We start from the raw sequence: 57671 nt of genomic DNA, 5'->3' as shown, positions 1-57671 counted from the left end.
CATCGAACTCAACATCGATCCGTACGCGGTGTTCGCCCGGCTGCGGGAGGAGGCGCCGCTGTACTACAACGAACAGCACGACTTCTACGCCCTGAGCCGTTATGACGATGTCAATGCCGGCGTCATCGACCATGAGACGTTCATCTCCGGCCGCGGCGCGGTGCTGGAGATCATCAAGAGCGGCATGGAGATCCCGCCGGGCACCCTGATCTTCGAAGATCCGCCGATCCACAACATCCACCGGAATCTGTTGTCGCGGATGTTCACCCCGCGCAAGGTCCTCGCTCTGGAGCCGCAGATCCGCGAGTTCACCGCGCGGTGCCTCGACCCGATCGTCGGGACCGGCCGCTTCGATTTCGTCAACGATCTCGGCGAGCAGATGCCCATGCGGGTGATCGGGATGCTGCTGGGCATCCCCGAGGACCGCCAGCGCCAGATCACCGCACACGGCGAGGAGACGCTGCAGGGGCAGAAACTCGAGGGCCTGGCCACCGGCGAGGTGTTCGCCGAGTTCATCGACTGGCGCACCGAGCATCCATCGGACGACATCATGACCGATCTGCTCAACGCCGAGTTCGAGGATGAGACCGGCACCCGGCGCACACTGCGCCGCGATGAATTGCTGCTGTATCTGACCGTCATCGCCACCGCCGGGTCGGAGACGACCACCCGGCTCATCGGCTGGGCCGGTAAGACGCTGGCCGACCATCCCGATCAGCGCCGGGCCCTGGTGGACAATCCTGCGCTCATCCCTCAGGCGATCGAGGAGATCCTGCGCTGGGAGCCGCCGGCGCTGCAGATCGCCCGCTACGTCACCCGCGATGTCGAGTATTACGGGCAGACGGTGCCGGCGGGCTCGGCGATGCTGATGCTCGTCGGTGCGGCCAACCGGGACCACCGCCGCTTCGCCCCGGACGGCGACGTCTTCGACATCTACCGGGAACACCGCTCGCACATGACGTTCGGTGCCGGTACGCACTTCTGCATGGGCAACGCGCTGGCCCGCCTGGAAGGGCGGATCGCGTTGGAGGAGATCCTCAAACGCTTCCCGGAGTGGGAGGTCGACTGGCCGAACGCCGTGCCGTCGGAGACCGCCGCGGTCCGCGGCTGGGCCGCGATGCCGACCCTGCTCTAGCTGGCCGGCACCAGGTCGGCGGCAACGGACGGACAGGACATCACGCCGCAGCGGAACAGCTCGGTGCGGTCCACCGCGTCGGTGTCCCCGGCGGCGGCCAGCGCCTGTGCCTTGAAGGCGCGCGCCGCCGCGCTCAGCTCGTGCTGGACGAAATCCACTGTGCTGTCCAGCTCCTGGGGCCAGCTCTCACCCCACAGCGTTACCTCGGTCATCCCCTGATCCAGGGCGCCCATGACGCCCTCGCGCACCCGGGCGTCGCTGACGAACAGGTCCGCGGCCACCGCCACGGTCTGCGGGTGCGGGCGCTCCTCCCACAGCTGCATGGCAGTTTCCAGATCGCCGGTCTCGACACCGAGGATCTGCAGCGGGCGGATATCGCCGTCGTCGTCGCCGGAGATCAGCACGGTCACATCCCAACCGGCCATCACGCGATCCACGAGCCAGCCGCCGGCGTTGCGGACCACTTCGGCCACGCTGGGCGCCACCACGTCGAGCCGGTACCTCATAGCGAACTCCTGTCCCGTGTCGTCTCCGGAGCGAAATCGCGAACCAGCGCCTCGGTGTATCCCTTGAACACGTCGGCGAGAGGAATCGAAGGATCGAGTAGCCATGCGGTCTCCATTCCATTGACGAAAGCGAGGATCTCCACGGCCTTTGCGGCCGGGTCGAGGTCTGCGCGGTAACGGCCGTCGGCCTGCCCACGCCGGATGGCATCGGCGACGATCGCGACGGCGGCCTGCTGCCGGGCGACCAGCCGGTCGTGCAGCGGGGCGTCGGGCTGGATGTTTTCCACCAGCAGCACGGTGAAGGTGCCCACCAGCGCCGGCGCCCGGTGGAAACGTTCGGCCACCCGGCCGATGTTGGCGATCAGATCGCCGCCGCGGTCGGCATGGGTGTCATCGTCGAAATCACGCGCGTCCAACACGGCGTGCAGGAGCTGCTCCTTGGATTCGAAGTGGTGCAGCAGGCCGGCGGCACTCACCCCGGCTTCCCGGGCGATCTGGGCCAGCGAGGTGTTGCGCCAGCCGTTGCGGGCCAGCAGGGTCTCGGCAGCAATGAGAATGCGCTGCTTACGGTCCTCGCCCTTGGCCAGCAACGACTCGTAGGGCCGAGGGCCGGATGCCGCAGATGTCGCCGTCACCGCTCTCCTCGTCACGTTCGCGAACCAACCAACTGAACACACAGTAGGTTGGTTGGGCGGCCTGTGACAAGGGTCTCACTTAACAAATTTGTCGACAGGTGTCACGACCTGCGGCGTTACACCTACACCGGAAAGTGTCCTACAGGCCCAGATCCTTGGCGATGATCACCTTCATGACCTCGCTGGTACCGGCGTAGATCCGCGCGACCCGGGCATCGGTGTACAACCGGGCGATCGGATACTCCATCATGTAGCCGTAGCCGCCGAACAGTTGTAGGCAGCGGTCGATCACCCGGGCCTGCATCTCGGTGCAGAACAGTTTCACCCGGGCCGCGTCGGCCGCCGACAGTTCGCCGTCGACGTGCAGTGCCACCGCCCGGTCCAGCATCGCCTGGGCGGCCTCCACCTCCGTCGAACAGGCGGCCAGTTCGAACTTGGTGTTCTGGAAGGACGCCACCGGCGTACCGAACGCCTTGCGATCCTTGGTGTAGCCGATGGCCGCGGCGATCGCCGATCGGGCCTGCGCCACCGAACCCACCGCGACGGTCAATCGTTCCTGGGGAAGGTTGTGCCCCAGGTAGCCGAACGCCTCGCCCTCCTCGCCGAGCACGTTGGCCGCGGGCACCCGGACATCGACGAACGACAACTCGGCGGTGTCCTGCACCTTGCAGCCCATCTTCTCCAGTTCGCGGCCGCGGGTGAAGCCGGGCATCCCGTCCTCCACTACCAGCAGGGTCAAACCCTTTCGCCGGTTGTCGGGATCGGTGGCGGTGCGCGCGACCACGATGACCAGGTCGGCCTGCATACCGCCGGTGATGAAGGTCTTGGCGCCGTTGAGGATCCAGTCGTCTCCGTCACGTACCGCGGTGGTGCGCATACCCGCCAGATCGGACCCGGTACCCGGTTCGGTCATCGCCACGGCGGTCAGCAGGGTGCCGTCGGCGAGCCCGGGGAACCACCGCTTGCGCTGCTCCTCGTCGGCGTAGTGCAGGAAATACGGCAGGATCACCTCGAGCTGGGTGCGCACCGTGGACAGGGTCACCAGCGCGCGCGCCGCCTCTTCTTGCAGCACCACGTTGTAGCGGTAGTCCGGTGCGTCTCCGCCGCCGTACTCCCCCGGGATGGCCATGCCCAACATGCCGAGGGCGCCCATCTTCTCGAACACCGCGCGCGGCATGCGCCCGCCCTTCTCCCACTCGGGATAGGCCGGTACGACCTCCTTCTCGACGAAGTCGCGGGCGAGTTCACGGAACGCCTCGTGGTCCTCGGTGAAGATATTGCGTTGCATGAGAAATACCCTTTCGCTCAGGCCACGAGCTCGACCAGCGTGGCGTTGGCGGTACCGCCGCCCTCACACATGGTCTGCAGTCCGTATCGGATTCCGTTGTCCCGCATGTGGTGGATCATCCTGGTCATCAGCACCGCGCCTGAGGCGCCGAGCGGATGCCCCAGCGAGATGGCCCCACCGAGCGGGTTGAGCTTCGCCTCGTCGGCCCCGGTCTCGGCGAGCCAGGCCAGCGGCACCGGCGCGAACGCCTCGTTGACCTCGAAAACCCCGACCTCGTCGATGCCGACACCGGCCTTGTGCAACACCTTCTCCGTCGCCGGAATGGGGCCGGTCAGCATCAGCACCGGATCGGCGCCGGTCACCGCGCCCGCGCGGTACCGCACCAGCGGGGTCAGGCCCAGATTGAGCGCCTGGTCGGCGGTCATCACCAGCAACGCCGCCGCACCGTCGGAGATCTGCGAGGAGTTGCCCGCGTGGATGACGCCGTCTTCCTGAAACGCCGGCTTGAGGTTCGCGAGCTTCTCGACCGTCGTGCCGCGGCGGATGCCCTCGTCGCCGGTGATGACGTCGGATTCGGTGAACACCGGCACGATCTGGTCGATGAACGCGCCGGCATCCTGGGCCGCCGCGGCCCGCTCATGCGATTGCGCCGAGTACTCGTCGCAGCGGGTGCGGGACAGGCCCCACTTCTGGCAGATCAGCTCGGCCGAGATGCCCTGATTGAAGGAGAAGTCGTCGTAGCGGGCGAAGACCTTGGGACCATAGGGCTGGCCGGTGGCGCGGGCCGACCCCAACGGCACCCGGCTCATCACCTCGACGCCACCGGCCACGACGATGTCCTGCTGACCCGACATGACGGCCTGCACCGCGAAATCCAGTGCCTGCTGGCTCGATCCGCAGGCCCGGTTCACCGTGGTGCCCGGGATGGACTCCGGCCAGCCGGCGGCCAGCACGGCGTAGCGGCCGATGTTGCTCGATTGGTCGCCCACCTGGGATACGCAGCCCCACACCACATCGTCGACCAGGGCCGGATCGACGCCGGTCCGTTCGGAGAGCTCGTTGAGCACCAGGGCGGACAGATCGGCGGCGTGCTGATCGGACAGGCCGCCGTTGCGTTTTCCGACCGGGGTGCGCACGGCTCCGACGATGACTGTCTCGCGCATCTCTACTACTCCTTCGTGACGGGCGGGACCGCCCAGGTTCCGGTGAATGACGGGTCTCGTTTGGCGGCGAAGGCCGCGTAGGCCTCGGCCGAGTCGGTGGTGGCGAAATTGCCGGGCTGGGCCCGGGACTCGTTGGCCAACGCCTCGGCGAACGTGGCCGTCGCACCGTCGTTGAGCAGCGCCTTGCTCTGCGCCAGCGCATACGGCGGCCCGTCGGCAATCCGGCGCGCCACGGCGTCGACGAAGTCGTCGATCTCATCGGCCGCGCGCACCCAGGTGACCAGTCCGAGCTCGTGCGCCTCGCCGGCGTCGATCATATCTGCCAGCAGCACAAGGCGTTTGGCCTGCTGCAGGCCGACGAGCTTGGGCAGCAGCCAGGATCCCCCGAGGTCGACCGACAACCCCCGCTTGGCGAAGATCTGGCTGAACTTCGATTCCGGGGTGGCCACCACCAGGTCGCATCCCAGTGCCAGATTCCAGCCGGCGCCGACCGCGACCCCGTGGACCTTGGCGATCGTCGGCACCGTCAGATTGTGCAGGGCCAGCGCCACATCGGTGAGCCGCTGCAGCTTACGGCGCGGGTGCACCGCCTCACCGGTCCCGATATCGGCTCCCGAACAGAACGCGCCGCCCGCTCCGGTCAGCACGACTGCCCGCACGGTGTCATCGGTGTCGGCTGCCCGCAGTGCCCCGGCCAGCGCATGCCACAGTTCGACGTCGATGGCGTTCTTGCGGTGCGGCCGGTTCAGCGTCAGGGTGCGCACCCCGGCACGGTCGTCGATCAACAGGGAGTCAGCCATCGGCACGGTCCCTCCGCTGCCATCCGTCGAGACTCCCACCCGGCACCGCATCTCGGCGATATCGATCCCTGAGGTGAATCGGGCGGCCGATGTCGGCTTTCATGATCCGTACTCCGGGCCGATCGCTCCGTCGGCGCGCAGGTCGGCCAGTTGCGCTGCGGTGTAACCGAGTTCGGTCAACACGGGATCGGTGTGCTCGCCCAGCCCCGGCACCGGGCCCATGCCCAGCTCGAGGCCGCTGATCACCGGGGGCGGCAGCAGCGCCGCGATATCCCCGTTGGGGGTGGCGACCTGGCGCCACCGGTCGCGGGCCTGCAGATGCGGATGGGCGATGACCTCGCTGGGCTTGTTGTAGCGCGAGTTGCCGATACCGGCGGCATCGGCGGTCCGCTGGATATCGTCGAGATCGTGCCGAGCACACCAGGACTCGATCGCGGCATTGAGTTCGTCGCGATGGGAGCAGCGCTGCGGGTTGGTGGCGAAGCGGGGATCATCGGCCAAATCGGGGCGGTCGATGATCTCGCGGGCCAGCCGCTGCCACTCCCGGTCGTTGGTAGTGCCGAGTACGACGGTCTGCCCATCGCGGGTGCCGAACGACCCGTACGGCGCCACCGCCGGTGAGCTCATGCCCAGCGGCTCCTGGTCGATACCGGAATGCTGGGTGTAGGTCAGCTGGTATCCCATGATGTCGGTCATCGTGTCGAACAGGCTGACCGCGACGGCCGGCGCAGCATCTTCCGCGCCGTTGCGGGCCCGGCCCAGTAACAGCGCCATGATCGACAACGCCGAGTACAGGCCGGTGGTGATGTCGGCGACCGGGGCGCCGGGCTTGGCGGGCATCCCGGGATATCCGGTGGCCGCGCACGAACCGGATTCCGCCTGCACCAGCAGGTCATAGGCACGCTTCTGGGACAGCGGACCGCCGGGGCCGTAGCCGTCGATCTCCAGCGGGATCACCTGCGGGTGGCGCCGCCGCAGGTCGTCGGGTCCCAGGCCCAACCGCGCGGTGGCGCCGGGCGCCAGATTCGAGACGAAGGCGTCCGCGCCGTCCAGCAACCGGTGCAGCACGTCCATGCCGGCCGACGACTTCAGGTTGAGTGTGACGGACTGCTTGCCACGGTTGGCCCAGACGAAGTGGGCAGCCATCCCGTTGACGACGTCGTCGTAGTCGCGGGCGAAGTCGCCACCGTTGGGGTTCTCGATCTTGATGACCCGGGCGCCGAAGTCGGCGAGCACCCTCGTGCACATCGGGGCGGATACCGCCTGCTCCATGGCGATGACGGTGACCCCGTTAAGCGGTGCGCTCACGACCCTCACATAACCATGCCGCGTCCGGCCCGCCGACGGGGCCCCATCAGTAGCTCTTGGGCAGGCCGAGGACGTTGGCGCCCAGGAAGTTCAGGATCATCTCTTGGCTGACGGGAGCGATCTTCATCAGGCGCGACTCCCGAAAGAACCGGGAGATGTTGTATTCCTCGGAGTAGCCCATGCCGCCGTGTGTCTGCAACGCGCGGTCGGCGGCGTCGAACCCGGCGTCGGCGCACAGATACTTGGCCATATTGGCCTCGCGCCCACAGGATTTGCCGTTGTCGTAGAGCCACGTCGCCTTGCGCAGGATCAGCTCCGCGGCGTCCAGGCGGGCCAGCGAGTCGGCCAGCGGGAACTGGATCCCCTGGTTCATCCCGATGGGACGGTCGAAGACCACCCGATCGTTGGCGTACTTCACCGCGCGGTCCAACGCCACCCGGCCGATGCCCAGCGCCTCGGCGGCGATCAGCATCCGCTCCGGGTTCAGGCCGTGCAGGATGTAGGAGAAGCCCTTGCCCTCCTCCCCGATGCGATGCGCCGCCGGGATCCGCAGATCGTCGATGAAGACCTCATTGGAGGACACCGCGTTGCGGCCCATCTTCTTGATCGGCCGGATGTCGACATGGTCGCGGTCGATGTCGGTGAGGAACAGGGTCAGACCATCGGTGGGCTTGGCCGCCTCGTCACGCGGGGTGGTGCGGGTCAACAGCAGGATCTTCTCGGACTCCAGCGCCTTGGAGATCCAGACCTTGCGACCGTTCACGATGTAGTCACCGGTCGAGTCGTTGCCACTGCGTTTGGCGAACGTGGTGATGCGCGAGGTGTCCAGTCCGGCACCGGGTTCCGTGACGCCGAAGCAGACGTGCAGGTCGCCGTTGGCGATCCGCGGCAGCGTCTCGGCCTTCATCTCGTCGGAGCCGAACACGACGACCGGTTGCATGCCGAAGATCGACATGTGGATCGAGCTGGCGGCATTCATACCGCCGCCCGAGCGGGCCACCTCCTCGGCCAGGATGGTGGCCTCGGTGATGCCCAGACCGTGCCCGCCGTATTCCTCGGGGATGGTCATCCCCAGCCAGCCGCCGGCGGCGATCGCCTCGTAGAACTCGGTCGGGAATTCGTGAGCCTGGTCCTTCTCCATCCAGTAGTGGTCGTCGAACCGGGCCGACAGCTCGGCCACCGACTTACGGATCAGCTGCTGATCCTCGGTCAGTTCGAAGTTCATTCCGGACACTGTTCTCTCCTCAATGATGAAGCCACATGCTCACGCGCCAGCGCGCAGCGCTGCGCGCCGGTCTCCTGTCGGTGAATCCGGTCTAGTCCTTGACGCCGGTGACAGCCCGCGCATTGGCGGTGAAATCGGCGACGCTGGACCCGCCACGCTTGTCGTGGTTGCTCAGCGCCTGGATCGAGACATCGTGTCCCTCGGCCTGTTTGCGCAGCGAGCCGACGGTGGCCTGCTCGCGCGGGATGTGGGCGAAGGGTTCGAAGTGATACAGCCGCATCGCGTTCTCGTGGGTGATCTTGTTGATCTCGTCATCGGGTACCTCATAGGTGTCGAAGACGGCGTGTAGCTCCTCCGGCGCCCCGGGCCACATCGAGTCCGAGTGCGGGTAGTCCATCTCCCAGCAGATGTTGTCCACCCCGATCATGTGCCGGTTCTTCACCCCCACCGGATCGGAGATGAAGCACGTCATGAAGTGCTCGCGGAACACCTCCGAGGGCAGCTTGCCGCCGAAGTCCTGATGCGTCCACGTCGAATGCATCTCGTAGGTGCGGTCCACCCGGTCCAGGAAGTACGGAATCCACCCGGTGCCACCCTCACTGAGAGCGATCTTGAGATCCGGATAGGCCTTGATCGGCGCCGACCACAACAGGTCTGCCGCGGCCTGCACGATGTTCATCGGCTGCAGCGTGATCATCACGTCCATCGGCGCATCCGGGGCGGTGATCGCCAACCGGCCCGAGGACCCGATGTGCACATTCATCACCGTGTCGGTGTCGACCAGCGCATCCCACAACGGCTTCCAGTACTCCAGATCGTGAAAGCTGGGATACCCCAACGCCGACGGGTTCTCGGTGAAGGTCAGCGAGTGCACACCCTTCTTCGACACCCGGCGGATCTCATCGGCACACAGCTGCGGGTCCCAGATCGCCGGGATGGCCATCGGGATGAACCGGCCCGGGTGCGAACCGCACCACTCGTCGATGTGCCAGTCGTTGTAGGCCTGCACCAGCGCCAGCGAGAAGTCGGCGTCCTCGGTGGCGAACAGCCGCGCGGCGAAGCCCGGGAAGGACGGGAAGTTCATGGTGGCCAGCACGCCACCGGCATTCATGTCCTTGACCCGCTCGGCCGCGTCGTAACAGCCCTTGCGGATCTCGTCGAGACCCTGAGGCTCCAGTCCGTACTCCTCCTTCGGGCGGCCGGCCACCGCGTTGAGCGCCACGTTCGGGATCACGGTGTCGCGGAACTGCCAGGTGTCCGAGCCGTCGGGGTTGTGCACCAACCGCGGCGCCTCGTCCCGGTACTTCGCCGGCAGATGGTTGGCGAACATGTCCGGTGGCTCGATGATGTGGTCGTCCACGCTGATCAAGATCATGTCGTCGATATGCACGGCTGCGTCCCTTTCGCCGGTGGCGGGTCTGGGTTCTCTCTATATGCAAACTAACTTCTCTTCGGGCGAGAATCAACGTCCGAAAGCCGTCCACATGCCTCTGACCGCGCTGTTTTGCCCGACCACCACGGCCATCGGGGCGTGCAACCAGGCCTGCACTATTGACCTTACGACCCAGGGGTGGAAATCTGTTAGTCAGATATGAGAATATGATTCTCGTAGCGGAGAAGACGGGCCTGAAGGACCGTCCCGACCCATCGCACACAGGAGAGGTACACCGTGGCATTTTTCCCGAAACCGGCTGCCGGCAGCTGGACCGAGAACTGGCCCGAACTCGGGACCGCCCCGGTCAACTACGAGGATTCGATCGACCCGGAACACTGGAAGCTCGAACAGCAGGCCATCTTCCGCAAGACATGGCTGCACATGGGCCGGGTCGAACTCGTCCCCAAGAAGGGCCGGTACGTCACCCGCGAGCTGCCGTCCGTCGGTCCCGGCGTGTCGATCATCATCGTCAACGACGGCGAGCAGATCCGCGCCTTCTACAACCTGTGCCGGCACCGCGGCAACAAGCTGGTGTGGAACGACTACCCCGGCGAGGAGGTGTCGGGCAGCTGCCGCCAGTTCGTCTGCAAGTACCACGCCTGGCGCTACGACCTCAAGGGCGATCTGACGTTCGTGCAGCAGGAAAGCGAATTCTTCGACCTCGACAAGGCCGACTACCCGCTCAAGCCGGTGCGCTGCGAGGTCTGGGAAGGCTTCATCTTCGTCAACTTCGACGATGACGCGGTGTCGCTGGAGGAGTTCCTCGGCGACTTCGGGCAGGGCCTCAAGGGTTACCCGTTCCACGAGATGACCGAGCACTACAGCTACCGCTCGGAGGTCAAAGCCAACTGGAAGCTGTTCATCGACGCGTTCACCGAGTTCTACCACGCGCCGATCCTGCACATGAAGCAGGCCGAGAAGGAGGAGGCCGAGAAGCTGGCCAACTTCGGCTTCGAGGCGCTGGCCTACGACATCAAGGGTGACCACTCCATGGTGTCGTCATGGGGCGGTATGTCCCCGCCCAAGGACCTCAACATGGTCAAGCCGATCGAACGCATTCTGCACAGCGGTCTGTTCGGACCGTGGGACCGGCCCGACATCAAGGGCATCCTGCCCGACGAACTGCCGCCGGCCATCAACCCGGGTCGCCACAAGACCTGGGGCACCGACTCGTTCGAGTTCTTCCCGAACTGGACGCTGCTGTTCTGGGCGCCCGGTTGGTACCTCACGTACAACTACTGGCCCACCGGGGTGGACAGCCACATCTTCGAGGCCGACCTGTACTTCGTGCCGCCGAAGAACCTGCGCGAGCGTCTGTCGCAGGAACTGGCCGCGGTGACGTTCAAGGAGTACGCGTTCCAGGACGCCAACACCCTGGAGGCCACCCAGACCCAGATCGGCACCCGCGCCGTGACCGAGTTCCCGCTGTGCGACCAGGAGATCCTGCTTCGTCACCTGCACATGACCGCGCACCAGTACGTTGACCGGTACAAGGCCGAGCAGGCAGCCAAGTCCAACGGGGCGAGCAACGGCGCCGCCAGTGACGCGAAGGTGTCGGAAAAGGAGCAGGTGAATGTCTAAGTTGCCCGAGGAATTCGCCGACCTGGAGCGGTTCGCCGACTGGTGCCTGCCCACCGAGGAGGAGCGCTACCAGAAGCGGCTGAACTCCACGATGGCCGAGATGCAGGAGCTCTACGACGCCGGAATGGCGCGGCTGGAGGACATCATGGTCTACGTCGATGCCCGCTTCCCGCTCAAGAGCATGCCCGATGACGCGAAAGCATTGGTGCACCTCGGCCAGTCGATCGTGATGGTCAGCTTCCCCATCGAGGTGTGGAAGCAACCGCGTGTGCTCGATAGCGGGGCCGCCTACATCAACCTCATCAAGGAGCCGGTGGTCTGATCGTGCTGACCCTCAAAGCTGCGGGTCTTCTCGACGTCGATGCCGGGGCGATTGTTCGCCCCGGCATCGTTCGTGTCGACGGGGACCGGATCATCGCCGTCGGAGACGGCACGTCAGATTCGGCAATCGGCTCCGACGACGAGGTCATCGATCTGGGCGACGCCATTCTCCTGCCCGGCCTGATGGACATGGAGGTCAACCTGCTGATGGGCGGCCGGGGCGAGAACCCGGGACTGTCCCAGGTGCAGGACGATCCGCCGACCCGGGTGTTGCGAGCGGTGGGCAATGCCCGCCGCACCTTGCGCGCCGGGTTCACCACCGTGCGCAACCTCGGACTGTTCGTCAAGACCGGCGGTTATCTGCTGGACGTCGCGCTGGGCAAGGCGATCGACGCCGGATGGGTCGATGGACCGCGCATCGTGCCGGCCGGACATGCCATCACACCGACCGGCGGCCACCTCGACCCGACGATGTTCGCCGCATTCATGCCCGGTGCACTCGAACTCACCGTCGAGGAAGGCATCGCCAACGGCGTCGACGAAATTCGCAAGGCCGTGCGCTATCAGATCAAGCACGGCGCCCAGCTGATCAAGGTATGCGTCTCCGGTGGCGTCATGTCGCTGACCGGCGAGGCCGGTGCCCAGCACTATTCGGACGAGGAACTGCGCGCGATCGTCGACGAGGCGCACCGGAGGGGATTGCGCGTCGCCGCGCACACCCACGGGGCCGAGGCCGTCAAGCACGCGGTGGCCTGCGGTATCGACTGCATCGAACACGGCTTCCTGATGGACGACGAGGCCATCCAGATGCTGGTCGAGCACGACCGGTTCCTGGTGACCACCCGCCGACTGGCACAGGCGATGGATGTCTCCAAGGCACCGAAGGCACTGCAGGACAAGGCGGCCGAAATGTTCCCCAAGGCCGAGACCTCGATCAAGGCAGCGTATGAGGCGGGCGTGAAAATCGCCGTCGGCACCGATGCCCCGGCGATCCCGCACGGCAAGAACGCCGACGAACTGGTCACCCTTGTCGAATGGGGCATGCCCGCGGACGCGGTACTGCGCTCGGCGACCACCATCGCGGCGGATCTCATCAACGCCAAGGATCTCGGGCGGCTGGCCGAGGGATACCTGGCCGACATCATCGCCGTGCCCGGCGACCCCCTGCAGGACATCACCGTTACACGAACGGTTACATTTGTAATGAAGGGCGGTAAGGTCTACAAGAATGAGTACGCCGATGACTCCACGTCGCACTGACGACCTGATCGAGATCCAGCAGGTGCTGGCCAAATACGCGGTCACCATCACCCAAGGTGACATCGAGGGACTGGTCAGCGTCTTCACCCCGGACGGCACCTACAGTGCATTCGGCGAAACCTATGCGCTGGAACGCTTTCCGGTGCTCGTCGACGCCGCCCCCAAGGGCCTGTTCATGACCGGCACCGCGTTGATCGACCTCGTCGAGGGCGCGGACGAGGCCACCGGCACGCAGCCGCTGTGCTTCATCGAGCACTCGGCGCACGATATGCGGATCGGCTACTACCGCGACACCTATCTGCGCACCGCGGATGGTTGGCGGCTGCGGACCAGGGCGATGACCTTCATCCGTCGCAGCGGCGCGCACGATCACGGCAAGCCGCACGCGATCGGACGGCCGTCGGCATGAGCGAGCGAATCATGGATCTGCAATGCGGGAACCGAGCCTGCGAGGTAACCGCATGAGCGAGCGAGGCGAGCGAATCATGGATCGCGCGAGCGAGCTGCACGAACCCACCGCGTTCCGCACCGCGCTGCGGGAGTGGCTGGCCGACAACGATCTGACCCCGCCGGAGGATCGCTCGCTGGAGGGCCACATCCGCCAGTTCGCCCGGGTGCAGAGGGCGTTGTACGACGCGGGTTGGAGCCGTTACGGCTGGCCCGAACACGCCGGCGGTCTCGGCGGTCCGGCGATCCTGCGGGCCATCGTCGGCGAAGAGGTGGTGGGCCGGCGACTGGCCGAGCCCGGACCGTACTCGATGCTCGAGGTGCTCGCACCGACGATGATCGACTACGCCTCACCCGAACTGGCCGCCGAGATGGTGCCCAAGCTGCTGTCCGGTGAAGAGCAGTGGTGCCAGGGGTTCTCCGAACCGGGTTCGGGAAGCGACCTGGCGTCGTTGACCACGAAAGCCGTCCAGGATGGCGACCACTGGATCATTAATGGCCAGAAGGTGTGGACCAGCTTCGCGCAGTTCTCGCACCGCTGCATCCTGCTCACCCGCACCGGTGAGGGCCACCAAGGAATTACGGCGTTCTTCGTCGACGTCGACACCCCGGGTATCAGCGTGCGCCCGCTGCACACCATGCACGGGGTCGACGAGTTCTGCGAGGTCTACTTCGACGATGTCGTCGTCGGAGCGGACCGCATGCTCGGAAAGCCCGGTGACGGCTGGCAATTGGCGATGGACCTGCTGCCCTATGAGCGCTCCACCTGCTTCTGGCAGCGCATCGCCTATCTCTACTCCCGTTTCGACGCACTGATCGAGGACGTCAAACGGCAGGGTTCGGGCGTCGACACCGACCTCGGCGAGGCGTACCTGGCACTGCACACTCTCCGGTGCCGGTCCCGGGCCACCCAGCTGCGGCTGGCCGAGGGCCACCGGCTCGGCGCCGACACGTCGATCGACAAGGTGCTGCTGGCCGGTGCCGAACAGCGGCTCTACGACACGGTGCGCGATCTGCAGCCAGGCCTGATCGAACTGGACGACAACGAGTGGCGGTCCGAGTTCCTGTATTCGCGGGCGGCCACCATCTACGGCGGGACGGCCGAGGTGCAACGCAACATCATCGCCCGTCGCCTGCTGGACCTCGGGAAGGAATAGACGTGGACACCCGCGAAGTCGAACTGCTCGAAGACACGCTGCGCAAGACCATGCTCGCCAAATCGGGCGCCGAGCTGGACGCGGCGCTGATGGAGCTGGGCTGGGCCGAGATGCTCACCGACATCCCCGAACTGGCGGTTCCGCTGGTGTTCCGACTTCTCGGAGAAACCGGTTCGCACGCCTCCGTCCTGGTCGACGTGGTGCTCAACGCCACGGGTAACACCATCGGCGACACCGTCGAATTGCCGCTGCCCTACGCCAACAACACCTGGGTGGTGTGGGACCGCAGCGCCGAACCGCGGCCATCGGCAACGCTCGGCGGGCTCCCCCTCTTCCCGGAGGAAGAGGGCTACCCCATCCGGATCGCCGAGGCCCGGGTGGCGGTGAGCTGGTGGATGATCGGGTCGGCGCGGGCGATGCTGAACCTGGCGCGCACGCATGCCGTGGACCGGGTGCAGTTCGGCAAGCCCATCGCGTCCTTCCAGGCGGTGCGACACCGGCTGGCCGAGACCCTGGTGGCCATCGAGGGCGCCGAGGCGACGTTGACGCTGCCCGGCGTGGACAACCCGGACCTGACCGCGCTGCTGGCCAAGGCCGCCGCCGGCAAGGCGGCGCTGACCGCCGCCAAGCACTGCCAGCAGGTGCTCGGCGGGATCGGCTTCACCGAAGAACATGATCTCCACCACCATGTGAAGCGTGCGATGGTGCTCGACGGGCTGTTCGGTAACTCCCGTGAGCTGACCCGCAAAGCGGGCGCCGGTCTGCGGGCGCGGGGGTCGGCGCCGCGCCTCGCGCAACTCTGAACCATCGCGCGGCGAAGCGGTTTCTGCAGCTCTTCCGCGGTTTCACGGTTCCCCGTAGCTATCTCGGAGGTACTCGCACCAGAGGAAAAGCCGGTTTTCCGGTAAGTCTTCTGAAACTGCGAAAATGAGAATAGTATTCTCGCCATGAGAAAGCTAGAGTCTCCGACACGTAGGTCGCGAGGGGGTGGGGCGAAGCAATGCCCAGGCATTCTCCGGTACAGTCCATTCATGTTCTCCCCACTGGTGAGGCGTCGGTGACCACCGCAAGCGAAGAACCCGCCTGGAAGCAGCGCGCCGTCGAGCGGTCGATCAAGACCGCCAAACTGCGTGCCGCTCAACGCGTCCAGCGCTTCTTGGACGCCGCCCAGTCGATCATCATCGAGAAGGGCAGCACCGACTTCACCGTGCAGGAGGTCGTGGACCGCTCGCGGCAGTCGCTGCGCAGCTTCTACCTCCAATTCGATGGCAAGCACGAGCTGCTGCTCGCCCTCTTCGAGGACGCCCTGAGCCGGTCGGCGGATCAGATTCGCGCCGCGACGGCCAGCCAGACCGATCCGATCGAGCGACTCAAGGTCGCCATCGAGCTGCTGTTCGAGTCCTCGCGACCGGATCCAACTGCCAAACGGCCGCTGTTCACCGATTTCGCACCTCGACTGCTGGTATCCCATCCCTCCGAGGTCAAGGTGGCGCACGCGCCGCTGTTGGTGCTGCTGACCGAGTTGATGGAAGAGGCGTCCGCGGCCGGCCGGCTGCGACCGTCGGTCAATCCCCGCCGGATGGCAGCGATGACCATGCAGACGGTCATGTTCGTCGCCCAGTCCAGCGGCAGCGACGATGCCACCAACAAGCCGATCACGGCCGCCGAGGTCTGGGACTTCGTGGCACACGGTTTCACCACCGAAGACTGATCCTCGTCCGCGGGGACGGCGCTTCACCGTGCCCGTATGAGAACGGCATTCTTCTAAGCGAAGAGTTTAAATATCCCGAATTGAATCTGTCGTTGACACCGACCGCCACCGGTGACAGAGTGCTGAGCAAGTGCCAAGCAGGCCACGACATCAGCGCAGAATCGAGGAACCATGGCAGGGCGGGTAGAAGGCAAGGTCGCATTCATCACCGGTGCAGCACGCGGACAGGGCCGTAGCCATGCCGTCCGGCTCGCCGAAGAGGGCGCCGACATCATCGCGATCGACATCGCCGGACCGATCCGGCCCGGCGTCGACACCGCCATCCCGGCCTCGACCCCAGACGACCTGGCCGAGACCGCCAATCTGGTCAAGGGTCTCAACCGGCGCATCGTCACGGCCGAGGTCGACGTCCGCGATGCGGCCGCGGTGAAAGCCGCAGTCGACAGCGGCGTCGAGCAACTCGGCCGCCTCGACATCGTGGTGGCGAACGCCGGTATCGGCAACGGCGGCGACGTCCTGCACGAGACCAGCGAACTCGACTGGGACGAGATGATCGACATCAACCTGTCGGGCGTCTGGAAGTCGGTGAAAGCCGCTGTGCCGCACATCATCGCCGGCGGACGCGGCGGATCGATCATCCTCACCAGCTCGGTCGGCGGGCTAAAGGCCTACCCGCACTGCGGCAACTATGTGGCCGCCAAGCACGGCGTGGTCGGCCTGATGCGTGGCTTCGCCGTCGAACTGGGCCAGCACAACATCCGCGCCAACTCGGTGCACCCGACCCACGTCAGCACCCAGATGCTGCACAACGAGGGCACATTCAAGATGTTCCGGCCGGACCTGGAGAACCCGGGACCCGACGACATGGCGCCGATCTGCCAGCTGTTCCACACCCTGCCGGTGCCGTGGGTGGACGCGGTGGACATCAGCAATGCCGTGCTGTTCCTGGCATCCGACGAGGCCCGCTACGTCACCGGCGTCACGCTGCCGGTCGATGCCGGTAGCTGCCTGAAGTAGCCGATGTCCGACACCGTCCTGGTCACCGGGGCGTTCGGACTGGTCGGGTCGGCCACGGTCAGGGCGTTGGCCGCCGAGGGCCGCACCGTGGTCGCCACCGACCTCGGCACCGAGGCCAATCGCGCCAAGGCGCACGACCTTCCGAGCGGAGCCCGCGCGCAATGGGCCGACCTGACCGCACCTGCCGAGGTGCAGCGGCTCATCGACGAGGTCGCTCCGGAGGCGATCATCCATCTGGCGGCGGTGATTCCGCCGCCGATCTACCGCAACCGGGCACTGGCCCGTCGGGTCAACGTCGATGCCACCAGGACCCTGGTCGACATCGCCTCGGCCGCCGCCGAACCTCCCCGGTTCGTGCAGGCGTCCAGCAACGCCGTGTACGGATCCCGCAATCCCCACCGCAATCCGGACCCGGTGCGTGCGGACACTCCCCCGCGGCCGACCGAACTGTACGGGCAGCACAAGTTGGAATCCGAAGCCTACGTGCGGGCCTCGGCGTTGCCGTGGGTCGTGCTGCGGCTCGGCGGGGTGATGAGCACCGATCTGTCCGCGCTTCCGTTCACCATGGACGCGCTGTACTTCGAGAGTGCGCTGCCGACCGATAATCGGATCCACATGGTCGACGTCCGGGATGTGGCAAGTGCGTTCGCCGCGGCCGCGGTCGCCGACGCGGTCGGCGAGATACTGCTGATCGCCGGCGACGACACCCACCGCATGCGCCAAGGGGATGTCGGTGCGGCGTTGGCGGCGGCTCGCGGGATGCCCGGGGTATTGCCTCCGGGCCGCCCGGGTGATCCGGACAGTGATGACGACTGGTTCATCACCGACTGGATGGACACCACCAGGGCGCAGGAACTGCTGAAGTTCCAACAGCATTCCTGGCCCGACATGCTCGACGAGATCCGGGTACAGACCGGTTGGAAGCGGTATCCCTCCCGACTGATCGCTCCGCTCGCGCGGGCGTTCGTGAAGCGGCAGGGCGCCTACCGTGATGCACCCGGCCGGTATGCCGATCCGTGGGGGGCGCTGAGCGCCCGGCTCGGTGACACCAGCATCGACTCCGCGCCGGTATGACTGCCCTGGTGATGGGCGCCAGCGGGTTCCTCGGATCCCACGTCACCCGTCAACTGGCCCGGCGCGGTGATGATGTCCGGGTGTTGCTGCGCCACACCAGTGACACCCGCGGCATCGACGACCTGGACGTTCAGCGTTGCTACGGCGGCCTTTTCGACGATGACGCGTTGCGTGCCGCGATGACGGGCGTCGACGTCCTCTACTACTGCGTGGTCGACGCCCGGGCGTGGCTACGCGATCCCGGCGCGCTGTTCAGCACCAACGTCGAAGGGTTGCGCCGGGTCCTGGACATGGCTGTGGCGACCGGTATCGGGAAGTTCGTCTTCACCAGTACCGTCGGCACCTTGGCCGCCGGAACCGACCGACCGGTCACCGAAGAGGACGACGCCGACTGGACCGGCGGCGGGCCCTACATCGAATCCCGCCGGGCCGCCGAGGCATTGGTACTGGAGTACGCCCGCAGCCGCGGCCTGCCCGCCGTGGCGATGTGCGTCTCGACCACCTACGGTCCCGGGGACTGGCAGCCGACGCCGCACGGCCGAGCACTGGCCATGGTTGCGGCCGGCCGATTGCCGTTCTACTTCGACTACTCACTTGAGGTGGTGGGCATCGAGGATGCCGCCCGCGCCATGCTGCTGGCCGCCGAGAAGGGTCGAAACGGCGAGCGCTACATCATTTCCGATCGCTTCATGAGTTCGCAGGAACTGCATGCCGTGGCGGCCGAGGCCGGTGGCGTGCGAGCTCCGCGCATCGGTATCCCGCTTTCGGTGCTCTACGCCGGTGCCCGGATAAATGATCTCGCCGCCCGACTGGTGAACCGCGACCTGCCGTTCGCCACCGCCGGCATGCGGATCGTCGAAAACATGGGCGAGCTCGACCATTCCAAGGCGGTACGTGAGCTCGGTTGGCAGCCCGAACCGGTCCGCGACTCCATCCAACGGGCCGTCCGCTTCTTCGCCGACCGACGGCGATGACGCGCTGGGCTTCCGCCGACGGCCTGCTCTTTCCGGCCGAACCGGATGCGCTGCTGGTCGGTGGCGCCGACTTCCTGACCACCGCGATGCGCCGGTTCGGCGCGCTGCCCTCCGACAACCGGATCACGGCAGTGACCTCGTTCTCCGAATGCGGTGGCGGCAGCACCGGGCGGAAGGTGCTGCTGGATGTCGATTACCTGCAACCCGGCCCGCCGACCGAGCTGTTCGTCAAGTTCTCTCGCGACTTCGACGATCCGCGCCGCGACCGGGGCAGTTCCCAGATGGCCCTTGAGGTTCGATTTGCCGCCCTGTCCGCGGCTGTGGTGCTGCCGATACCGGTGCCGGTCTGTCTGTTCGGTGCCTATCAGGACGACACCCGCACCGGCATCCTGGTGACCGAACGCATCGGTTACGGCAGCGGAAGCGTCGAGCGGCACTACGAGAAATGCCTCGACTACACGATGCCCGATCAGCTCGGCCACTACCGCGCGCTGTTGACCGGGGTGGCCCGGTTGGCCGGCGCGCACCGGTCGGGTGGGTTGCCGGCTTCGGTGGATGACGAGTTCGCGTTCGATGCCGAGCGGGTGAGCGTCGGCCACCGCGTCCGGTGCGGCGGCCCCGAACTGCTTGACCGTGTCCGGCGGGTAAGAGATTTCGGTGCCGCCCATCCGGGTCTGCTGCCCGACATGACCGCGTTCGCCGACCGCATGCTCGACGATGTCGCACGGGTGGCGGCGGCCGAGGACGGGGTACTGGCCTGGCTGCAGAACACGGGCGCCCACAACGCGCTGTGTCACTGGAATGCCAACGTGGACAACGCCTGGTTCTGGCGGGATTCCGACGGTGTGTTGCACTGCGGGCTGATGGACTGGGGCTGCGTCAGCGTGATGAACGTGGCCATGGCGCTGTGGGGTGCGCTGTGCAGCGCGGAGACGGATCTGTGGCGCAACCACCTGGACGAGCTGCTCGAACACTTCGCGACCGAGTTCACCTTTGCCGGTGGGCCCGAGCTCGATACCGCGCTGCTGCGCACCCAGTTGGTGCTCTACGCCGTCGTGATGGGGGTGGCATGGCTCCTGGACACCCCTCGCATGGTGCGCGCGGCGATACCGGATCTGGCCGAGGTGGACGATCGGCGCGATCCACGGATCAGCGGCACCGAGGCGGTGCGGGCGCCGTTGCTGATGCTGTCGAATGTGTTGCACCTGTGGGAGACCGAGGATGTCGGGGCGTTGTTGGGACGCGTGCCTACGTGAGGTTGTGTCCGGCGGCGGGTCGACGGGTTCGCCCGGCGCATACCGAGTCGCGTCGCGGCCGCCCGGGCAGCCCGCACACAGCGGACTCACCAAAAGGCACACCGAATCTGCAGAGAACGCTTCCCAGTCTTGACTAGGGCCAGCCACCGAGGTCTCAGGAAAGTACTTGCACGGCGACCATTTCCGGCGTAGAATCGAACACAAGTTCGAAGCGAAGAGGCTCCCACTCTCCAGGTGAGCCCGTGTCGGCGGCATGCGCCGTCGAGAAGGTTCGACCGACCCTGACGAGGGTTCGGTTGGGCCGTGGTGCCCCCTGCGGGGGCGAGTGTGTGTTGGCCTTGTCCGAAAGGTTGGGTCCCGTTATGGACGCCACCGATGTGAATTGTTTTGTTGATGCGTTGATCGATGACCTCACCCCGTCGCCGCCGGACGATGACGCTGATCGGACGTTGTTTCATCTGTTCGAGTGTCCGCGGCCGGTGGTTGATGACGAGGCATTGTTGGCGGTGCTGGCTGCGGCGGTGACGGCGGGCAATCTGCTCGCTTTTGTTGTCGCGTCGGCGGTGGCGGCGACTGAACGCGCGGGGATCCCGGCGCGGCGACACCTGAAGACGGGCACCGATCTGCTGACCCTGTTGGGCATGGCGCCGGGTGCGGCGGTGCGCGCGGTGCGGGTGGGCCGGGCGGCGCACCTGCTGCCGGCGCTGACCACCGCGCAACGCCTCGGTGGGGTCGGGATCGAGTTCGCCGACGCCGTCGGCAAAGGCGTCACCCACATCAACGCCAGAACCGAACTGTCCGAGCAAGATCGGGCGAGCGTGGTAACGAAACTGATGACCCAGACCACCCCTGCCCAAGTCCGGAAGAAGGCCCGGGCGATCGCCATCGACCGCACCGCAGACCTACCCCCGGAGGAGCGTGCGGTGCCGGTCGCCGAGGACGCCGACCTCAACACGATGACCCTGGTTTTGGGCGAGGAAGGCCGGTATGAGGCCACTCTCAACCTCGACGTGGGAACCGGGGAAGGACTGTGTGCGGCGCTGGATCCGCTCTGTCGGCCGGTCCCGCTCCCGGATGGGTCACCGGACCCGCGGCCGATCGAGAAGCGCCGGGGCGATGCGGTCGCGCAGATCCTGCGGACCTATCTGTCGCAGTCGACGCGGCCAATGTCCGGTGGGGTGCTACCGCACGTCACCCTCATCCGGCCCGCCGCTGCCGCCGCGGTGGGTGGTGAGGAGGCGGTGGACCGGCTCGGGTTCGGTGGCCCGGTCAGCGCGGCGACCGCCGACCTGATCGCCTGCGACTCCACGTTGACCAATGTGATCGTCGACTACACCGGGGTGCCACTCGACGTCGGCCGCGCCGAGCGGCTGTTCACCCCCGCGATCCGCAAGGCACTGGGCGTCCGCGACGGCGGCTGCGCGCATCCAGGGTGTGGCCGGCCGGTGTCCTGGTGCGACGCCCACCACATCCGACCCTGGAGTGAAGGCGGCTGTACAAGCCTCGATAACGGTGTGTTGTTGTGCCGGCTGCACCACACCCTCATCCACCACGGCGGGTGGACGGTCTACCTCGGTCGCGACCGCTACCCCTGGTTCATCCCACCGCATGACCCGTCGGGACCTGAGCCGGAGCACCTGCGCTCACACAATCGACGCACCATGACCGACCTACCGGCCGCCGCATAACCCAGCCGTAACGCCGGCGGTCACAACGAATCTCACGAAGCACCTTGAAAACTGAACAGTGAGAGCCGGCCCGGCTAGCGTGCCACCTTTCGGCTACCGGGCTCGGTGCCGATCACGCCGAGATCTTCGAGCACCGCGATGTCCTCGGGTGTGAGCCCCAACTGAGCCAGCAGTTCGTGATTGTGCTCGCCGAGCATGGGCGCCGCTGCGCGGTGGAACTCGGCGGGTCCTCGTGACAACGCGATCGGCAGGGTGCTGTGCGGAGCCGGCGGGTTCACCGGGTGTCCGACGTACTCGAAGAAGCGGCGGTGCTGCAACTGCGGCAACTCGGTCTGCCGGTGGGGTTGCATCACTTTCGCGACCGGCACCCCCGCCGGCCAGAGGGTCTCGACGATATCGTCAGCGCTGCGGGTCGCACACCAGTCCGCGAGGCGTTCGTCGATCAGATCGTGCTGTGCCACCCGACCGGCATGGGTCGTCAACGCCTCGGCGGCGGTCCATTCCGGTGCACCCAGGGCGTCCCGCAGAGCCGTCCAGTGCGCATCGGTGGCCACCGCGACCGCCACCCAACTGTCGGGGCGCCCGAACTCGTCGATATCGGCGCATCGGTAGATGTTCTGTGGCGCGGCAGCCGGCCCCCGATTGCCGTCACGCTGCAACAGCGCACCGTAGGCGGAGAATTCGATCACCTGTTCGGCGGCGATGTTCAGAGCGGCATCGGCCATCGCGGATTCGACGAGCACGGCCTGGCCGGTTCGGCGGTGATGTTCGAGTGCCAGCAGCAGTGCGTTGAGCGCGTGGATGCCGGCATTGGGATCGCCGACCGAATACGGCTCGAACGGGGTACGGTCCGGGAACCCGGTGAGCCAGCTCAGGCCGGTCGCGTCCTCGATGATGTAGGCGAAGGCCGGGTTGTCCCGCCACGGACCGTTCAGCCCGAAGCCCGGCATGCGCAACATGATGATGCCGTCGCGCATCTGACGCACCGACTCGAAGTCCAGTCCGATCTGATCGATGACCCGCGGCGTGAAATTCTCCACGACGACATCGCAGGTGGCGATCAGGCGGCGCAGCACATCCCGGCCCTGGTCGGTCTGGAAATCCAGCGTCAGCCCCAGCTTGTTGGTGTTGAGCGCCGAGAAGATCGGTGAACGCTCCCACCACAGCTCCTCGCTGGCCGGGATGCCGGCGATCAAGCGGGTACCGTCGGGACGCGCCGTCGATTCGAGATGGATCACCTCGGCGCCGAGCATGCCCAGGATGTGGGTGCACGACGGGCCGGCCCAGAAGGTGGTCATGTCCAGGACACGCAAACCGCTGAACGGCAACCGATCCCGATCGGGCGGATCCGCCGGTGCTCGACGCGGGGCCGGTGCCTCCGCGGCGACCTCGGCGGTGTGCCCACCGAGCGCAGGTGCGGCACTCGGCGGACGCAGGGATACCCCACCGATGCGGTAGGGATGGGCGGGTTGCATGAAACCGTGCGGGTTGCGCACGAACGCGCCGCGCTCGACGAAATGGTCCATTTCAGTCACGTTCGCTCCGTTGCCGACCGGCGAGTTCGGGATTCGGAACGCCGAGGCGAGGTCGCGGACATCATCGACGTTCTGGTCACGCAGCCAGGCGTAGAGCTCCTCGGCATGCAGGTTGGCCTGCTCGGTGATGGTCAGCGTGGTGTCTTCGTCGATCCATTCGTCGTGCCCGGACATGGCACACAGGTCGTGCCACTGCTGGGCGGTACCGCAGCCGAGCGCCACCAGTCCGTCGGCGGCCTCGGCCACGCCGGGCACCGTCGGGCGACGCTCGGTGCGCCAGGGTCGGCCGAGTGTCTCGAAGTAGGTGACGGGATAGTAGGTCAGGCAGAGGATCTGGGCTTCCAGCGCGGACACGTCGATCAGTTCGCCGTGCCCGTCGCGGAGGGCGCGCATCCGGAAGGCCTGCGTCATGGCCGCGGCGTAGGCGCCGGTGACCCACTCCCCCACCTGACCGCCGACATGCACCGGTGCCCGGTCCTGACTGCCACGACCGATGCCGATCGCGCCGCCCGACCACGCCTGCAGGGTGAATTCGGTGGCCGGCCGGTCGTGCCACGGTCCGTCCAGGCCGAACGGCGTGATCGCGGTGACGACCAGATGTGGGTACCGGTGGTGCAGATCCCGCGGTGACACATCGGACTCCGGTGACCACACCACCGCGTCCGCCGAGCCCAGCAGCCGCTCGAGCAGGTCGGGCTCGGCGATCACACTGCGTTTCCCGCCGGCCAGGAAGTGGAACAGTGCGCCGTCGCCGGACGCGGGGATCTCGGCACCCGAGGCCGACCAGCGGCGCAGCGGATCGCCCTGCGGAGCCTCGACCTTGATGACGTCGGCACCACCGTCGGCGAGCAGCTTCGTGCAGTAGTTCCCCGCGATACCGCTGGAGAGGTCGACGACGGTGTATCCGGAAAGCGGTGCGGTCATGGGCTATTCGGGTTTCGCCCGGTTCTTCTTGGACAACCGGAAGTCGGGTGGGAACTTGCTGTCGTTGTCGTTGACGGCGGCCGACAGACCGGAGTCGATGGACTCGAACATGTCCAGATCGTCGTCGCTGTCGTTGGCCACGCCGTTGCCCATCGACTCGAAGAACGCGCTCAGCAGGCTGCCCATGTACTCGCCCTGCTGCTGTTTGAAGATCTCGAAGAACATCTTCTGCTGGAACACGGTGTCCACCGGCCGGTTCCGGGCACAGGCCAGCGCGTACTTCCGCGTCTCGTCCTCGAGTTGCTCCCGCGCGACGACCTTGTTGAGGAAGTTGCAGTCATACATCTCGGCCGCGGTGAAGGGCCGCCCGGTGAAGACCATCTCCTGGAACTTGCGCAGCCCCATCATCTGCACCCAGGTCCACATCCGTGGCCCCCAGCCGTGATAGCGGAACGACGGATGCCCGAACAGCGCGTCGTCACTGGAGATCACCAGATCCGCGTCGGCGCACTGGTAGAAGTGCCAGCCGTAGCAGTACCCCTTGGCCTCGACGATGCTGATCTTCTTGAAGTCCTGCAGGGCGCGGTTACCGGCCTGGGAGTTGGCGTACCACGAACTGATCGTCGCGCCGTTGCGGAAGGTGCCCTTGGGCGGGTATGTCACCTCGCCGACGCCGTCATCCTCCAGCCGTAGTTCGGCCAGCCGGGCAGCGGGATTGTCGTTGCCCTCCATGAACTCCGGCAGATCCGCACCGCTGCCCAGGTTGTCCCCGACGCCGCGGATGATGACCACCTTGACATCGTTGTCGGCGTTGGCCGCCCGCAGGATATCGGCATAGCGCAGCCGCGCCATCGACGTGGGGGCGTTCAGGAACTCGGGCCGGTTGAATGTGATGGTCGCGATCTTGGTCCTGCGGTCCTTCTCGTAGAGGATGATCTCCTCCGGGGTGGGACGTTCAGACATGGGCTCCCTCACTCGTCGACGGCGTCTGGGTCAGCACCGTGGGTCCGTCCGCGCCAATCACCACGGCATCGCGGGTGAACACCGCGCCCACGCCGGGCTCCCAGACATACCCGGTCACCGCCAGCACGTTGCCGTCGGTCAGCACGTCGCGTTCGGCGGTGGCACGCAGGGCCGGTGACACCACCGGCGGGTCGAATCCGAGCCCGAGGCCGTGCGCCACCGGCATCGCCGGCAACGGCTCACCGGCCTGGGCGTAGGCGTCGAGCAGCGCGCTGGTCGGGTTGCCGGGCCGGCAGGCATCGATCAGCCTGTCCCACAGCTCGTCCCGGCGCCGGTACAACGACCGGACCGCATCGGTCGGTTCGCCGATGTGGAAGGTGCGTGCCACCTCCGCGACGTAGCCGTCGGCGAGCACCCCGGCCGACAGTGCCACCAGATCGCCCGCGCGGACGGTGCCGTCGCCGCGATCGCGCCGCCACGGGTGGTCCTTTGAGGTCACCCACGCGGCGTCCTGGGTGGCCGGGGTACTGACCCCGCCGGCGGCCTCGGCCTCCAGGATCACCCCGGCGAGGTGCTGTTCGCTGGTGCCGGGCGTCAGCTCGGCGGCCCCCTTGGCCAGGGCCTCCTCGGCGACGATCAGCGCCCGGCGCAGCGCGACGATCTCCTCGGAGGTCTTGACCCGCCGGGCGGCCCGCATGGCAGGCTCGGCGTCGACGAGCTCCGCGTTCGAGAACACCATCGGCAGTAGTTTGGCGAACATCGGTGTCAGCGCGTCGGTTCCGACCCGTCGCGCGGTGTCGGCACCCTTCATCTTCTGCATGATCCCGACCAGGGTCATCGGGTTCCAGGCGAACCCGTAGAGATTCTCGTGCGGGATCTCCTCGGGGATGCCCTCGTCCCAGGTGCTGTTCAGGTGGATCTCACCGGTGGCCCGGACATAGGAGCAGATGGGCCCGAACGGCCGGGTGCCCACCACCCACAGTTGCGGCGCCCCGGAGATGTAACGGACGTTGGCCTGCCGCCCCAGCACCAAAACGTCCAGGTCGTGGGCGTCCATCTGCGCGATGGCGCGCTCGCGACGGCTGACCCGCAGTGCCCGGCCGTCGGCCTCGATCTCAGTTCCCACCGGACACCTCATAGGGGTCGTACGGATATGCGGTCAGCGGCATCCAGCCGTCCTCGGTGACCACCACGATCTCCTCACCGCGGTATCCGCCGGTGCCGTCCTCCCAGACGACCGGCTCGAACACCAGCAGCATGCCGGCCGGGAAGACGAAGTTGTCATCCCACTCCTGGCCGAGATCGGTTCCGATCATCGGCATCTCGGCGGCGCTGGTCCCGATCCCGTGGCCCAGATAGAAGTGCGGCAACCAGGGCTTCTGCCCGCCGGCGGCAGCGGTCGCCGCGCGCCCGAGGTCACCACAGCTGGCACCGGCCCGGGTCACCGACAGCACGGCGTCGACGATGGTGCGCCACTTGTCGAACTGCGCCTGCTGGGCCGGGGTCGGGTCCTGACCGACGATCCAGGTGCGCCCGTGGTCGGAGCAATATCCGCGGTAGGCGATGGAGACGTCGGTCCACAACACATCGCCCTCGGCGACCTCGCGTTCGGTGGTCAGCAGTGGCAGGGCGAGATCGCCGGTGGTGGTCCAGGTGCCGGCCGCCTTGGAGGCCGGCATGACCTGCCAGATGGAGTCGAACATGTTGGTGGTCGCGCCGAGTTCGAAGGTGCGACGGACGAATTCGGCGGACAGGTCGATCTGCCGCACTCCCGGCGCCAGCGACGTCTGGATCTCGGCGACGGCCTGCTCGGTGATCCGGCAGGCCCGCCGGATACAGGAGATCTGATCGATGGTCTTGACCAGTTTGGCCGCGCCGATCACCGGTGCCGCGTCGACCGGCTCGACCGGGAACAGTGCGCTGCCGGCCCGGCGCATCGCACCGGTCAATTCGTCGACGGCGATGGTGGCACCGGACGGGAGCAGGCGGCCGAGGATCCGCGCGAAATCCTCGACGCCCTCGTCGAACTCCAGATACACCGGCCCGTTGAGGTGATCGTCGGGCAGCCCGGATTCACTCGCAGACCCCTCGCGGAACGGGAGGAACAGATGCGGATTTTCGTCGCCGGCCACTACGACAGCGACCGGCCGCTCGATATGGGACAACCCGGCGTCGGCCAGCGGCCAGCTGATCCCGGTCGCGTACATGACGTTGCTGTTGCCCAGCAGCACCAGGACATCGACGCCCTGCTCGGCCATCGCCGCCTGCAGCCGCGCCGACACCTCGCGGCGCATCCGGTCCAGGTCGGGTTCGTCCGGGATGTCCAGCCAGCTGTATCCGGTCCGGGCGATCTGGGTGACCCCGGAACGCGTCGCCGCCGTCATGACTGCAGACCGAGGAACTTCTGGATGTTCGTCGACACGATCTTGGCGGCGTCCTCCGGTCCGACGGCGTCCACGACGGTGGCCAGCGACTTCTCCGAGTACCCGAAGGTGGACTCGTTGTGCGGGTAGTCACTGGACCACATCACGTTGTCCACGCCGATCTCGTCGATCAGCCGCAGCCCCAGCGGGTCGACCATGAACGAGGCGCTCATGTGCTTGTACCAGTAGTGCCGGATATCGTGCTGCAGTTCGTGATTGAACATGTGCCGATAGGAGGCCAGCATGTGCTCGCCGTCCTGCAGTGCGGTCGGCACCCAGGCGATACCGCCCTCGAACCAGCCGATCTTGAGCTTGGGGTGGCGGTCCAGGATGCCGGAGAACAGGTACTTGGCGAACTGTTCGCGGAACGAATCGACGTTGACCATCATGCCCACGACGACGCTGTTGTTCTCGCACGGCGTCTTGGGCGGGGTCTCCCCGATGTGGTGGCTGACCGGCAGTCCGGCGTCCTCGATCTCGTCCCATACCGCGTCCAGCGCGGCGCCGCCGTAGTCGTAGATGTTGCCCTCGTCGTCCTTGCCGGGATTGAGCGGCAGCAGGAAGGTCCTGATTCCCAGAGACTTCAGCTCGGCCAGCGTGCTGCGGGTTCCCTTGGGGTCCCACCAGTTGATCAGGCCCACGCCGTAGAAGTGCCCATTGGAGCGCTCCTGCAGGTCGGCGATGTGCTCGTTGTAGATGCGGAATACGCGCTCGCGCAGCGACTTGTCCGGGTAGTGGAACAACGCCAGCACGGCGTTGGGGAACGCCAGTTCCTTGTCGATGCCGTCCTCTTTGAGTTCGCGGATGCGGGCCTCGATGTTGTTGGACGCGGCACCGGCCAGATCGTCGTACTGCATGAGCACCCGGCCGAAATCGCCACCGGTCCAGGCCTTGCCCTTCATACCGACCATGTAGGCGCCGTCCTCGTACCAGATCCGCGGCGCGGCGCCCTTGAGCTCCTCGGGGAACCGGTCGTAGAAGATGTCGTCGGCCACCGAGATGTGGTTGTCCGCGGAGAAGATCTCGGTGTCCTTGGGAAGCCCTGCCGGTCCATCCGGCGACGCGTGGCCGCGGCGGTCCTTCGGGGCACCGAATCCTTGTGGCGGGTAGAGCGTGGATGTGGTCATTTCCGTCTCCGATTGGGCTGTTGGAAGGGAGTGCGGTCGGCTTACCAGGTCACCGGAAGTTCGTATACGCCGTAGGCGAGCCGGTCGTGTTTGAACGGCACCTGGTCGAAGGGGATGGCCAGGCGCATGGTCGGGATGCGACGCAACAGGGTGTGGAAGACGATCTGCAGTTCGGCACGGGCCAGCTGCTGGCCGACGCACTGGTGCCGGCCGTAACCGAAGCCGAGCTGCTGGCTTGCGTTGCGGGACAGGTCGAGTTTGTCCGGTTCCGGGTAGGCCTTGGCATCCCAGTTGGCCGGGGCCAGGTCGATGATCACGCCGTCGCCGGCCTTGATGGTCTCACCGCTGATCTCGATGTCCTCGATGGCAACCCGGCGCTGGCCGTTCTGGATGATCGACAGGTAGCGCATCAACTCCTCGACGGCGTTGGCGATGACCTTGGGATCGTCGGCGTTGCGCAGGAAGTCGGCCTGCTCGGGGTTTTCCAGCAGCGCCAGGACACCGATGCCGATCACGTTGGCGGTGGTCTCGTGCCCGGCGATCAGCAGGCCGGTGCCCAGCTGGGCGGCCTCCTTGACGCTGATCTCACCGGCGTTGACCCGCTCCGCCAGATCCGACACCGCATCCACGGCCGGGTCGGCCTGTTTCTTCTCGATGAGGTTGATCAGGTACTGGTGCAGGCTCATCGCGCCCTTCTGCATGGCGTCGGCCGCCGCGTAGCGGGCCAGGCCGGCGTTGGCATGCTCCTGGAAGAACTCGTGATCTTCGTAAGGGACGCCGAGCATCTCGCTGATCACCACGGTCGGTACCGGCAGCGCCAGCTTGTCGACGATATCGGCGGGCTGCGGACCGGCCAGGATCTCGTCGATGCACTCGTCGGTGATCTTCTGGATCACCGGTCGCAGACCCTCGACGCGCCGGAAGGTGAAGGGCTTGGACAGCATCCGACGGAACCGGGTGTGCTCTTCGGCGTCGGCGGTGAACACCGAGCGCGGCCGCTTGTCCACCGTCGACAGCATGTGCTCGTTCCAGTGCGGGAAGCCGTCGCGTCGGTCGTCGACGCTGATCCGGGCGTCGGCGAACAGCGCCTTGGCCTCCTCGTGGCCGGTGATCAACCAGGGTGTGTCACCATTCCAGATCTTGACCCGCCACAGACCCTTGTCGCTGTTGAGCATTCGGCGCGGCGGGGCGAACGGGCAGGACGCCTCCCGCTCCATCGGGTATTCCGGGATATCGGTTTCGGTCAGCGTTTCGGACATGATCCCTCAGTCTTGGATGTCGATGGCTAGGGCTGGGCAGGCCGCGGCGGCGGCGCGCACGTTGTCGTGGTGATCGGCGTCGGGTTCGGGCACGAGCAGTTCGACGACGCCGTCCTCATCGCGCTGATCGAATACGTCCATCGCGTTGAGGACACACTGCCCCGAGGACACACACTTGTCCTGGTCCACGGTGACTCTCATGCGGGCTCCCCGGTCACCGGCGCCAACCAGAGCCCGACGATCGCGTCGATCAGACCGGCACCGGCCGCACTCCAGGTCCGCACTGCGGCCACCGGGTCGGCGGTCAACGCCCGCTCACGGTCGGCGCAGCTGTGCATCAACAGGTTTCGCGCCATGATGTTGCGCTCGTAGCGAACCTCTGCGGGAAGCTCGGGCAGGCAGCGGTTGATGCCCTCGATCACCTGGACCAGCGAGGCCGAACTCAGCGCGTCGCGGACCACGATGCCGTGGTAGGCCGGATCGGTCATGGCCTGCGCGGCGAACCGGGCGTACCAGGTGGGGTTGCCCAGGTCGGCCAGGTGGTCGGTGAGCGGACGGACCAGGCACTCCACCCAGCCGCGCAGGTCGGTGTGCTCGTCGGTGCGGGCCACCAGCCGACCGCGGATCTGTTCGATCGGTTCGCGGTGGCGTTGCTCGATGGCGCGGACCAAATCGGTCTTGGTACCGAAGTGGTAGCCGACGGCGGCGTTGTTCCCTTGTCCGGCAGCCTCACTGACCTGCCGGTTGGACACCGCGAAGACACCGTGTTCGGCATAGAGCCGTTCGGCGGCGGTCAGGATGGCCTCGCGGGTGCTGCTCGCCCGCTCGGTCCGCAGGGGTCTGGCTGCGGTCACCGTTACAGTCAACGCCTCTCCTGTAATTAAGTCAAGCACTTGATTTAAATGGCCGACCCGGTCCGGCGAGCGTGCGCGTCTGCGGCCCGACACGCCATGCGCAGACCGAGAGAACGCACGGTCGCGCAGGAAATCACGCCTTGCGCACGATCACCTTCCCGGCCACCGTGCCACCGTCGATGGGCAGCACGGTGCCCGTCACATACCGCGACTTGTCGGTGGCGAAATACAGTGCGGCCTCGGCCACGTCGTCGACGGTGCCCTCGCGCTTGAGCGGCCGGTCGTTGCGCATCTGGGCGCGGATCTTGGCCTCGAACTCCTCCAGGCGCTCCCGGTCCTCCCCCGACGCCGACTTCGCCACGATGGCGGTACGGATGTTGCCCGGTGCGATGGCGTTGACCCGGACCTCGTGATGCGCCAATTCGATGGCGGCGGACTTGGTGAACTGGATGACCGCGGCCTTGGACGCCCGGTAGGTCATCACCCCGCCCCCGGCCTGGATGCCACCGATCGAGGTCAGGTTGATCACCGACCCGCCGCCGTGCTCGGCCATGTGCCGGGCGGCGTCGCGGGTGCCGGCCATCACGGCGCGCACGTTGACACGCATGACCGCGTCGAAGTCGGCGAGGTCGTCGTCGAGGAACCGCCGGTGCATGGTGCCCGACACCCCGGCATTGTTCACCATGACGTCCAGGCCGCCGAACACGTCGACGGCCGTGCCGATCAGCGCGGCGATCTGCGCGGTGTCGGTGACGTCGGTGCCCAGAAACCGCGCCGTGGCACCGAGTTCGGTGGCCAGCGTCGCGCCGCGTTCGCCGTCCACGTCACCGAAGACCACCCGGGCGCCCTCGGCGACGAACCGGCGGACCAAACCTTCGCCCAATCCGCCGGCGCCACCGGTGATGACGGCCACCTTGCCGTCCAGTTCGCCTGTCATGGAGCGCCTTTCAAGAAGTCCAGCAGCACCTGTGCGACGGCTGCGGGTTGTTCGATCTGCGGGCAGTGTCCGGCGTCGTCGATGACCACGGACTGCCCGCCGGGGATCTGCGCGGCGATCTGCGCGGCCCATCCGGACGGGAGCAGCTTGTCCGCGGCGCCCTCGATGATCAGCGTGGGCACGGTGATGCGCTCGTAGGCGCGCTGCGCGGACGGCAGCGCCGGCGCCTCCAGTCCGGGTCGGCGAAATCTGGCCGCCGCCAGTGATTCCCAGGCGCCCGGGGCGATGCTGGATTCGAAACGTCGCCGGACATAGGACTCGTCGGCGGCATACGCGGGGTCGGAGAACAGCGCGGTGACGATGCGGCGCATCGCCTCGGGCGTCGCGTCGTAGTCGTACAACGCGGCCGTGTGCTCGTTCTTCTGGATCTCCCCGCCGCCACAGATGGCCACCAGACTGCGGGCCGGCAACAGCGGATTCTCCGACGTCGCGTCGACCAGCAGGTTGATCGCACCCATCGAGTTGCCGACGAAGTGCGCCACCGGCACGCCGACGGCGGCGCAGAACGCGGCGATATGACGGATCCGCATCCCGCGGCCGTCGGTGAAATCGACGACTTTGGCGCTGTCACCGAACCCCAGCATGTCCGGTGCCAGCACCCGGTAGTGCTCGGCCAGCAGGTCGATCACCCGTTCCCAGCCCAGCTCGGCACTCACCCCGAACTCGCCGCCGTGCAACAGCACCACCGGGTCGCCGGAACCGGCGTCCAGATAGCTGGTCCGCAGACCGTCGACGGTGATCGCCGTGCGCCGGAAACTCATTTGATGGCAATCGGGCTGACGGGCGCGCCGACCGCGCCGACCACCTTCAGCGGCGGCGCGATGAGCTGGAACTCGTAGACACCGTCGGCGCGGCAGTCGGCGGCCAGCCCGGTCAGATCCCAGTACTCGCCGAGCATCAGGCCCATGTCCCGCAGGCAGATCATGTGCATCGGCAGGAAGGTGCCCTCGACACCGTTGGCCGGGTCGGGATCCTCGACCATCAGGTTGTCCGAGGCGACGGCGGCGACCTGGTGATCGTGCAGCCAGGAGGCGCAGGTCCAGTGCAGCCCGGAGCCGGCCTCGTGGCCGTCGCCGGTGGACAGGAAACGCGTCCACCAACCGGTGTGCACCACCACGATGTCGCCGCGGCCGATCCGCACGCCCTGTGCGGCGGCGATATCGTCGAGTTCGGCCGGGGTGATCGGCCGGCCGGGCGCGCAGAACACCTCTTCGCCGCGGTGGGCGACGACATCGAGCAGCACACCGCGCGACACGATGCCCTTACCGTCCACCTTCTCGATACCGCACCGGTAGGCGCCGAAGCTGGTCACCGAGTCCGCCGGAAAACCGTTGTACAGCTTGTCCTCGTAGTACACGTGCGAGAGCGCGTCCCACTGCGTGGCCGACTGCAGGGACATGGTGATCATGTCGTCGTTGAACCGGAACGGGTTGTCGACGAAGAATGAGCTGAGTTCCTGGGCAACGGATTTGCGGGCCCACTCGGGCGCGTACTTGACCAGCGTCTCGGCGTCGCCACCGTCGACGGTCATCACATGGATCGGGTTGATCCGGAACTTGAACGCACCCTGCGGTCCGTTGGATCCGAAGTCTCCGCCGAGTGAGATCACCTTGCCGCGCTTGACCAGCGTGGCAGCCTCGGCGACCTTCTCCTCGGTGATCAGGTTGAGCGTGCCGAGTTCGTCGTCGTCACCCCAGCGGCCCCAGTTGCGCACATCATCGGCGACCCGGCGGAAATCCTGCATGGTGGACATCTAGTCGATTCCTTCCAGTGTCGCCTGCGCGATCCGGTGGGCGACGATACCGCCGTCCACCCAGATCACCTGTCCCGAAATGTAGCTTGCCGCTGGACTGTTGAGAAAGGCCAGCACCGAGGCCTGTTCATCCGGTCCGCACACATGGCCGAGCAGCGTCGGGAACGAATCCAGGTAGTCCTGCCCATAGGCCGAGCGCAGCTGATCCAGGATGGGGGTCTCGGTGACGCCCGGCCCGGTGCAGTTGATGCGGATGCCGCGCTCGCCGAGCGGGATCGCCTGTGCCATGCCGTAGAGGATGATGGCCTCCTTCGACAGCCGGTAGCCGCCGTCGGCGAGCGCCTCGGGATGCTCCTGGCACCAGGCGATGCCCTCGGCCATCGACCGGGTCGCCAGCAGACCGGCCGTCACCGCGGCATTCTCCCGGTAGTTGGCCGCCGCCAGCGAGGACACGTTGGCGATCGCCGAGCCGGCCGGCAGCTGCGGTAGCAGCGCCTCGGTGAGATGCCGCATCCCCAGGAAGTTGATGGTGGCGACCAGCAGCGGCTTGCCGATCCCCGAGGACACCCCGGCCACATTGAACAACGCGTCCACCGGTCCCTCGATCGCGGCGACAGCAGCGTCGACGGACGCCTCGTCGGCGAAGTCGACCTCGACGAACTCGTCGGGGACACAGGCGGGTCGGCGCAGATCCATTCCGGTGACACGGGCACCGAGATCGGCCAGTTGTGCGGCGAGATGCGCACCGATACCTGATGCACATCCCGTCACCACGACCCGGCGCCCGTCATAGCGCCAGCGTTCACCGCCCATGGTCAGCTTGCGGCCCCGCGCTGTTCCTTCTCCAGCTGCGCGGCCTTCACGCGGCCCTCGTTGATCTCGGCCATCGCCTCGGGGATCTCCCCGGCGGTGAACTTGCCACCCCGGCCGGTGGGCAGGCCACCGAACGAGTAGGTCTCGTCGAACAACGGCGCGTCCCAGTTCTGCCGGCGGCCCTCCACCTTCTCGATGACCGGCTCGAGCCGCTTGGCCTTGGCGGCCCTGGCCTTCTCGTCGCGCTCGATGAACTCGGGCAGGATCTCCTTGCCCATGATCTCGATGGACTCCATGGTGCCCTCGTGGCTGCGCGGGTTCAGCAGCAGGATGATCTCGTCGACGCCACTGGCCTCGTATCCGCGCAGGAACTCCCGCACCGTGTCCGGTCCGCCGATGGCGCCGCGGCCCGGGCCGTAGGCCAGCGTCGGATCATCCTTCACGGCCTGCTCGTAGAGATCCCACACCCCGGTGCGGCCGGGGGTGTGCATACCGGTGAGGTAGTAGTGCATGATGCCGAACGAGAAGAAACCGCCGCCGATTCCGAGGCGCTTGATCGCCTCGTCGTCATTGCGGGCCACCATCATCGACAGATCGCCGCCGATGGCCAGGATGTTGGGGTTGATCGCCGGCGTGACCGGCGTGCCCTGCTCCTCGAAGTCGCGGTAGTAACCGTCCACCCGGTCCTTGAGCGCCTCGGGTCCGGTGTAGGCGAAACTCAGTGCGCCGATGGCCTTCTGGGCCGCCATCTGCACCGAGGACGGCCGGGTGCAGGCCACCCACACCGGCGGGTGCGGATCCTGCAGCGGCTTGGGGATGACGTTGCGGGCCGCCATCTCGACATGCTCGCCCTTGAATCCGGTGAACGGCGCCTCGGTCATACAGCGGATGGAGACCTCGAGGGCCTCCTCCCACATGGTGCGCTTGTCGGCGGGGTCGATGTTGAACCCGCCCAGTTCGGCGACCGATGATCCCTCGCCGGTGCCGAATTCGACACGTCCGTTCGAGATCAGGTCCAGGGTGGACACCCGCTCGGCGATCCGCGCGGGGTGGTTGATCGGCGGCGGCAGATGCATGACACCGAAGCCAAGTCGAATGTCCTTGGTGCGCTGGCTGGCCGCGGCCAGGAACATCTCCGGCGCGGTCGCGTGGCAGTACTCCTCCAGGAAGTGGTGCTCGGTGAGCCAGACGGTGGAGAAGCCGGCCTTGTCCGCGGCCTCCACCTCGTCGAGGCCATCGAGGAACATCTGGTGCTCATCATCGTCGGACCACGGACGCGGCAGCGCAAACTCGTAGAACAGCGAGATCTTCATGCGGTTACCTCTCTCTTGGAATTCTCAGATATGTGTTGTGCCGCAACGTAGCCGAACGTCATGGCGGGTCCGATGGTGGCGCCGGCGCCGGCGTAGCTGCGACCCATGACCGCCGCCGAGGTATTACCGGTGGCATAGAGGCCGGCGATGACGCCGCCGTCCTCACCCAGCACCCGGGCGTGCTCGTCGGTGACCAACCCGCCCGAGGTGCCCAGGTCGCCGAGGATGATCTGGAACGCCAGATAGGGCGGCTTGCCCAGCGGCGCGAGATTCGGGTTGGGCAGCGTCGGGTCGCCGTAGTAGTTGTCGTACGCGCTGTCACCGCGGTTGAAGTCGTCGTCGTGTCCGGTGGCGGCCAGGGTGTTGAACCGGACGGCGGTGTCGCGCAACGCCTGCGGTGGCACTCCGATCTTGACGGCCAACTCCTCGTAACTGTCGGCGGCCACCACGATGCCGGAATCCAGCCAGGCCTGCGGGATCTTTCGGCCGGTCGGCACCGGCGCGAACGGCACCTTCGGGATCGGCAGGTGCCCGCCGACCACATAGCGGTGGAAGGACTTGATATCGGTCACCAGCCAGCACGGGACGTGGGTGACTCCCGATTGCTGCCCCTCGATCATGGCGTGCGCGAAGTCCATGTAGGGCGCCGCCTCGTTGATGAACCGCACGCCGGCTCCGTTGACCACGAACTGGGCCGGCATCATCCGCTCGTTGAGCATGAACTGCAACCGGCCGTCCGGCCAGCACATGGCCGGGAACCACCAGGCCTCGTCGAGCAGATCGGTTGCCGCGCCCACCTTCTCACCGGCCCGGATCCCGTCACCCAGCGCTGCCGGGTTGCCGAAGCTCCAGTCCTTCTCCAACAGCGGCAGATACTGACGGCGCCACTGGATGTCGTGATCGAAGCCACCGGTGGCCAGCACGACGCCGCCGCGGGCCGCGATGCGTACCGGCGTGCCGTCGCGTTCGACGACCGCACCCACCACGCGGCCGTCCACCTCGGTGATCAGCTCGGTCATCGGCGCCGACAACCACAGCGGGATGTCGTGTTCGGCCAGTGCCAGGCGCATCCGGGCCATCAACGACTGCCCGATGGCGGCCATCCGGTCCCCGAACACCCGGGCCCGGAACATCCGCCAGATCAGCTTGACCAGCACGGCCTTGCCACGCCAGTTCTGCCGCACCTGGTAGAACAACCGAAGGTCCTTGGGCGCGAACCAGATCCCCCTGGGCGCCAGCGCCAGCGGGGCGAGCATGTTCTGCTCCTCCGCGCCGAGTGCGCGCAGGTCGATCTCCGGGACGTTGATGGTGCTGCCGCGCTCGGAACCACCGGGCAGTTCCGGGTAGTAGTCGGCGTAACCGGGCTTCCAGACGAACTCGAACCAGTCGCTGCAGCGCTCCAGGAAGTCCATCATCTCCGGCGCCATGTCGACGTAGGTGCGCAGCCGGGCGTCGCTGACCAGACCGTCGGTGATGGTCCTGAGGTATTCGAAGACACCGTCGGGGTCGGGGGTGTAGCCGGCGCGGCGCTGCGCGGGTGCCCCGGGCACCCAGATACCGCCACCGGACAGTGCGGTCGAACCGCCGAACTTGGCGGATTTCTCCACCACCAGGGTGTCGAGTCCGTTCGCGGTGGCCTTCAACGCCGCCGTCAGGCCGCCACCGCCGGAGCCGACGACCAGGACGTCGACGGTGTGGTCGAACCGGGCTGTGGACTCACTCATGAAAGTACCGCCGTCCGGATCGCGAAGCCCGCGATCAGTTCTGGAGCCGCGCGGTAGTAGCGCTGCTCGGTCTTGTACGCGCCGAGTGCGGACAGGGCGGCGAAGGCCGCCACCCAGGTGCGCACCTCGTGCGCGGAGTTGCCTGCCTCGGCGGCGATCCATTCGTTGCGCCAGCCGTCCACCTCGGCCAGCCGGTCGTTGTCCAGCAGATCCAGGAAGGCGTGATCCCAATCCGGGTTGAGCGGTTGCAACGGGCTGTCGCCATGGGCGAAGGCATGGGCCGCGGCGATCACCGCGTCCTGGCGTGCCGCCCGCGCGTCGGCACTCATCGGTGCGCCGCCGACGATCCGGTCCAGCGCGGCCGGCGGTGCGGTCGCCAGCGTGGGCACCGGCGGATCATGGGACAGGCCGCCCGAACCCAGCAACAACACGCGCTTGTCCACACCGGCGAGGTAGTCGCCGATGGCGGTGCCAAGGGCCCGGACGCGCTTGAGCGGACCCAGCGGAGTGGCCACCGAGTTGATGAACACCGGCACGATCGGCGGTGTCCGGTCACCGAACAGGGTGTCCAACGGCTGCACGGTGCCATGGTCGACATCCATTGCCGCCGAGAGCGACACGTCGACACCGGCATCCCACGCCGCGGTTGCCATCGCGGTCGCGGTGTCGGCGGCGACGTCGAGCGGGCCCGACCGGGTGCCGTAGTCGCCGACGCCGGTGGCTGCGGTGCCGATGCAGAACGGCGGCATCAGCCGGTAGAAGAAACCGTTGTAGTGATCGGGTGAGAACACCACGACCAGTTCCGGGTCGAAGTCGCGTACGAAGGCCGTCGCGGTCTGCAACTGCGCGGTGATGTCCTGTAGCAGATCCGCAGACGGTCCGGGCAGGTTAAGCAGGGGGCTGTGCGACATGCAGCACAGGGCGACGCGCGACATCGGCTTCACCTCCCCCGGTGAGATGCAGGACGCCGAACAGCTGGGCGCTGGTGTCATCGCAGAGCTGGGCGATGCAGGCGGCGGCGATGCACCGGTCGGGCCGCAGGAACAGCACCGACTCGGTGTGGGCGTCGAAGAACTTCTTCAGCGCGCCGGTGCGGTCACCCACGATCGTGACACCCGGGTCATCGTGGCCGGACCAATGCAGCTGGGTGTTCGGTCGCGCCTCGATGAAGCTGGCACCCAACGTCTTCCATCGGGTGTAGGTGTCAACGCTCAGCAGCGCACGCGGGTTGTTGTTCCAGGCCAGCACGGCGAATCCGGTGCCCAGGATCTCGTCGAGCAGCACGTTCTGGGCCACCCGGGTGTCGACGGCCGGCTGGATGAACAGCGTGCCCGCCGGCGGCACCGCCGAGGCGGACTCGTTGTGCACCACCGCACCGGTGTCATAACGCGGCATCGGCTTGAAGCGCATCTCCAGCACATAGCGCTTGAGGGTGGGAACCACCGACGCGGCGCGGATCACCCTGTCCCGCAGGGTGGCCACGTGGCGGTTGGTGGGTGAGATGACCCGGCCCACCAGCGTGGACAGGTCGATCATGGCGCGTGCGTGCTTGCGCCGTTCGGCATCGTAGCTGTCCAGCAACGCGTCATCGGCCTGTCCGTTGACGACGGCGGCCAGTTTCCAGCCGAGGTTGGCGGCGTCGCGGATGCCGCTGTTGTACCCCTGCCCCTGCCACACCGGCATCAGGTGGGCGGCGTCCCCGCCGAGCAGCAGCCGACCCTTCCGGAACGATCCGGCGATGCGGGAATGGTGGGTGTAGACGCGATGCCGGATGATGTCGACCCGGTCGGGGTGCGGGACGAACGGGGCCAGCATGCGCTCGATGAACGCCGGTTGCTCGACCTGCTCGTCGGTCTCGTGGGCGTGGATCATGAACTCGAAGCGGCGGATGCCGTGCGCGATCGAGATCGAGGCGTAGGGTCGGTCCGGGTCGGCGCCGACCTCGCTGTTGGGATGCCCGAGCGGGTCATTGGCCAGATCGACCACCAGCCAGCGGGTGGCCGAGGTGGTGCCCTCGAAGGACACCCCCATCAGATGCCGTGTCGCACTGCGCCCACCGTCGCAGCCCACCACGTACCGCGCCCGCACGGACTCGGTGGCACCGGCGGACACCACCTCGACCGTGACCCCGTCGTCGTCGACGGCACAGTTCTGCATCCGGGTGCTCCACCGCACCTGCACATGGGCGAACCGGTCGAGGCCGCGCAGCAATTCGGCATCGACCAGTGGCTGGACGAAACCGTTGCGTTTGGGCCAGCCGAAGCGGGCGTCCGGGGGTGCCATCTCGGCCAGCAGTTCCCGCTTGGCGTCATAGAAGCGCAGGATCTGGTTCGGCACGGTGTGCGGCAGGATCTCCTGCACCAGTCCGATCGACTGGAAGGTCCGCAGCGACTCGTCGTCGAGGCCGACGCCGCGCGGGTAGTCGATCAGCGTGTCGCGGTCCTCGACCACCAGCGTCGAAACCCCCTGCTGGCCCAGGATGTTGGCCAGCGTCAGGCCGACCGGCCCGGCGCCGACGATCAGGACGTCGGTGTCGGTCACGATCGCCCCAGCAGGAAGTCGATGTGCAACTGGTTGAACGTCTTGGGATCCTCGTACTGGGGCCAGTGCCCGCAGTCGGGCATCACCTCGAAGCGGGCGCCGGGGATCATCTCCGAGATGCGCCGGCCCGCACTCACATCGGCGGTGGGGTCATCGCTGGTCCACAGCACCATGGTGGGCGCGGTGATGGCGCCGTACTCCGCGGGCCCCAGCAGGTTGCGCGCCCGGATCTCGGGATCCTGCAGCGCCATGATGTCGCTCATCGCCGAGACGAAACCCGGTTGCTGGTAGACCTTCTGACGGCTGGCGACGATATCGTCGTAACCCTTGGACTTGTCGGCCATCAGCCACTTGATGCGGGCCTGCACGGTATCCCAGTCCGGGTTCTCCGCGGCCGCCATGGACAGTGAGATGATGCGCTTCATCACCTCCGGATCGGCCTGCGACCCCCCGGCGGTGTTGAGGACCAGCCGTTCGATCCGGTCGGGATGATCGGACGCCGCCCGCGCGGCGACCCAACCGCCCAGCGACTCACCCGACAGATGCACGCGGTCGACGCCGATCGCGTCGAACACGGCGAGCAGATGATCGACGTAGTGACTCACCTCCAGCGGGTGGCCGGGCTTGTCGGTATAGCCGTGCCCCAGCATGTCGATCGACCAGGTGGAGAAGTGCTCGGCATGCGCCTCCAGATTGCGCACATACGCCTCGGCATGCCCGCCGGAGCCGTGCAGCAGCACCAGCGTGGGCTTATCCCGTTCTCCTGCATGCAGATACCGGGTCCGCACGCCACCCGCGTCCAGGTAGCCCTGCGAGAACGCCACACCCTGAAGATCGCTCCAGACACTTTCGTGTTCCGGCCGCACCGCCATGCCTCTCCCCGTTGTCGTGGGCCCCTTCCGGAAATCCCATTCTCGCTTTCGCGCAATCATCTGTGCTAAAATCGCACATCTATGTGCACTATCTATAGAGCATCACTCTCGCGATGACGTCTGTCAAGGGACCCGCGACAAGCCCGGGACGCGAATTCACCGACCGGCCGGCGGCCGGTTCACAGACGCTGGCCCGCGGACTTTCCGCCCTCCAGGCGGTGTCGAGCGCACCCGCGGGAATCACCGCGGCGGAGGTCGCCGATTACGTCGGGGTGCACCGGACCATCGCCTACCGACTGCTCAGCACCCTGGCGCAGGCCCGGTTCATCACCAAGGGCGAGGATGGCCGCTACCGGCCTGCCGCCGCTCTGGCGGTGTTGGGCGCATCCTTCGACAACAATGTCCGCCAACTCGCGCTGCCGACGTTGCGCTTGCTCGCCGACGATCTGGGCACCACCGTCTCCCTGCTGGTCGCCGAGGGTGATCAACAGGTCGCGATCGCGGTGATCGTGCCGACGCTGGTGTTCTACCAACTGTCCTTCCACGAGGGCAGCCGCCACCCGCTGGAGCGCGGCGCCGCCGGAATTGCCCTGTTGTCGAGCATGCCGCCGCGGCCCGGCGAGCGCGAACTGGTCCGCCGGGCCCGCGATCAGGGTTGGGTGATCACCCACGGCGAGATCGAGCCCGACACCTACGGCCTGGCCGTCCCGGTCCGGCGCCGGCCGCCCTCCCCACCGACCTGCATCAACCTGATCTCCCACCGTGAGGATGTCGTCCTCACCGGTCGCGATGCCGTCATCCGCGCGGCTAAGCAACTGTCCGAGATTCTCGGCTGACAACGGAAAGGACTGAGCCCGTGCCCGACCCATGGGATCACGAGGTCGACGTCGTCGTACTCGGCACCGGGGGCGCCGGCCTGTCGGCCGCCCTGACCGCCGCCACCAACGGAGCCGACGTCGCCGTCTACGAGAAGGCGCCCACCGTCGGCGGTACCACCGCGGTCTCCGGCGGTATCGTCTGGATTCCCGCCCACAACCGGCTCGACGGCGCCGAACTGTCCGTCGAGGATGCCCTGAGATACCTTTCCGCACAGTCGTTGGGGGCCATGGACCGGGATCTGGTCGAGACCTTCGTGCGCACCGGGCCGGTGATGCTGGACTACCTGGAACAGCACAGCGACCTGCGCTTCGAGATCGCCGCGGGGTTCCCGGACTACAAGCCCGAACTGCCCGGCGGCCGGCCCGGCGGCGGCCGGTCACTCAATGCCAGACCGTTCGACCTCGCCACCCTGGGCGACTGGCACGACCGGATCACCTCCTTCCCGGTGGACTTCAGCAACGTCGGCATCGATGCCGAGACCAAGGCCCGCATCCACGCCTCCGTCGACGACCTCGACGGTGACTACTGCGTGGCAGGCATCGCGCTGATCGCCGGGCTGCTCAAGGGACTGCTCGACCGCGGTATCGAACCCGTCACCGACGCGCGCGCGATCGAGCTCTACGGATCCGCCGAGGGCATCACCGGCGTGCGGATCCAGCACGGCGGCGCAGACATCCGCGTGCGGGCCCGCAAGGCGGTCATCCTGGGGACAGGTGGGTTCGAGTGGGATCCACACCTTGTGGATGCCTACCTGCGCGGGCCGATGCGCGGCGCGGTATCGCCGCCGAACAACACCGGCGACGGGTTGCGGATGGCGATGGCGCACGGTGCCGACCTGGCCAACATGGGCGAAGCCTGGTGGGTGCCCATCGTGCAGATCCCCGGCGACACCCTGGGCGGTAGGCCGCGCAGCCGCAGCGTGCGCCTGGAACGCACCCGTCCGCGCAGCATCATCGTCAACCGGGCCGGCAAGCGATTCCTCAACGAGGCCGGCGAGTACAACTCGATGGCTGGCCCGTTCCACCATCTCGACCCGCGCGCGGGATATCTCAACGACCCGGCGTGGATCGTCTTCGACGATCAGCACCTCAAGCGGTACGGGTTCCTGGGCATCGAACCCGGGGGCGAGGCGCCGGATTGGTTCCACAAGTCGGCGACTCTGGACGATCTCGGCGCGGCGACCGGCATCGACACCGAAGGACTACGTCGGACTGTCGATCAGTGGAACGCGAACGTCGAGAACGAGCGTGACCCCGACTTCGACCGCGGCGCAAGCGCATACGACGGCTACTGGGGCGACCCGTCGGCCGCCTCACCGGCGCTGCAGACACTCGGGCCGCTCGACACCGCGCCGTTCTATGCCGTGCCGGTGGCGATCGGCGCGATGGGCACCAAGGGCGGGCCGCGCACCGACCGAGACGGACGGGTACTCCATGTCAGCGGTCAACCGATTCCTGGGCTGTTCGCGGCGGGTAATGCGATGGCCGGCGTGACCGGGAAGGCCTACGGTGGCGCCGGTGGCACCCTCGGGCCCGCGATGACATTCGGCTACCGCAGCGGATTCACCGCCGCCACCGGCGAATCCGCCCCCACCCCATAGTGATTTCGGTGAGGATACGTGCGCTGACCGCACGTATCCTCACCGAAATCACACAGGAAAACTAGGGCTGGTCCTTCACGGCGGCCTGCGGCGGGCCCGCGGTGCGCCAGTCCTCCAAGCCGTCCTCGGCCAGCCCGACCGGGAAGCCGTTCTCGTGCACCTGCGACCAGTGGCTGTGGTTGAGCTGATGCATGGTGAAGCACGCGTTCAGGGAGTTGTAGAAACCCTGGTTGTCCTGGGTCTGATTCACCGATTCCTTGATCAGCAGCGCGGCCATGGTGGGCACCTTGGCGATGCGGCGGGCGAATTCGACGGTCTTGTCGGCGAGTTCGTCGGCCGGGAAGATCTTGGAGACCATGCCGAGGGCGTGGCCCTCCTCGACCGAGAGGGTGTCCCCGGTCAACATGAGCTCCTTGGTCTTGCGGGCACCGAACTCCCAGGGGTGCGCGAAATACTCCACGCCGCACATGCCGAGCCGGGTCCCGACCACATCGGTGAACCGGGTGTTGTCCGCCGCCACGATCAGATCGCAGGACCACATCAGCATCAGCGCGGCGGCGTAGACGTCACCGTGCACCGAGGCGATGGTGATCTTGCGCAGATTGCGCCAGCGCCGGGTGTTCTCGAAGTAGTGATGCCACTCCTGCAGCATCAACTTCTCCGCACCCTCGCGGGTGCCACCGTTGACGGTGAAGCTCGGATGCTGGTTCGGGCCGGGTGAGTACTCGCCGAGCTGGACCTTGGACCCGACGTCGTGGCCGGCCGAGAACATCGGGCCATGCCCACCGAGGATCACCACCCGTACCGTGTCATCGGCCTCGGCACGTAGGAACGCCTCGTGCAGTTCGACGAGCATGCCGCGGTTCTGCGCGTTGCGAGCTTCGGCCCGGTTCAACATGATCCGGGCGATGGTGCCCTCGTCGAGGGTTTCGTAGGTGACGAAGCGGAAGTCCGGGTTATCAGCCATGATTCGCACTCTATTCCTCGGAGAACGGCGTTACCGGGCGGGGCACCTACAGCGAGAGGATTGTTGCCGAAGCGGTGCCGGGTGCGCCGTACACCTGTGCCAAGCCGACCCGCGGGCTGTTCGGAACCTGCCGCTCCCCCGCCTCGCCGCGCAGCTGGCGCACCAGCTCGTGCATCTGCCGCAGGCCCGAGGCACCGATCGGCTCACCGTTGGCGATCAGGCCGCCGTCGGTGTTGACCGGGATCGATCCGGTGATCTCGGTCGCACCGTCGATCAGCATCTTCTCCTGCTCGCCGTCGGCGCACAGCCCGGTCTCGGCCATGTGGATGACCTCGGCACCGGCGTCGGTGTCCTGCAACTGCGCGATATCGACGTCCTCGGGCCCGATACCGGCGGCCTCGTAGGCGGCCTTGGCGGCGAACACCGTGGGCGAGGGATCCTCGTCCAACGGGGCGGAGGTGGCATGCACCTCGTAGGCACCGAAGGTCCGGGTGCGGATCTCGCTGGCACGGACGAAAACGGGCTTGTCGGTGTATTTGTGCGCGATGTCGGCGCGGCACATGATGACCGCGGCGGCACCCTCGTCCGGAGCGCAGAACATGTATTGGCGCAACGGGTAGTTCAGCACCGGTGAGGCCATGATCTCCTCGACGGAGATCTCCTTGCGACGGAACGCATTCGGGTTCAGCTCGCCGTTGCGGAAGTTCTTGTTGGCCACCCGGGCCAGCGTCTCCTCCGAGATGCCGTGCTTGTGGATGTAGTGGTTGGCCTTCATCCCGAAGAACTTGGTGGTGACGAACTGGCCGTTGTTGGCGTACCACTGCGGCAGCGCGAGCTTGGCCGGATCGTCGGTGAAGGCGCCCCGCGGATGCTTGTCCAGGCCGATGGCGATGCCGATGTCGTACTTGCCCAGCCGGATGGTGTCGGCGGTCTGTTGGATCGCCGAGGCGGAGGTGGCACAGGCGTTGAACACGTTGGTGAAGGTGATGCCGGTCAGGCCCACCAGCCGGGTCACGGCATCGGGGTTGGACACCTCATAGCTGCCGCCGAAACCGAACTGGATGTCCTTCCACTCCAGACCCGCATCGGTCAACGCGCCCTGGATGGCCTCGGCACCCATCTCCATGGCGGTCTTGTCGAACCGGCCGAACGGGTGGATGCCGACTCCGATGATGGCAACGTCATTACTCATCTGTCAGGACCTCCGTGTGTGGTTGCTCTTCGCGCAGGCGATCATCGCGAAACCGGCTTGAACCAGAACGTGACGAGCTCGTCGCCGTCGGCATCGGTGGCGAACGGCGCCATGACCAGTTCGACCTCCATGCCGAAACTCAGCTTCTCCGGGTCGTTCTCGGTGAGGCGTCCCTCGACACGGATCTCATCGCCCAACTGCACGAGTCCGACCCCGAACGGCTCGAAGTCCTTGCCGGTCGGGCCGGCGTACGGCGCCCCGGGCGGGAATCCCTGTGTCGTCCAAGCGATCACGGTGCCGCGACGGGGCAGCAGCTGATCCGACATCTCGGACCTGCTGCACTTGGGGCAGTGCGTCTGGCGCGGGAACGTCACGGCCGCACAGGCACCGCACCGGCTGCCGATGAGGTGCGGGCTCTCATCGGGCCAGGTGGAGATCTCGGGGGCAAGCGCCTTCTGCATCGGGCTCCTCGAATGCGAAGAAGAGTTCATTAACGAATTCGTACAATAGCATTTCTAGGAACTGGAAACCACATTCTCATTCGGGTTTGACCTGCGCACCATCCAGCAACCGGGCCGTCGCGGCATAGACGTCGAGCTGCCCGTCGGCCACATCGGCCGCCAGCTCGTCGAGCCCGGGATGGGTCCGCAGCGCGGTCTGCGCCAGCGACAGAATCTGCAGGCGCGCCCGGGCCCCTCGACGCTCGGCGGTATCGGCGCGGTGGTGGGCGTCCACAGCGGCCGCTAGTTCCTCGATACCGGTGTTCTGGGTCGCGCTGATCTTGAGGATCGGCAGGCCGGTCTCGATGTGCAGTTCACGGGCGGTCTGGTCGGCACCATCACGGTCGGCCTTGTTGACGACGATGATGTCGGCGATCTCCAGCAGGCCCGCCTTGGCGGCCTGGATGGCGTCGCCGGCACCGGGGTTCAGGATCACCACGGTCGGATCCGCCACCGCGGCGATCTCGATCTCGGACTGCCCGACACCGACGGTCTCCAGCACCACCAGGTCGTAGCCCAACGTGCCCAACAGCGTGATCGACGCCGGTACCGCCGCCGCCAGCCCGCCGAGATGCCCGCGGGTGGCCACCGACCGGATCAGGACATCCGGATCGTTGATGTGCGCGGCCATCCGGATCCGGTCCCCGAGCAACGCTCCCCCGCTGTACGGCGAGGACGGGTCGACGGCCAGCACCGCCACCCGCAATCCGCTCGCGCGATACGCCGCGACCAGCACTGCGATCGTGGTGGATTTCCCGGCTCCGGGCGGGCCGGTGATGCCGATGGTGCGCACCCGCCCGGTGGGCAACTCGGCCAACACCTCGGCGCGGCGGTCACTTTCGACCAGGCTGAGCAGCTTGCCGACGGCGCGCAGCGAGCCACCGCGGGCCGCCGCCAGAAGTTCGGTGATCGTCATTGCGTGCGACTCTAGGGCGCTGCGGTTCACATTCACCGCCCCTTCGATGTAGTTGAGAATGCTATTCTCCCCCGCAGAGAGTGCTAGTTGCAAGAAGGGGTGCAGACATGGATATCGCCGGTAGCTCGGCGCTGGTCGTCGGCGGCGCGGGAGGACTCGGAGAAGCGACGGTGCGGCGGCTGCATGCCGCCGGTGCCAAGGTCGTGGTCGCCGACCTGGCCGACGAGAAGGGGCCCAAGCTCGCCGACGAGCTCGGGGTCACCTACGTCCGCACCGACGCCACCTCCGAGGAGTCGGTCAACGCCGCCATCGCCGAAGCCGAAGCGCTGGCGCCGCTGCGCATCTCGGTGGACACCCACGGTGGCCCGGCCGCGGGCGGCCGGTTGATCGGCAAGGACGGGTCCCCGCTCGGCCTCGACGGGTTCGAGACCACCGTCAAGTTCTACCTGACCGCGGTGTTCAACGTGCTGCGGCTGGCCGCCGCGGCGATCGCCCGCACCGAGCCGCTGGAGGAGGGCGGGCGCGGCGTCATCGTCAACACCGCATCCATCGCCGGTTACGAGGGCCAGGTCGGCCAGCTGCCCTACGCCGCGGCCAAGGGCGGCGTGCTCGGCATGACGCTGGTGGCCGCTCGGGATCTGTCCCCGTTGGGGATTCGCGTCAACACCATCGCCCCGGGCACCATCAACACCCCCGCCTACGGCAAGGCCGCCGATCAGCTCGAGCAGTACTGGGCGCCACAGATCCCATTCCCCAAGCGGATGGGCCGCAGCACCGAGTACGCACAGCTGGCGCAGAGCATCATCGAGAACGACTACCTCAACGGCGAGATCATCCGCCTCGACGGGGCGCTGCGCTTCCCGCCGAAGTGACGCTCGCGGGCAAGACGGCCTTCGTCGCCGGCGCAAGCCGCGGCATCGGCGCCACCATCGCCCGAGCACTCGCGGCCGCCGGCGCGTCGGTGGCCGTCGCCGCCCGTTCCGAGGAGCAAGGTCGACTGCCCGGCACCATCGGCTCGGTGGCCGATGCGATCACCGCGAACGGCGGCCGGGCGCTGGCGGTGCCGTGCGACGTCACCGACGAGACCTCGGTCGAAACCGCTGTGGCAGCCGCGGTCTCGGAGTTCGGTGGGATCGACATCCTGGTGGCCAATGCAGGTGTGCTGTGGCTCGGACCCATCGAGTCCACCCCGCTCAAGCGTTGGCAGCTGTGCCTGGACGTCAACCTGACCGGCGTCTTCCTGGTCACCAAGGCCGTCATCCCGCACGTGCGCGCCCGCGGCGGCGGCTCCCTGACGGCCATCACCACCACCGGTGTGGGGATGCCCGGCGCCAACGCGTACTGGGTGTCCAAGGCCGCCGTCGAGCGGCTCTACCTCGGCCTGGCCGAGGACCTGCGGGCAGACAACATCGCGGTCAACTGCCTGAGCCCGTCGCGGGTGGTGCTCACCGAGGGCTGGCAGGCCGGTGCGGCCGGCATCGAGGTCCCACCGGAGATGGTGGAACCACCCGAGGCCATGGGTCGCGCGGCCGTGCTGCTGGCCGGCCAGGACGCATCGGGTATCACCGCGACCGTCCAGCGCTCCGAGGAGCTCATCCGTTGAAACCGTCACGCAGCGCCCGGCGCAGCACCTTGCCCGACGGCAGTCGCGGGACGGCGTCGACGAACACCACCCGCCGCGGCCGCTTGTAGGATGAAAGACGTTGTGCCACCATGTCGATCAGCTCCTGCTCGGTGACGGCTCCGGTGGTGGCGACAGCGGCGATCACCCGTTCCCCGTCGGCCTCGTCGGGTACTCCGAACACCGCGCAGTCGGCGACCGCCGGGTGCCCGTGCAACACCGCCTCCACCTCGGCGGGCGCCACCTGGAACCCACGGACCTTGATCATCTCCTTGAGCCGATCGGTGATGCGCAGCCAACCCTGCTCGTCGAGTTCGCCGATGTCCCCCGTGCGGTACCAGCCCTCGTCGAAGGCGGCGGCGGTGTCGACGTCGGGTAGGTAACCCGCCATCACCGACGGGGAACGCACCTGTATCTCGCCGTGGTCCCCGATGCGCACCTGGACCCCGGGCACGGGCTTGCCGACGGTGTCGAGCCGGGCATCGTCGATCGGGCAGCACGCGATCACCGGCAACTCACTGGCCCCGTAGGCGGACACCCACCGCACGCCGATACGTTCGGTGACCGCATCGGCCACGCTGCGGGTGACCGGGGTGGCGCACCACATGATGTAGCGCAGCGAGGACAGGTCGTAGCGTTCCAGGTCCGGGTGTGCGGCGATCGCCAGGGCGATGGGCGCGACGGCCATCTCGATCGTGATGCGATCGTCCTGGATGTGGGTCAGCATGCGGTCGATGTCGAACCTCGGATGCAACCGCATCCACGCACCGGCGTCGAGCACCGTGGCGATGTTCAGCAGCCCGAGGATGTGCGAGGGCGGCGTCATGATCTGCATGCGGTCGGCGGCGCCCAGACCCAACGCGGCGCGCCAATGCCGTACCGCGGCAGCGAAAGCCGCATGGGTGTGGCGGACCGCCTTGGGCATCCCGGTGGTGCCCGAACTGAAGACGAACAGCGCGTCGGCCTCGGCCGGGACCGGCCGCCGCTCGCCGACCCCGGCGATGATGGGCTCGTCGAGATGCACCGTCGGGAGCAGGTCGCCCAGCAGCGCGACATCCCCGACACCGAGGACCGGATGCGTCAGCGCCAGTGCATGGGCCACCTCGGCGCGTTTCCACGCCGAGCTGATCAGGACGACCGCGGCACCCAGCCGCCAGACGGCGCGCAGTGCGATGACGAACTCGGGCCGGTTCGATGACATCAGCGCCACCCGATCGCCGGCGCCCACCCCGCGCTCGGCCAGCGTGACGGCCATTCCCTCGGCCAACGCGTCGAGCTCGGCCAGCGTGTACTCCCGACCCTCGTAGGCGAGGACCGCCCCAGTCGTCGATGCCATCAAGCGACTATCTTATCCGTAACGGAGAATGATATTCTCCGTTTGTCAGAATCACACGCCCAGGAGATCTCGATGACGGCTGAACCCGTGCCTGCCGACGAAGTGACGATCGTGCTCGACGGCGCCAGCACCACGATAGTGCCGACGGTGGGCGACACCCTGCTGGAGACCGCGCGCCGCGCCGGGTTGACGCCCCCGTTCGCGTGCGAGGCGGGAAACTGCGGCACCTGCATCGCCAAGTTGACCGAGGGTTCGGCGACCATGCGCGTCAACGACGCACTCGATGAGGACGAGGTCGACGAGGGTTACGTGCTGACCTGCCAGGCGATTCCCGATCCCGGCCCGCTGACGGTGAACTACGACGACTGAACCGACTACGACGACTGAACCGCCTCGAAGACCGGCGCGGGCCGATACTCGGGATCGAATCCGGCGATTCGGATCGGGCTGGCCACCAGCCGGAAATCGCCGGCGTCCACCACCACCTCCGGGGTGTCCTCCAACGCCTCCGGCAATGAGCGAACCGCCGCGGCCGGGATTCCCAGCGGCTTGAGCCTGCGCTCCCAATTGACCGCGGTGTCACCGGCCAGCGCGGCCGTCACCACCGCCAGCACATCATCGCGGGCGGCCGCCCGCTCGGCCATGGTGGCGAACCCGGTCAGCCCGGCCTCGGCGGCGAACGACCGCCAGAACCCGTCATGGGTGATGAACAGGGCCAGGTAGCCGTCGGCGGTCGGGAAGAGCTGCGCCGGAACGTAATACGAGTGCGCACCGAACGGATGGCGCTTCGGCGCCACACCGTCGTTGAGGTAGGCCGCCGCCCGGTAGTTCAGCTGGGAGAGCATGACGTCGCGCAGGCACACCTCGACCTGACCACCCTGACCGGAGACGATCTTGGCCAGCAACCCCAGCGCCGCGGTCAGCCCGGTGGAGTTGTCGGCGGCCGAGTAGCCGGGCAAGGTGGGCGGGGCATCCGGGTCGCCGGTCATCGCGGCCACCCCCGTCGCGGCCTGGATGACGTAGTCGAAGGCCGGGTCGTCACCGCCGTCGAGCCCGTACCCGGTCAGCGCGACGCAGACGATCTTCGGGTTGTGCGCGCGTAGGTTCTCGTAGGTGAGGCCCAGCTTCTTGATGGCCGAGGGTTTCATGTTGACCAGCAGCGCATGCGAATCCGTGACCAGCTCGGCCAGTCTGGCCTGTCCTTCGGCCGAGCGCAGATCCAGGCACACGCTGCGCTTGTTGCGGTTGAGGCTGGCGAAATAGCTGTCACTGACCTGTCGGGAGATCTCCCCACCGGGCGGCTCGACCTTGATGACCTCGGCGCCCAGGTCGGCCAGCAGCATGGTGGCGTACGGGCCGGCCAGCATGACACCGACCTCGATGATCCGGATGCCGGCCAGCGGACCCGAGGTCACGACACCTGCTTGGCGAGCTCGGCGATTACCTCGCGGGTCCGGTACTTCGACGCGATCAACTCGTCGCGGTTGTCCCCGATCGGTAGCAGGCGCACTGACAGATCGGTGACGCCGGCATCGGCAAAGGCCTTGAATCGCTTGAGGATCGACTCCTCATCGCCGGCCGCGCAGAGATCACCGACCGTGCGGGCGTCACCGCGGTCGAGCAGTCGCTGATAGTTCGGTGAGGTCTCGGCCTCGGCCAGGATGCGGTTGGCGCGTTCCTTGGCCGACTCGATCTCGGAGTTCGCACACAGCGTCACCGGGATGCCGGCGACGATACGGGGTGCGGGCTTGCCCGCCTCGGCGGCGGCCTTGTTGATCTTGGGTGCGATGTGCTCGCCGATGGCCTTCTCGTCGGCCATCCACAGCGAGGTGCCGTCGGCGTGCTCCCCGGCAATCTGCAGCATCACCGGGCCGAGCGCGGCCACCAACACCGGCATCGGCGTCTCGGCGGCCAGGGCGGTCGGGTTGTGCACGGTGAAGTGGTCGTTCTCCACGTCGACCGGGCCCGGCCCGGCGATCGCCGCGTTGAGCACCTGCAGATAGTCGCGGGTGTAGCCGGCCGGCTTGTCATACGGCAGCCCCAGCATGTCCCGGATGATCCAGTGGTGCGACGGTCCGACGCCCAGGGCCAGCCGGCCACCGGACACCGCGTGTACCGAAAGTGCCTGCCGGGCAAGGGCGATGGGGTGCTGCGCCTGCAGCGGCACCACCGCGGTGCCCAGTTCGATGCGGGTGCTGTGCGAGGCCATCAGCGCCACCATGGTCAGCAGGTCGAAATCGTCTGGCACCTGCGGCATCCACGCGGTGGCCAGACCCGCCGAGTCGGCCCACTCGATATCGGAGACGAGCTTGGTGACCTTGCGCGACATGCCGCCGCGCTCGGCCCCGATCATCACGCCCAGTCTCATGATGCGTGTTCCCCTGCCTTCTCCGTCAGCGCCCGCACCTCGGTGACCAGGGTGTCCAGCGCGGTACCGGTCGGGAACACCGCGGCCGCACCGGCGTCGAGCAGTTTCTGGACGTCGGATTCCGGGATGGTGCCGCCCACCACGACGGCGATGTCACCGGCATCGGCGGCGCGCAAGGCATCGACGGTGCGCTTGGTCATCGCCACGTGCGCCCCGGACAGGATCGAAAGGCCGACCAGGGCAACGTCTTCCTGTAGGGCGATGGACACGATGTCCTCGATGCGCTGCCGGATACCGGTGTAGATGACCTCGAAACCAGCATCGCGCAACGTGCGGGCGACGATCTTGGCGCCGCGGTCGTGTCCGTCCAGACCGGGCTTGGCGACCAGCACTCGGGTCGCCATCAGAAGACCACCGGCTGCACGAACTCGCCCCACACTGCCTTGAGCGCCGAGACCATCTCGCCCACCGTGCAGTAGGCGTTGGCGCAGTCGATCAATTTGTGCATCAGGTTGTCGTCTCCCTCGGCTGCTCGGGACAGCGCGGCCAGCGCCTCCTTCACCGCGACGTCGTCACGCTCGGCCTTGACCTTCGCCAGTCGCGCGAGTTGTTTGTCACGACCCTCGGCGTCGAGTTCGTAGGTGGCCAGATCCGGGGCCGGCTCGTCGACGACGAACTTGTTCACCCCGACCACCGGCCGCTGTCCGGATTCCACCTCGTTGTGGATCTTGAACGCCTCGTCGGCAATCAGGCCCTGCAGATACCCGTCCTCGATGCAGCGCACCATCCCACCGTGGTCCTCGAGATCGCGCATGATCTCGATGATCTTCTCCTCGGTGGCGTCGGTGAGTGCTTCGACGAAGTAGGAACCGCCCAGCGGGTCGGCCACCTTGGTGACGCCCGTCTCGTAGGCCAGGATCTGCTGGGTGCGCAGCGCCAGGGTCGCCGACTCCTCGGACGGCAGCGCGAACGGCTCGTCCCAGGCCGCGGTGAACATCGACTGCACACCGCCGAGCACCGAGGCCAGTGCCTCGTACGCCACCCGCACCAGGTTGTTCTGGGCCTGCGGCGCGTACAGCGAGGCCCCACCCGACACACAGCCGAACCGGAACATCGCGGCCTTGTCGGTGGTGGCGCCGTAGCGCTCCCGCACGATGGTGGCCCACCGCCGCCGCCCGGCGCGGTACTTGGCGATCTCCTCGAAGAAGTCGCCATGGGTGTAGAAGAAGAACGAGATCTGTGGCGCGAACTTGTCGATGGTCATCCGACCGCGCTCGACGACGGTGTCGCAGTAGGTCACGCCGTCGGCGAGGGTGAACGCCATCTCTTGCACAGCATTGGCGCCGGCATCCCGGAAGTGCGCACCGGCCACCGAGATCGCGTTGAAACGGGGTACCTCGGCCGCGCAGAACTCGATGGTGTCGGCGATCAGCCGCAACGACGGCTCCGGCGGCCAGATCCAGGTGCCCCGCGAGGCGTACTCCTTGAGAATGTCGTTCTGGATGGTGCCGGTCAGCTTCTCGCGCGGCACCCCCTTCTTCTCCGCCGCGGCCACGTAGAAGGCCAGCAGGATCGCCGCGGTGCCGTTGATGGTGAAGCTGGTGCTGATCTTGTCCAGCGGGATGCTGTCGAACAGGATCTCGGCGTCGGCCAGGGTGTCGACGGCGACGCCGACGCGGCCGACCTCTTCCCCGTACTCGGGGTCGTCGGAGTCGTAACCGCACTGCGTGGGCAGATCCAGGGCCACCGACAGACCGGTGCCGCCCTGATCGAGCAGGTAGCGATACCGCTGATTGGACTCCTCGGCGGTGCCGAAACCCGAATACTGACGGAAGGTCCAGGTCTTACCGCGGTAGCCGGACGCGAAATTACCGCGCGTGAACGGATACTCACCGGGTGCGGGCGGGTCCTGCGCACGGTCGGCCGGCCCGTAGACCGGGGCCAGCGGAATACCCGACGGGGTCACGACGTCATCGCTCATCGTTGGATAACGTACTTCCAAAAAATGAGAATGCCAATACCGCAGACGGAAAACATGCACCCTGAAGGCGTGGAACCACTCGTTTGGCCCCGCCGCGAGGCAGTCCGACCGACCCCCGCCGCGCCGTCTTCGCAGGCCATGCGCGATTATGACACTTGCTGAAAATGAGAATGCCAATACCATCTAGGTCAGGTACGACCGTCGTCCAAGGAGTCCCTATGTCCAGCGAGCAACGCCCGCTTGCCGACCGCACACTGCTGGTTTCCGGCGGCAGCCGCGGCATCGGGCTGGCCATCGCCCTCGGCGCCGCCCGCCAGGGCGCCAATGTGGTGCTGTTGGCCAAGACCGCCGAACCGCATCCGAAGCTGCCCGGCACGGTGCACACCGCGGTCGCCGATGTGGAGGCCGTCGGCGCCAAGGCCGTGGCCGTCGTCGGCGACGTCCGCAAGGAAGAGGACGTCGCCCGCGCCGTGGACACCGCCGTGCAGGCCTTCGGCGGGATCGACATCGTGGTCAACAACGCCAGCGCGATAGCGACCGAGCCCACCGAATCGCTTTCGGCCAAGAAGTACGACCTGATGATGGACATCAACGTGCGCGGCACGTTCCTGCTCACCAAGGCCGCGCTGCCGCACCTGCGCGCGTCGTCGGCCGCGCACGTCATCACCCTGGCGCCGCCGCTGAACCTCAACCCGTACTGGCTCGGAGCGCACCCGGCCTACACCGTGTCCAAGTACGGGATGACACTGTTGTCGCTGGGTTGGGCGCAGGAGTACCGCGACTCGGGAATCGGCTTCAGCTGCCTGTGGCCGCAGACCTATATCGCCACCTCCGCGGTGACCAATCTGGCCGACGGCGACACCCTGGCATCGGCCTCGCGCAGTCCGGAGATCATGGCCGACGCCGCGGTGCAGATCCTGACCGGTCCGCCCGAGAAGTCCAATGGCCAGACCTACATCGACGCCGACGTCCTGGCCGAGGCAGGGATCACCGACCTGTCCCGTTACGGCGGTGGGGATGACCCCATCTGGGATATCTTCGTGGACAAGTCATGAGTATCTCGCTGCTGCTGGAGATGGCGTCCTCGGCCAACCCGGACGCCACCGCGATCGTGTCCGGCGACCTGCGGCTGACCGTCGAGGAACTGAGCACGCTCGCCGACGGCGGCGCCGGGGTGGTGGCAGCCACCGGCGCCGGTCACGTCGCCTATGTCGGGACCGGTGGCGCGCTGCTGCCGCTGCTGCTGTTCTCGGCCGCCCGCGCCGGGGTGGCCGTCACGCCGTTGAACTATCGGCTGTCCGCCGACGGGCTCCGGGCGTTGATCGACCGGTTGCCCGACCCGCTCGTCGTGGTCGATGACGAGTACCGCGCCGCGGTGGGTGACGGCTACCGGGTGATCGGCTCCCGGGAGTTCCTGGCCCAGGCGCGCACCGCCGAACCAGCAGCGGAGTTCCCCGACCCCGATTCCGTCGGCGTGGTGTTGTTCACCTCGGGCACCACCTCGGCGCCCAAAGCCGTTGAGCTGACCCACAACAACCTCACCAGCTATATCACCGGGACGGTCGAGTTCGGTGCGGCCGCCGAGGGTGACGCCGCTCTGATCTGTGTGCCGCCTTACCACATCGCCGGGGTGTCGGCGGCGCTGTCGAACCTGTACGCCGGCCGTAAGATGGTGTACCTCACCCAGTTCGACGCCCGGGAATGGGTGCGGCTGGTGCAGACCGAGGGCGTCACCTCGGCCACCGTCGTGCCGACCATGCTGGACCGGATCGTCACCGTGCTGGAGGAGCAACGCACCGAGCTACCGACTCTGCGGACGCTTGCCTACGGCGGCTCGAAGGTGGCACTTCCGTTGGTGCGCAAGGCCCTTGAGCTGCTACCCGCGGTCGGCTTCGTCAACGCATACGGTCTGACCGAGACCAGTTCGACAATCGCGGTGCTGACCCCCGACGATCATCGGGTGGCGCTGGCCTCCGAGGACCCGGCGGTCGCCCGCCGGCTGGCCTCGGTGGGCCAGCCGGTGCCCAGCATCGAGGTGCAGATCCGGGCCGAGGACGGAACCGTCCTTGCCGCAGGCGAAACCGGCGAACTGTTCGTCCGCGGTGAACAGGTCTCGGGCCGCTACACCGGTATCGGTTCGGTGCTCGACGAGCACGGCTGGTTCCCGACCAAGGACGTGGCCACCCTCGACGAGGACGGATACCTCTTCATCGGCGGCCGTTCCGACGACACCATCATCCGCGGCGGGGAGAACATCGCCCCGGCCGAGATCGAGGATGTGCTGGTCGAACATCCGGCGGTGCGCGACTGCGCAGTGGTCGGCACCGAAGACCCGCAGTGGGGTCAGATCATCGTCGCGGTCGTCGTGCCCACACCCGGCAGCGACCCCGAACCCGAGGACCTGCGCGAGTTCGTCCGTGCTCAGTTGCGCGGCTCCCGCACCCCCGACCGCGTGGTGTTCCGCGCCGAACTGCCCACCAACGCCACCGGCAAAGTGCTGCGCCGGGAACTCGTCAGCGAACTCAACGATAAGGAGCCCGCATGATCAAGAACGGCACCCGCCTGCAGAGCCAGGTCTGCGACACCCAGGTCATCGTGGTTCGCAGCTCCGACGCCCTCGATGACCTGCGGGCCGGCGGCGCACCGCTGATCCCGGTCGGCGGCGAGGCCACCGCCGGTCTGTCGCTGGACCCCGGCCTGGCCGACGGCAACCTGATGGGCAAGCGCTACGTGGATGACAGCGGCGCCGAGATCCTGGTGACCAAGGCCGGCAAGGGCACGCTCAGCATCGGCGGCACTCCGCTGGCCATCAAAGAGGCCAAACCGCTGCCTGCCAGCGACTGACGAGACCCGCCGTCGTCGTAAGCTCCGACGATGACGACGACGGCGATCGGCAAGACGCGTTCCCTCGGACTGGTCGGCGTTGCCTACGCGGCCGCCATCGCGGCGGGCGCGGCGTGGCTGTGGTGGGGACCGGCGACCGGCCGGCTCTGGTTGGACACCCTGATCGCCGACATCCTGGCGACCCTGGTCATTTTCGTCTTCAGTCGGGTCTACCGGAACTCCAGCTTCTACGACGCCTACTGGAGCGTCATCCCGCCCCTGCTGCTTTTTTACTGGTGGTACCGCGCGGCCCCGGACGTCGACCCGGTGCGCGCCTGGCTGGTCACCGTCGTGGTCGTGCTCTGGGCGGTCCGGCTGACGGCGAACTGGGTGTATGCCTTCCCGGGCC

At 67.2% G+C, this 57671-nt stretch carries 56 protein-coding genes (2 of these 56 cut by a window edge); 22 read left to right on the top strand and 34 right to left on the bottom strand.

Features of this window, described 5'->3' with window-relative positions:
- Positions 1-1135 carry the 3' portion of a cytochrome P450 gene (locus BST17_RS10565; protein WP_083057725.1) on the top strand. It extends 50 nt beyond the left edge of the window, so 1135 of the gene's 1185 nt are visible here — the last part of the coding sequence; its start codon lies beyond the left edge, outside the window; it ends in the stop codon at positions 1133-1135.
- Here BST17_RS10565 and BST17_RS10560 read toward each other — a convergent pair.
- From BST17_RS10560 to BST17_RS10525, 8 genes are all read right to left on the bottom strand, one after another.
- Complete coding sequence (locus tag BST17_RS10560) at positions 1132-1641, bottom strand: hypothetical protein (RefSeq protein WP_083057724.1); 510 nt, start codon at positions 1639-1641, stop codon at positions 1132-1134. The genes BST17_RS10565 and BST17_RS10560 overlap by 4 nt on opposite strands.
- A complete protein-coding gene (locus tag BST17_RS10555; protein WP_083057723.1) occupies positions 1638-2276 on the bottom strand; it encodes a TetR/AcrR family transcriptional regulator in 639 nt (212 codons plus the stop codon). Before BST17_RS10555 ends, BST17_RS10560 begins: the two co-directional genes overlap by 4 nt.
- A gap of 139 nt (positions 2277-2415) precedes the next feature.
- Entirely contained in the window at positions 2416-3564 is a 1149-nt protein-coding gene (locus tag BST17_RS10550; protein WP_083057722.1) for an acyl-CoA dehydrogenase family protein, read from the bottom strand.
- 17 nt (positions 3565-3581) lie between these two features.
- A complete protein-coding gene (locus tag BST17_RS10545) occupies positions 3582-4727 on the bottom strand; it encodes a thiolase family protein (RefSeq protein WP_083057721.1) in 1146 nt (381 codons plus the stop codon).
- Between the two features lie 5 nt (positions 4728-4732).
- Positions 4733-5527, bottom strand: a complete 795-nt coding sequence (locus BST17_RS10540) for an enoyl-CoA hydratase/isomerase family protein (RefSeq protein ID WP_083057720.1) — start codon at positions 5525-5527, stop codon at positions 4733-4735.
- Between the two features lie 99 nt (positions 5528-5626).
- Positions 5627-6835 (bottom strand): CaiB/BaiF CoA transferase family protein, encoded by a 1209-nt coding sequence (locus BST17_RS10535; protein WP_264001991.1) that lies wholly within the window; start codon positions 6833-6835, stop codon positions 5627-5629.
- 46 nt (positions 6836-6881) lie between these two features.
- On the bottom strand, positions 6882-8060 hold the full coding sequence (locus BST17_RS10530) for an acyl-CoA dehydrogenase family protein (RefSeq protein WP_083057719.1): 1179 nt from the start codon (positions 8058-8060) through the stop codon (positions 6882-6884).
- Between the two features lie 91 nt (positions 8061-8151).
- Positions 8152-9450 carry an amidohydrolase family protein gene (locus tag BST17_RS10525; RefSeq protein ID WP_083057718.1) on the bottom strand — a complete coding sequence of 433 codons (1299 nt, stop codon included), beginning with the start codon at positions 9448-9450 and terminating at the stop codon, positions 8152-8154.
- Between the two features lie 279 nt (positions 9451-9729).
- On the opposite strand from BST17_RS10525, the gene BST17_RS10520 reads away from it, so the two are divergent.
- The 12 genes from BST17_RS10520 to BST17_RS10465 all read left to right on the top strand — a co-directional run bounded on the left by BST17_RS10520 (position 9730) and on the right by BST17_RS10465 (position 21981).
- Positions 9730-11076, top strand: a complete 1347-nt coding sequence (locus BST17_RS10520; protein WP_083057716.1) for an aromatic ring-hydroxylating oxygenase subunit alpha — start codon at positions 9730-9732, stop codon at positions 11074-11076.
- Positions 11069-11398, top strand: a complete 330-nt coding sequence (locus tag BST17_RS10515) for a hypothetical protein (protein ID WP_083057715.1) — start codon at positions 11069-11071, stop codon at positions 11396-11398. Before BST17_RS10520 ends, BST17_RS10515 begins: the two co-directional genes overlap by 8 nt.
- 2 nt (positions 11399-11400) lie before the next feature.
- A complete protein-coding gene (locus tag BST17_RS10510; RefSeq protein WP_083057713.1) occupies positions 11401-12657 on the top strand; it encodes a metal-dependent hydrolase family protein in 1257 nt (418 codons plus the stop codon).
- Complete coding sequence (locus BST17_RS10505) at positions 12638-13066, top strand: nuclear transport factor 2 family protein (RefSeq protein WP_234807622.1); 429 nt, start codon at positions 12638-12640, stop codon at positions 13064-13066. Before BST17_RS10510 ends, BST17_RS10505 begins: the two co-directional genes overlap by 20 nt.
- A 52-nt stretch (positions 13067-13118) precedes the next feature.
- Positions 13119-14261 carry an acyl-CoA dehydrogenase family protein gene (locus tag BST17_RS10500; protein ID WP_234807621.1) on the top strand — a complete coding sequence of 381 codons (1143 nt, stop codon included), beginning with the start codon at positions 13119-13121 and terminating at the stop codon, positions 14259-14261.
- 50 nt (positions 14262-14311) lie between these two features.
- Positions 14312-15064: an acyl-CoA dehydrogenase family protein gene (locus BST17_RS10495; protein ID WP_207573615.1), complete on the top strand. Its 753-nt coding sequence runs from the start codon at positions 14312-14314 to the stop codon at positions 15062-15064.
- Between the two features lie 197 nt (positions 15065-15261).
- A complete protein-coding gene (locus BST17_RS10490; RefSeq protein ID WP_083057709.1) occupies positions 15262-15972 on the top strand; it encodes a TetR/AcrR family transcriptional regulator in 711 nt (236 codons plus the stop codon).
- A gap of 171 nt (positions 15973-16143) precedes the next feature.
- Positions 16144-16989: a mycofactocin-coupled SDR family oxidoreductase gene (locus BST17_RS10485; protein ID WP_030137338.1), complete on the top strand. Its 846-nt coding sequence runs from the start codon at positions 16144-16146 to the stop codon at positions 16987-16989.
- Positions 16990-16992: 3 nt separating this feature from the next.
- Positions 16993-18063, top strand: coding sequence for an NAD-dependent epimerase/dehydratase family protein (locus BST17_RS10480; RefSeq protein ID WP_083057707.1), 1071 nt, complete (start codon positions 16993-16995; stop codon positions 18061-18063).
- Positions 18060-19037, top strand: a complete 978-nt coding sequence (locus BST17_RS10475; protein WP_083057705.1) for an NAD-dependent epimerase/dehydratase family protein — start codon at positions 18060-18062, stop codon at positions 19035-19037. Before BST17_RS10480 ends, BST17_RS10475 begins: the two co-directional genes overlap by 4 nt.
- A complete protein-coding gene (locus BST17_RS10470) occupies positions 19034-20293 on the top strand; it encodes a hypothetical protein (RefSeq protein WP_083057703.1) in 1260 nt (419 codons plus the stop codon). The genes BST17_RS10475 and BST17_RS10470 overlap by 4 nt, the downstream gene beginning before the upstream one ends.
- 362 nt (positions 20294-20655) lie before the next feature.
- Complete coding sequence (locus tag BST17_RS10465; RefSeq protein WP_083057702.1) at positions 20656-21981, top strand: HNH endonuclease signature motif containing protein; 1326 nt, start codon at positions 20656-20658, stop codon at positions 21979-21981.
- Positions 21982-22055: 74 nt separating this feature from the next.
- Here BST17_RS10465 and BST17_RS10460 read toward each other — a convergent pair whose 3' ends face one another.
- The 17 genes from BST17_RS10460 to BST17_RS10380 form a co-directional block, all read right to left on the bottom strand.
- Positions 22056-24440 (bottom strand): CaiB/BaiF CoA transferase family protein, encoded by a 2385-nt coding sequence (locus BST17_RS10460; protein ID WP_083057700.1) that lies wholly within the window; start codon positions 24438-24440, stop codon positions 22056-22058.
- Positions 24441-24443: 3 nt separating this feature from the next.
- The gene (locus BST17_RS10455) at positions 24444-25403 is read right to left on the bottom strand and encodes an enoyl-CoA hydratase/isomerase family protein (RefSeq protein WP_083057699.1); all 960 of its coding nucleotides are present in this window, start codon (positions 25401-25403) and stop codon (positions 24444-24446) included.
- Entirely contained in the window at positions 25396-26529 is a 1134-nt protein-coding gene (locus BST17_RS10450; protein WP_083057697.1) for a M24 family metallopeptidase, read from the bottom strand. Before BST17_RS10450 ends, BST17_RS10455 begins: the two co-directional genes overlap by 8 nt.
- Positions 26519-27787, bottom strand: coding sequence for a M24 family metallopeptidase (locus tag BST17_RS10445; protein WP_083057695.1), 1269 nt, complete (start codon positions 27785-27787; stop codon positions 26519-26521). Before BST17_RS10445 ends, BST17_RS10450 begins: the two co-directional genes overlap by 11 nt.
- Positions 27784-28953, bottom strand: coding sequence for an amidohydrolase family protein (locus BST17_RS10440; protein ID WP_083057694.1), 1170 nt, complete (start codon positions 28951-28953; stop codon positions 27784-27786). The genes BST17_RS10445 and BST17_RS10440 overlap by 4 nt, the downstream gene beginning before the upstream one ends.
- 41 nt (positions 28954-28994) lie before the next feature.
- Positions 28995-30212 (bottom strand): cytochrome P450, encoded by a 1218-nt coding sequence (locus BST17_RS10435; RefSeq protein ID WP_083057692.1) that lies wholly within the window; start codon positions 30210-30212, stop codon positions 28995-28997.
- Between the two features lie 6 nt (positions 30213-30218).
- The gene (locus BST17_RS10430) at positions 30219-30413 is read right to left on the bottom strand and encodes a ferredoxin (RefSeq protein ID WP_083057691.1); all 195 of its coding nucleotides are present in this window, start codon (positions 30411-30413) and stop codon (positions 30219-30221) included.
- Positions 30410-31066 carry a TetR/AcrR family transcriptional regulator gene (locus BST17_RS10425; RefSeq protein WP_083057689.1) on the bottom strand — a complete coding sequence of 219 codons (657 nt, stop codon included), beginning with the start codon at positions 31064-31066 and terminating at the stop codon, positions 30410-30412. Before BST17_RS10425 ends, BST17_RS10430 begins: the two co-directional genes overlap by 4 nt.
- A 133-nt stretch (positions 31067-31199) precedes the next feature.
- A complete protein-coding gene (locus tag BST17_RS10420) occupies positions 31200-32003 on the bottom strand; it encodes an SDR family NAD(P)-dependent oxidoreductase (RefSeq protein ID WP_083057688.1) in 804 nt (267 codons plus the stop codon).
- Complete coding sequence (locus tag BST17_RS10415; RefSeq protein WP_083057686.1) at positions 32000-32824, bottom strand: alpha/beta fold hydrolase; 825 nt, start codon at positions 32822-32824, stop codon at positions 32000-32002. The genes BST17_RS10420 and BST17_RS10415 overlap by 4 nt, the downstream gene beginning before the upstream one ends.
- Positions 32821-33807, bottom strand: coding sequence for a cyclase family protein (locus BST17_RS10410; RefSeq protein ID WP_083057936.1), 987 nt, complete (start codon positions 33805-33807; stop codon positions 32821-32823). The genes BST17_RS10415 and BST17_RS10410 overlap by 4 nt, the downstream gene beginning before the upstream one ends.
- 9 nt (positions 33808-33816) lie before the next feature.
- Positions 33817-34629, bottom strand: coding sequence for a coniferyl-alcohol dehydrogenase (locus BST17_RS10405; RefSeq protein ID WP_207573610.1), 813 nt, complete (start codon positions 34627-34629; stop codon positions 33817-33819).
- Between the two features lie 2 nt (positions 34630-34631).
- Positions 34632-35942: an LLM class flavin-dependent oxidoreductase gene (locus tag BST17_RS10400; RefSeq protein ID WP_083057683.1), complete on the bottom strand. Its 1311-nt coding sequence runs from the start codon at positions 35940-35942 to the stop codon at positions 34632-34634.
- Entirely contained in the window at positions 35939-37666 is a 1728-nt protein-coding gene (locus BST17_RS10395; protein WP_083057681.1) for an FAD-binding protein, read from the bottom strand. The genes BST17_RS10400 and BST17_RS10395 overlap by 4 nt, the downstream gene beginning before the upstream one ends.
- On the bottom strand, positions 37663-38601 hold the full coding sequence (locus BST17_RS10390) for a 3-carboxyethylcatechol 2,3-dioxygenase (RefSeq protein ID WP_083057680.1): 939 nt from the start codon (positions 38599-38601) through the stop codon (positions 37663-37665). Before BST17_RS10390 ends, BST17_RS10395 begins: the two co-directional genes overlap by 4 nt.
- A complete protein-coding gene (locus BST17_RS10385) occupies positions 38555-40210 on the bottom strand; it encodes a bifunctional 3-(3-hydroxy-phenyl)propionate/3-hydroxycinnamic acid hydroxylase (protein ID WP_083057678.1) in 1656 nt (551 codons plus the stop codon). Before BST17_RS10385 ends, BST17_RS10390 begins: the two co-directional genes overlap by 47 nt.
- The gene (locus tag BST17_RS10380; protein WP_083057677.1) at positions 40204-41079 is read right to left on the bottom strand and encodes an alpha/beta fold hydrolase; all 876 of its coding nucleotides are present in this window, start codon (positions 41077-41079) and stop codon (positions 40204-40206) included. Before BST17_RS10380 ends, BST17_RS10385 begins: the two co-directional genes overlap by 7 nt.
- 113 nt (positions 41080-41192) lie before the next feature.
- Between BST17_RS10380 and BST17_RS10375 the strand changes: the two genes are divergently transcribed.
- Positions 41193-41915 carry an IclR family transcriptional regulator gene (locus BST17_RS10375; protein WP_083057675.1) on the top strand — a complete coding sequence of 241 codons (723 nt, stop codon included), beginning with the start codon at positions 41193-41195 and terminating at the stop codon, positions 41913-41915.
- Between the two features lie 20 nt (positions 41916-41935).
- Positions 41936-43558 (top strand): FAD-dependent oxidoreductase, encoded by a 1623-nt coding sequence (locus BST17_RS10370; protein ID WP_109750082.1) that lies wholly within the window; start codon positions 41936-41938, stop codon positions 43556-43558.
- A gap of 61 nt (positions 43559-43619) precedes the next feature.
- Here BST17_RS10370 and BST17_RS10365 read toward each other — a convergent pair whose 3' ends face one another.
- The 4 genes from BST17_RS10365 to meaB form a co-directional block, all read right to left on the bottom strand.
- Complete coding sequence (locus tag BST17_RS10365) at positions 43620-44525, bottom strand: enoyl-CoA hydratase (protein WP_083057672.1); 906 nt, start codon at positions 44523-44525, stop codon at positions 43620-43622.
- Positions 44526-44571: 46 nt separating this feature from the next.
- Positions 44572-45717: a thiolase family protein gene (locus tag BST17_RS10360; RefSeq protein WP_083057670.1), complete on the bottom strand. Its 1146-nt coding sequence runs from the start codon at positions 45715-45717 to the stop codon at positions 44572-44574.
- A gap of 41 nt (positions 45718-45758) precedes the next feature.
- Positions 45759-46178, bottom strand: a complete 420-nt coding sequence (locus tag BST17_RS10355) for a Zn-ribbon domain-containing OB-fold protein (protein WP_083057669.1) — start codon at positions 46176-46178, stop codon at positions 45759-45761.
- A 76-nt stretch (positions 46179-46254) separates the two neighbouring features.
- The gene (gene meaB, locus BST17_RS10350; protein WP_083057667.1) at positions 46255-47133 is read right to left on the bottom strand and encodes a methylmalonyl Co-A mutase-associated GTPase MeaB; all 879 of its coding nucleotides are present in this window, start codon (positions 47131-47133) and stop codon (positions 46255-46257) included.
- Between the two features lie 107 nt (positions 47134-47240).
- On the opposite strand from meaB, the gene BST17_RS10345 reads away from it, so the two are divergent.
- The gene (locus tag BST17_RS10345; RefSeq protein ID WP_030137312.1) at positions 47241-48005 is read left to right on the top strand and encodes an SDR family NAD(P)-dependent oxidoreductase; all 765 of its coding nucleotides are present in this window, start codon (positions 47241-47243) and stop codon (positions 48003-48005) included.
- Entirely contained in the window at positions 48002-48736 is a 735-nt protein-coding gene (locus tag BST17_RS10340) for an SDR family NAD(P)-dependent oxidoreductase (protein ID WP_083057666.1), read from the top strand. The genes BST17_RS10345 and BST17_RS10340 overlap by 4 nt, the downstream gene beginning before the upstream one ends.
- Here BST17_RS10340 and BST17_RS10335 read toward each other — a convergent pair.
- Positions 48726-50090 (bottom strand): class I adenylate-forming enzyme family protein, encoded by a 1365-nt coding sequence (locus BST17_RS10335; RefSeq protein ID WP_083057664.1) that lies wholly within the window; start codon positions 50088-50090, stop codon positions 48726-48728. The genes BST17_RS10340 and BST17_RS10335 overlap by 11 nt on opposite strands.
- A gap of 72 nt (positions 50091-50162) precedes the next feature.
- On the opposite strand from BST17_RS10335, the gene BST17_RS10330 reads away from it, so the two are divergent.
- On the top strand, positions 50163-50459 hold the full coding sequence (locus BST17_RS10330; RefSeq protein ID WP_083057663.1) for a 2Fe-2S iron-sulfur cluster-binding protein: 297 nt from the start codon (positions 50163-50165) through the stop codon (positions 50457-50459).
- Positions 50460-50464: 5 nt separating this feature from the next.
- Here BST17_RS10330 and BST17_RS10325 read toward each other — a convergent pair whose 3' ends face one another.
- From BST17_RS10325 to BST17_RS10310, 4 genes are read right to left on the bottom strand one after another with little or no spacing between them, the layout of a single operon-like run.
- Positions 50465-51505, bottom strand: coding sequence for a CaiB/BaiF CoA transferase family protein (locus tag BST17_RS10325; RefSeq protein WP_083057661.1), 1041 nt, complete (start codon positions 51503-51505; stop codon positions 50465-50467).
- A complete protein-coding gene (locus BST17_RS10320) occupies positions 51502-52458 on the bottom strand; it encodes an LLM class F420-dependent oxidoreductase (protein ID WP_083057660.1) in 957 nt (318 codons plus the stop codon). The genes BST17_RS10325 and BST17_RS10320 overlap by 4 nt, the downstream gene beginning before the upstream one ends.
- On the bottom strand, positions 52455-52862 hold the full coding sequence (locus tag BST17_RS10315; protein ID WP_083057658.1) for a cobalamin B12-binding domain-containing protein: 408 nt from the start codon (positions 52860-52862) through the stop codon (positions 52455-52457). Before BST17_RS10315 ends, BST17_RS10320 begins: the two co-directional genes overlap by 4 nt.
- The gene (locus BST17_RS10310; RefSeq protein WP_083057656.1) at positions 52862-54439 is read right to left on the bottom strand and encodes a methylmalonyl-CoA mutase family protein; all 1578 of its coding nucleotides are present in this window, start codon (positions 54437-54439) and stop codon (positions 52862-52864) included. The genes BST17_RS10315 and BST17_RS10310 overlap by 1 nt, the downstream gene beginning before the upstream one ends.
- A 218-nt stretch (positions 54440-54657) precedes the next feature.
- Here BST17_RS10310 and BST17_RS10305 point away from each other — a divergent pair, with 218 nt between their 5' ends.
- The 4 genes in view from BST17_RS10305 to BST17_RS10290 are tightly spaced (at most 30 nt apart) and all read left to right on the top strand, a layout consistent with a single transcriptional unit that may run on beyond the window.
- Positions 54658-55494, top strand: a complete 837-nt coding sequence (locus BST17_RS10305; RefSeq protein ID WP_083057655.1) for an SDR family oxidoreductase — start codon at positions 54658-54660, stop codon at positions 55492-55494.
- Entirely contained in the window at positions 55491-56984 is a 1494-nt protein-coding gene (locus BST17_RS10300) for a class I adenylate-forming enzyme family protein (protein ID WP_083057653.1), read from the top strand. Before BST17_RS10305 ends, BST17_RS10300 begins: the two co-directional genes overlap by 4 nt.
- Complete coding sequence (locus BST17_RS10295) at positions 56981-57283, top strand: hypothetical protein (RefSeq protein WP_083057651.1); 303 nt, start codon at positions 56981-56983, stop codon at positions 57281-57283. Before BST17_RS10300 ends, BST17_RS10295 begins: the two co-directional genes overlap by 4 nt.
- Before the next feature lie 30 nt (positions 57284-57313).
- Positions 57314-57671 carry the 5' end (the start) of a DUF1295 domain-containing protein gene (locus BST17_RS10290; protein ID WP_083057650.1) on the top strand. The gene runs 530 nt beyond the window's last position, so 358 of the gene's 888 nt are visible here — the first part of the coding sequence; its start codon is at positions 57314-57316; its stop codon lies beyond the right edge, outside the window.

It is taken from the genome of Mycolicibacterium bacteremicum (assembly GCF_002086115.1).
GTDB classification, from domain to species: Bacteria; Actinomycetota; Actinomycetes; order Mycobacteriales; family Mycobacteriaceae; genus Mycobacterium; species Mycobacterium bacteremicum.
Note: the sequence above shows the minus strand (reverse complement) of the source record. Positions and strands in the feature narration are given on the sequence as shown.

Coding starts and splice junctions, on each gene's coding strand:
- BST17_RS10300 (WP_083057653.1), top strand. CDS start 55,491: ATGAGTATCTCGCTGCTGCTGGAGATGGCGTCCTCGGCCAACCCGGAC.
- BST17_RS10430 (WP_083057691.1), bottom strand. CDS start 30,413: ATGAGAGTCACCGTGGACCAGGACAAGTGTGTGTCCTCGGGGCAGTGT.
- meaB (WP_083057667.1), bottom strand. CDS start 47,133: ATGACGATCACCGAACTTCTGGCGGCGGCCCGCGGTGGCTCGCTGCGC.
- BST17_RS10445 (WP_083057695.1), bottom strand. CDS start 27,787: ATGACGGCGGCGACGCGTTCCGGGGTCACCCAGATCGCCCGGACCGGA.
- BST17_RS10395 (WP_083057681.1), bottom strand. CDS start 37,666: ATGAGTGAGTCCACAGCCCGGTTCGACCACACCGTCGACGTCCTGGTC.
- BST17_RS10550 (WP_083057722.1), bottom strand. CDS start 3,564: ATGCAACGCAATATCTTCACCGAGGACCACGAGGCGTTCCGTGAACTC.
- BST17_RS10360 (WP_083057670.1), bottom strand. CDS start 45,717: ATGAGTAATGACGTTGCCATCATCGGAGTCGGCATCCACCCGTTCGGC.
- BST17_RS10560 (WP_083057724.1), bottom strand. CDS start 1,641: ATGAGGTACCGGCTCGACGTGGTGGCGCCCAGCGTGGCCGAAGTGGTC.
- BST17_RS10375 (WP_083057675.1), top strand. CDS start 41,193: ATGACGTCTGTCAAGGGACCCGCGACAAGCCCGGGACGCGAATTCACC.
- BST17_RS10295 (WP_083057651.1), top strand. CDS start 56,981: ATGATCAAGAACGGCACCCGCCTGCAGAGCCAGGTCTGCGACACCCAG.
- BST17_RS10415 (WP_083057686.1), bottom strand. CDS start 32,824: ATGAGTTTCCGGCGCACGGCGATCACCGTCGACGGTCTGCGGACCAGC.
- BST17_RS10310 (WP_083057656.1), bottom strand. CDS start 54,439: ATGAGCGATGACGTCGTGACCCCGTCGGGTATTCCGCTGGCCCCGGTC.
- BST17_RS10355 (WP_083057669.1), bottom strand. CDS start 46,178: ATGCAGAAGGCGCTTGCCCCCGAGATCTCCACCTGGCCCGATGAGAGC.
- BST17_RS10400 (WP_083057683.1), bottom strand. CDS start 35,942: ATGAAGATCTCGCTGTTCTACGAGTTTGCGCTGCCGCGTCCGTGGTCC.
- BST17_RS10530 (WP_083057719.1), bottom strand. CDS start 8,060: ATGAACTTCGAACTGACCGAGGATCAGCAGCTGATCCGTAAGTCGGTG.
- BST17_RS10315 (WP_083057658.1), bottom strand. CDS start 52,862: ATGGCGACCCGAGTGCTGGTCGCCAAGCCCGGTCTGGACGGACACGAC.
- BST17_RS10435 (WP_083057692.1), bottom strand. CDS start 30,212: ATGTCCGAAACGCTGACCGAAACCGATATCCCGGAATACCCGATGGAG.
- BST17_RS10455 (WP_083057699.1), bottom strand. CDS start 25,403: ATGTCTGAACGTCCCACCCCGGAGGAGATCATCCTCTACGAGAAGGAC.
- BST17_RS10330 (WP_083057663.1), top strand. CDS start 50,163: ATGACGGCTGAACCCGTGCCTGCCGACGAAGTGACGATCGTGCTCGAC.
- BST17_RS10470 (WP_083057703.1), top strand. CDS start 19,034: ATGACGCGCTGGGCTTCCGCCGACGGCCTGCTCTTTCCGGCCGAACCG.
- BST17_RS10345 (WP_030137312.1), top strand. CDS start 47,241: ATGGATATCGCCGGTAGCTCGGCGCTGGTCGTCGGCGGCGCGGGAGGA.
- BST17_RS10515 (WP_083057715.1), top strand. CDS start 11,069: ATGTCTAAGTTGCCCGAGGAATTCGCCGACCTGGAGCGGTTCGCCGAC.
- BST17_RS10505 (WP_234807622.1), top strand. CDS start 12,638: ATGACTCCACGTCGCACTGACGACCTGATCGAGATCCAGCAGGTGCTG.
- BST17_RS10495 (WP_207573615.1), top strand. CDS start 14,312: ATGCTCGCCAAATCGGGCGCCGAGCTGGACGCGGCGCTGATGGAGCTG.
- BST17_RS10490 (WP_083057709.1), top strand. CDS start 15,262: ATGCCCAGGCATTCTCCGGTACAGTCCATTCATGTTCTCCCCACTGGT.
- BST17_RS10545 (WP_083057721.1), bottom strand. CDS start 4,727: ATGCGCGAGACAGTCATCGTCGGAGCCGTGCGCACCCCGGTCGGAAAA.
- BST17_RS10410 (WP_083057936.1), bottom strand. CDS start 33,807: ATGCAGGATTTCCGCCGGGTCGCCGATGATGTGCGCAACTGGGGCCGC.
- BST17_RS10475 (WP_083057705.1), top strand. CDS start 18,060: ATGACTGCCCTGGTGATGGGCGCCAGCGGGTTCCTCGGATCCCACGTC.
- BST17_RS10540 (WP_083057720.1), bottom strand. CDS start 5,527: ATGGCTGACTCCCTGTTGATCGACGACCGTGCCGGGGTGCGCACCCTG.
- BST17_RS10485 (WP_030137338.1), top strand. CDS start 16,144: ATGGCAGGGCGGGTAGAAGGCAAGGTCGCATTCATCACCGGTGCAGCA.
- BST17_RS10480 (WP_083057707.1), top strand. CDS start 16,993: ATGTCCGACACCGTCCTGGTCACCGGGGCGTTCGGACTGGTCGGGTCG.
- BST17_RS10365 (WP_083057672.1), bottom strand. CDS start 44,525: ATGGCTGATAACCCGGACTTCCGCTTCGTCACCTACGAAACCCTCGAC.
- BST17_RS10465 (WP_083057702.1), top strand. CDS start 20,656: ATGGACGCCACCGATGTGAATTGTTTTGTTGATGCGTTGATCGATGAC.
- BST17_RS10500 (WP_234807621.1), top strand. CDS start 13,119: ATGAGCGAGCGAGGCGAGCGAATCATGGATCGCGCGAGCGAGCTGCAC.
- BST17_RS10305 (WP_083057655.1), top strand. CDS start 54,658: ATGTCCAGCGAGCAACGCCCGCTTGCCGACCGCACACTGCTGGTTTCC.
- BST17_RS10320 (WP_083057660.1), bottom strand. CDS start 52,458: ATGAGACTGGGCGTGATGATCGGGGCCGAGCGCGGCGGCATGTCGCGC.
- BST17_RS10405 (WP_207573610.1), bottom strand. CDS start 34,629: ATGGGCGGTGAACGCTGGCGCTATGACGGGCGCCGGGTCGTGGTGACG.
- BST17_RS10440 (WP_083057694.1), bottom strand. CDS start 28,953: ATGACCACATCCACGCTCTACCCGCCACAAGGATTCGGTGCCCCGAAG.
- BST17_RS10420 (WP_083057688.1), bottom strand. CDS start 32,003: ATGACAGGCGAACTGGACGGCAAGGTGGCCGTCATCACCGGTGGCGCC.
- BST17_RS10460 (WP_083057700.1), bottom strand. CDS start 24,440: ATGACCGCACCGCTTTCCGGATACACCGTCGTCGACCTCTCCAGCGGT.
- BST17_RS10335 (WP_083057664.1), bottom strand. CDS start 50,090: ATGGCATCGACGACTGGGGCGGTCCTCGCCTACGAGGGTCGGGAGTAC.
- BST17_RS10380 (WP_083057677.1), bottom strand. CDS start 41,079: ATGGCGGTGCGGCCGGAACACGAAAGTGTCTGGAGCGATCTTCAGGGT.
- BST17_RS10390 (WP_083057680.1), bottom strand. CDS start 38,601: ATGTCGCGCGTCGCCCTGTGCTGCATGTCGCACAGCCCCCTGCTTAAC.